This is a genomic window from Streptomyces amakusaensis, assembly GCF_039532665.1.
Taxonomy (GTDB): Bacteria; Actinomycetota; Actinomycetes; order Streptomycetales; family Streptomycetaceae; genus Streptomyces; species Streptomyces amakusaensis.
The window spans coordinates 112,152-169,188 of sequence record NZ_BAAASB010000015.1 but is presented as its reverse complement, the minus strand read 5'-3'; the positions used below and the strand labels follow the sequence as shown (position 1 = coordinate 169,188).

Below are 57,037 nucleotides of genomic sequence, written 5' to 3'. Positions count from 1 at the left end.
AAGGGGCGGGCGGGGAAGAGTTCGGGGTCCCGGTTGGCCAGGAAGCAGTCGGCGAGGACGACGGATCCGGCGGGGATGAGGACGCCGCCGACCTCGACGTCCTCGGCGGCGTGGCGGGCGGTGCCCCGGTCGTCGCCGAGGGGGACGAGATGGAGCATCCGCTCGGCGAGCGCCTCGGCGGCGCTCTCGTCCGCGCCGAGGCGGGCCCAGCACTCCGGCCGTTCGCCGAGCAGATAGAGCAGGGAGTTGCCGAGCATGGTCATCGTGCTGTCGTGGCCGCCCACGACCAGTCCGCAGACCAGCTGGACGAGTTGGGCCTCAGGGATGCCGCCCTCCTCGTCGGCGGCCCTGACCACGCTGCTGATCAGGTCGTCGCCGGGCTCGTGGCGTCGCCGCGCGAGGAGTCCGGCCCCGAACTCGGCGAACTCGGCGAGGACCGACTCCACCTCCTGTCCGTCGTGGGAGCCGTCCGAGAAGGCGTGCTCGGACCAGTGGCGCAGCCGGGAGCGGACCTCGTCGTCGAGGCCCATGAGCCGGCTGATCACCATGACCGGCAGCGGGAGGGTGTAGGCGGCGACGATGTCGACGGGCGGGGCCTGGCGGTCCAGCGAGTCCAGGCACTGTTCGACGATCTCGGTGATCCAGGGCTGCCAGCGGGCGACGGCCCTGGGGGTGAAGGCGCGGCGCAGGGTGGCCCGCAGCCGCAGATGGTCCTCGCCGTCCTGGTTGAACATCAGATCGGGGTTGTTCACCAGGTCGGGTACGGCGGAGAGCGCCGGGGCGTCGGGGGCGTACAGCTGGGAGCGCCGGAAGCGGGCGTCGGAGAGTACGTGGCGGACGTCCCGGTGCCGGCTGACCAGCCAGGCGGGCGATCCGTCGGGCAGCCGGGCGGGGGCGGGCGGGCCCGGTTCGCCGGTGACGACGCGGTGCAGCGGGGGTGGCCGCCGCCATGGGCAGACTCCGGTGTGCTCGGTGTCGGACACCGTTCCTCCTGGGGGGGGTCAGAGCTGGACCAGCACTTTCCCCAGCCGTTCGGTCCGGCCCCGGTAGAGGCTGGCGTAGGCGGCGGGGATGTTGTCGAATCCGTGGTGGAGGATGTGGTCGCAGACGATCTCGCCCCGGCGGATCCGGCCGCCCAGCTCGGTGTGGAGGGCCTGCCAGTTCCGGGTGGTGAACCATTCGAGGGAGAAGACGCCCCGGATCGTCGCGCGCGGGAACATGATGTAGGGGAGCAGCCGGGGGCCGGTGGCCTCCTGGCCCACCTGGGTGGCCCACTGCCAGCAGACCGCGACCTGGCTGCCGATGTTGAGCATGGAGAAGACGGCGTCGGTGACGGCTCCGCCCAGGTTGTCGAAGTATTTGTCGACGCCGTCGGGGGCGACGCCGCGCAGCGCCTCGCGGACCGCTTCGGCGCTGTCGCCGTGGCGGTAGAGAAGGACCGCGTCGAAGCCCAGTTCGGTGAGGCGCTCGGCCTTCCAGCCGGTGGTGGTGGAGCCGATGACGCGCGCGCCGGCGCGTTTGGCGAGCTGGCCGACGAGGGATCCGACGGGGCCGGACGCGCCGCTGATGACCACGGTGTCGCCGGGGCGGACGGTCATGAACTTGGTCAGCGTGCCCCAGGCGGTCATGCCGGGTCCGCCCATCGCGCCCAGGGCGGTGGGGAGCGGGAGCGCCTCGTCGTACCAGTGCGGGTCGAGGCGGCGGTAGGCGGGGAAGACCATGGGGAAGGTGCCGCTCTGCCAGGGTGCGGCGGCCCCGGTGCCGATCACATGGGTGCGCCAGCCGCCGAAGCCCTGGACCAGGTCCCCGGCCCGGTGGGCGGCGAGCGGTCCGGCCTCCACCACTTCCATGATGGAGTCGGCTCCCATGTGGTCGCCGATGGGGGTGTCCAGGGCGATGCCCTGGAGGTAGAGGTCGACGGAGACATAGACGGTCCGCAGCAGCATCTCGTCCGGCGCGAGGCGCACCTCGATGTCCTCGACGACCTTCTCGTAGACCCGGTCCACGTCGGGCACGCCCTCCATGTGCTCCCGGAGCACCCATTTCTCCGTTCTCATCACGGCTCCTCGTCTGCGCGGCTCATTCCCGCAACCCGACGGGAATGACCAGATGTGTCGGCGGCGGTCCGCTCTCGTCGATGGAGGCGGTGAAGGCCTTGCGGTCGTCGCGGCAGATGAACTGGAGGACATGGCGGCCGGCCGCCGCCGCCCGGATGAGTCCGCCGGTGGTCGCCCAGACGCCGGACTGGTAGAAGTTCGCCAGCCCCGGGAGTCCGGGGCCGTGTTTCTTGACCAGTTCCTCCAGGGTCTCGCCGCTCTCCACGAACGGCTGCCAGCCGAGTACGGTCCCGTCGTAGTTGCCGGTGTAGCGGACCTGGGTCAGCGGGCTCGACACATCGCGTACGGCGATCGCGTCCTCGATGCCGGGGTGGCGCTCGGCGAGGAAGCGGACGATGGTGTCGCGGGCCCGCCGTTTGGCCGCGTAGTAGCCGCGGCCGTGCCGTACGGGCAGGGTGTGGAGCTTCTGGCCGCCCCGGCTGCGGCTGGCCTGCTCGGGGCCCTCGTCGAGGGCGCGCCAGGGGGCGATGTCGCTGAAGTAGGTGGCGTAGACGACGGTGCTGCCGTGCGGGGACAGCTCGGGGTAGTGCCTGCTGCGGAACTGGACGTTGATGCTGGGGTGGCGGATGCCGGTGAGCTGGGCGGCGGTGTGCTCGTCGAGGAGGTGGGTGGTGCAGGGCTCCCCGCCGGGGAAGTCGCGCCGCAGGCCGAGGAAGAGGGCGAAGTAGCCGGGGAAGACCATGCCGGGTTCGCGGATGGTGCGGGTGTAGAGCTTGCGGTAGGCGTCGTTGAGGTAGCGGCCCTTGAGGAGTCTCATCATGGTGGTGTGGCCGTCGCAGGCGGAGACGACGATGTCGGCCCGGTGCTCGCGGCCGTCGGTGAGCCGGACGCCGACCGCGCGGTCGTTCTCGACCAGTACCTCTTCGACCTTGGCGTTGTAGGTGACCTCGCCGCCCAGGGCGCGGTAGCGGCGTTCGATCGAGGTGGCGAGGCCCAGTGAGCCGCCCTCGGGGACGCCCGCGGAGAGGTTGGCGTGCGAGGCGAGCTGGAAGTGGAAGGGGAGCACGGGGAAGGCCGGGTGCTTCTCGTACAGGATGAAGTTGAACGCCTCGCGGAGCAGCGGGTCCTTGAAGCGGGCCGAGAAGTCGGTCATGAGGACGCTGATCGAGGTGCGGACGGCGTTGAAGTACGGGAGGAAGGAGGCGAGCATGCGCCAGCGCTCGGTCCGTCCCATCAGTCCGACGGGGGTGAGGAAGGGGTAGACGGCGAGGGCTTTGCGGAAGGCGCGGAGCTGGTCGCAGAAGACGCGGACGAGTCTGGCGTCGGCGGGCGAGAGTTCGGTGAGATGGGCCTGGAGCCGGTCGGGGTCGGAGTAGAAGAGGACGCTCCGGCCGTCCCGGCCGCGCACGATGTTGAAGACGTCGAAGTGGCGGATCCGCTTGCCCTGGAGGGCTCCCAGCTCCAGCCAGATCTGGTGCATCTCATTGCCGGGGCCGCTGCCGAGGAGCCAGCTGACGCAGGCGTCGAGGGTGAAGTCTCCGCGTTCCCAGGCGGTGCAGCAGCCGCCGGGGATCTCGTGCATCTCCAGGATGTGGGTGCGGTAGCCGTTCATCCGGGCGTAGCAGCCGGTGGAGAGGCCGCCGAGCCCGGCACCGATGATGATCATGGTTTCCCGGCCGGGCTTCGTCTGCGCCAAGGATCCGGTCTCCTTCGTCTGGGGCCGCCTCGTCGCGGTGCTCATGTGCCTGTTCCCGTACTGGTGCCGGTGGCGGTGCCGGCGCCGGTGGCGGTGCTCTGGCGGCGGGACCGGCGGTCGCGGCCCTCGCGCCGGTCCAGCTGGGGCAGATGCCCGAGCCTGGCGGGGGTCCAGACACCGCGCGGGGTGCTCTCCTCCGCCCGGAAGGGCATCCCCCACTCCTCGCAGAGGTACTGGACGGCGAAGCGGCCGGTGGACGCGGCGCGGATCAGTCCGCCCAGGCCGACCCACTGGCCGGCCATGGAGAAGCCGCCGAGCCCCGGCAGCCGCATCCGGTCCTTGCCGACCAGAGCGGCGGCCACGTCGTCGGCCTCCGAGAACGCCTTCCAGGCGAGGATGGAGCCGTCGAAGTTGCCGGTGTAGCGCTTGGTGGTGGCGGGCGAGGCCACGTCGATCAGTTCGATCCGCTCGGAGATGCCGGGCCGCTGCCGCTCCAGGAAGGCCCGGACGAACGCGGCCACCTGGCGCTTCTGCGCCCAGTAGGCCCTGCGGTCGGTGGAGCGCAGCTCCCGCCAGTGGTCGAAGTCGCTGAAGTAGGTGCAGTGGATGACGGACTTCCCGGGCGGGGCGAAGCCGTCCGAGTAGTGGGAGCGCAGCTGGACCACCAGGCTGCGCTGGAGCGCGCCGGGGAGGCGGGCGGCGTCCTCGGCGGAGAGGAGGTAGGTGGTGCTGTGGGTGGGGTCGGCCCCCTCGGCCCCCGCGTCGCCGTCGATGCCGACGAAGGCGGAGACGACGGCGGGGAAGAGGGTGCCGGGGCGGGTGAGCAGCTCGCCGTAGAGCTTGTCGATCCGGGGTCCGGTGTACACGCCGCCGAGCAGGGAGTGGATGGTGGTGTGGCCGTCGCAGGCGGCCACGACATGGTCGGCGTAGTGCCGGCGGCCGTTGGCGAGCTGGATCCCGACCGCGCGGCCCCCTTCGACGAGGATCTTGGCCACCCGGGCGCGGTAGGCGATCGAGCCGCCCAGCTCCCGGTAGCGCTCCTCGATGGACCGGGCCAGCCCGAGCGATCCGCCCTGCGGGAAGCCCGCGTTGCGGTGGTGGGCCGCGGCCATGTTGAAGAGATAGGGCAGCAGCGGGAAGCCCTCGGGGTCCTGGAAGAAGATGTTGCGGAACGCCCGGCGCAGCAGGGGGTCCTGGAAGCGGTCGGCGAAGGCGTGCATGGGGGTGGCGGCGGTGCGCCAGAAGAGCCGGAAGGCGGGGAGCACGGTCCGCAGCATCGCGGCGCGCTCCCGGGCGGTGCGCAGCGCGGGCGCGGTCAGGAAGGGGTACAGCTCGATGGCGGTGAACCGGCGCAGATCGCGGCAGAAGGCGCGGATGAGCTTCGCGTCGGCGGGCGAGATCTCCAGCAGATGCCGCTCCAGGCGGTCCGGGTCGTTGTGGAAGGTGACCGAGCGCCCGCTCTCGTCGACGACCCGGTTGAACATGTCGAAGTGGGTGATGGCCTTGCCGTCGAGCGCGCCCAGCTCCCGCCAGATCTGATGGGCCTCGTTGCCGGGCGCGGTGCCGATGAGCCACTCGATGCAGTAGTCGAAGATGTAGCCGTCGCGGGCCCAGGCGGTGCAGCAGCCGCCGGGGAGCACATGCTTCTCGAAGATCCGGGTGCGCATCCCGCTCATCTGGGCGTAGCACCCGGTGGACATCCCGGCGACGCCCGCCCCGATGACGATCACCCGGGGCGGGGTTCCGGCGTCCGGGCCGGGCGGGCGGCCGGTCCAGTCGCTGTCGTCGTCAGCGGGCATGGGCGGCCCCGTTCGGCGAGAGGGCGCGGTGGACGAGTTCGGCGTTGCGGGCGAGGTGGCCGGGGTCGAGCATGTCGGCGTGGACCCCGGAGCCGCGCAGGACGGTGTGGGCGGTGGTGGAGCTGCCGTGCCAGGTGCCGCGCTCGCCGTCGGCGTACAGCTCCGCCTTCTCCTCGTCGGTGACGACGCTGACGGCGGCGGCGACCGCGCCGAGGTTGGGGGTGCGCCCGCAGAAGGCGAGGTATTCGGCGGCGTGTTCCATCGTCTCGCGGGCGACGATCTCGGACCCGGTGTGTTTGCGCAGGTGCTCGCGGAGTTCGTGTTCGAAGGCCGCGAGGTGTTCGCGGCCGGGCACATAGGGCTCCTCGATGCGGTGCGAGTCGATGATGATCACATGGGCCACCTCGCGTCCGCGCCGCTCCAGCTCCTTGGCGGTCTCGAAGGCGAGGTTGCCGCCGAGGGAGTAGCCGAGGAGGAGACAGCGGCCCTCGGGCTGGACGGCGTCGACCAGGTCGGCGTAGCGGTCCACCTTGTCGTCGCCGGGCACGTAGTTGAAGGCGGTGAAGCGGTACTGCGGGAGCGAGCCGGCGAATTCCCGGTAGACGAGTCCGTGGCCGCCTGCGGGCGGGAAGCAGAAGACGCGTTCGCCGGGGCCGGAGTTGAAGCCGATGTAGTGCCGGTCCTCGTCGCCGGAGCCGCCGTCGGCGCTGAGGCGCTCGACCGCCGCCGCCATCCCGTGCAGGGTGGTGATCTGGTAGAGCCTGCTGACGGGGATGGTGACGCCGTACTCGGTCTGGAGATGGTGGATCAGTTCGATCAGTTTGACGGAGCTGCCGCCGAGTTCGAAGAAGTCGTGGTCGGCGCTGATCCGTTCGCGGCCGAGCAGGGCCCGCCAGTGCCGGGCCATGCTGATCTCGTAGGGGGTCGCGGGGGCCTCGTGGGGGGCGTCGTCGCTCTCCTCGGTCTCGGGCCGGGGCGCGGGCAGGGCTGCGGTGTCGACCTTGCCGTGCGCGGTGAGCGGGAGCGCGGGCAGCTCGACGAAGTAGGACGGGATCATGTACGTGGGCAGGGTGGCGGCGAGATGGCGGCGGAGCGCGCGCCGGTCGAGTCCGCCGCCTGCCTTCGGTACGCAGTAGGCGCAGAGGACGGCTTCGCCGCGGGCGTCCGCGCGGACGGCGACGACCGTGCGGGCCAGTGCGGGCCACTGGGCGAGCCGGGACTCGATCTCGTCGATCTCGATGCGGTGGCCGTGCAGCTTGATCTGGGTGTCCGCGCGGCCCAGCAGATGGATCCGGCCCCGGGCGTCCCAGCGGGCCAGGTCGCCGCTGCGGTAGAGGCGTACGGGGACGGCCCCGGGCCTGCGGCTGAGGGTGCGGGTGACGAAGCGCTCGGCCGTCTGGTCGGGGTCCCCGGCGTAGCCGACGGCCACCGCGTCGCCGCCGATCCACAGCTCGCCGGGGACGCCGGGCGGGACGGGTTCGCCGTGCCGGTCGAGGATGTGCAGGGTGGTGTTGGACAGCGGGCGGCCGATCGGCACCATCCGGCTGGGCTCCAGATCGTCGGCCGGGCCCTCGAAGCAGGCGCTGTCGATGGTGGCCTCGGTGACCCCGTAGGAGTTGATCACCCGGGTGCGGGGGCCGCCGAGGGCGCGCAGCCGCCGGTACTCCCCGACCTTCCAGGCGTCGGAGCCGACCACCAGCAGACGCATGAAGTCGAGCCGTGCCCCCTGGCGTTCGCAGTGGTCCATCAGTGAGCGCACGACCGCCGGGACGAACTCGGCGGAGTCGACGCCCTGCGCGCGCATCGTGGCGTACAGCCGGGCGGCGTCGAAGACGAGGTCGCGGTCGGCGAGCACCAGCGAGCCGCCGGAGCACAGCGCCCGCACCAGGTCGCCGGTGAAGACGTCGAAGGAGGGGGCCGCCATCTGGAGATGGACGCCCCGCTCCTCCTCCAGCCGGTACTCGGTGCGCCACGCCCGGTACGCGGAGGCGAGATTGCGGTGGCTGACCTGGACCGCCTTGGGGCGGCCGGTGGATCCGGAGGTGTGGATGACATAGGCCGGGGCGTCGGGGTCGACCTCGCCCGGGGGGTCGTCGACGGGCTCCGGGGCGGGCGGGCCCTCGCCCTCCGGGGCCATCGCCTCGGACAGGGTCAGGGTCTTCACGGGCAGCCCCGGCAGCCCCGCCCGGCCGGGCAGGTCGGCGACGAGCACCAGGACCGCGCCGGCGGTGCGGACGGTACGGGCGAGACGGCCGGCCGGCAGATCGGTCGGGAGCGGCAGATACGCGCCGCCTGCCTTGAGCACCGCGAGTACGGCGACGATCAGTTCCGGCGACTTGTCCAGGCAGAGCGCGACCACGGAGCCGGGACCCACCCCCCGGTCGCGCAGCCGGTGGGCCAGGAGACGGGCCCGGTGGTCGAGCCCGCCGTAGGTGAGCCGGCGGGCTCCGCCCGGCGCGGACGGCGGCACCCGGACGGCGATCGCGCCGGGGTGTTCGGCCGCGACCGCGCCGATGATCCGGTGGACCGGCAGGCTGTCCCGGGCCGCCCCGGGGGGCGTGCCGCCGGAGTCCTCGGAGAGCAGCCGGACCGCGCCGCTCCACTCGCCGGTGAGCCGTTCGCGCTCCCCGGCGTCGAGCATCTCCAGCCGGGTGGTGGGGCGTTCGGCGGGGGCCCGGGTCAGTTCGTCGAGGAGACGGCTGTAGTGGGACGTCAGCCTTCGCATCGTCTCGGGGAGGAAGAGGTCGGTGTTGTACTTGAACACGCAGTGGAAGCGGCGCTCCGCCTCGTCCTCGTACGCCGAGAGGGTGAGGTCGAACTGCCCCTCCTCCTCGGGGAGTTCGATGTACTCCAGCCGGTAGCCGTACTTCTCGGTGGCCACCTTGTGGGTGAGCAGGATGAACATGGCCTGGAAGACGGCGGACCTGCTGGGGTCGTGCTGGAGGCCGAGCCGCTCCACCAGCAGCACGAAGGGGTACTCCTGGTGGTCGAGCCCGCCCAGCACCGAGCGCCGGACCTGTTCGAGGAGGGCCGCGACGGACGGATCGCCGGAGAGATCGGCGTGCAGCGGCAGCGGATTGACGAAGTACCCGTAGACGGAGGCGAACTCCTGGCGGGTGCGGCCGGTCACCGGGGAGCCGACGACGATGTGGTCCTGTCCCGAGTAGCGGTGCAGCAGGATGTAGTAGGCGCTCAGCAGCACCACGAACGGGGTCACCTCGTGGGCGCGGGCCAGCTCGTGGACGCGGGCGCTCAGCCCCTCGTCGAGGACGAAGAACTCGGACGCGCCGTTGTGGGTCTGCACCGCCGGGCGGGGCTTGTCGACCGGCAGGTCCAGCAGCGGCACCCGGTCCGGCAGGTGCGAGCGCCAGTAGGCCAGCATCCGGTCGGCCTCGGGGCTCGCCAGGAAGCGGTTCTGGTCGTTGAGGAAGTCCAGATAGCGGGCGGAGAGCGGCGGCAGCTCCGGTTCCGCGCCCCGGCGCAGCCCCTCGTACACCGCGAGGAGTTCCTCGATGAAGGTGAAGGTCGAGATGGCGTCGGAGACGATGTGATGGACCGCCTTCATGATCACCCAGCGGTCCGGGGCGCGCTTGAAGAGCCGGAAGCGGAAGAGCGGGTCGTGGGCCAGGTCGTAGGGCTTGCGGTACTCGTCCACGATGGTGCGGTGGATCTCGTCCCACTCCTGGTCCTGTACGTCGAAGAGCTTGACGTCCGGGGTGACCTCCGGGGAGACACGCTGCACGGCGCGGCCCCCGTCCAGCAGGAAGTTGGTGCGCAGCGCGGGGTGGCGGGCGACCGTCCGGCGGACGGCCTCGAACATCAGGCCGGGGTCGAGGGCGACCGCGACCTCGACCGCGCCGCCGATGTTGTAGGCGTAGCCGTCGGGGTTGAGCTGCTTGAGGAACCAGAGCGCCTTCTGGTTCTGGGTCAGCGGGTACTCCAGCTCGTCCTCGAAGACGTCGGGGACGGCGAGGGCCCCCGGCTCGGCGGCCTCGGCCGTCACCAGCGCGGCCAGTCCGTCGTGCAGCTGGGAGACCAGCTCGCCGACGGGGACGCCGCTCAGCAGGGCGACCACCGGCAGCGCGATCCCGAACTCGGCCTGGACCCGGCCGCGCAGCTCCATCGCCAGCAGGGAGTCCAGCCCCAGCACACCGAGCCCGGTGGCGGGATCGACCTGGTCGGCCCTGGTGCGCAGGACGGAGGCGACGAGCGCGGTGAACCGCTCGGCCACCAGCGAGCGGCGCTCCTCCTCGCTCCCGGCGGCGCGGAAGGCGTCGGCGAGACCGTCGCCGCCGGCGGTCCGGCTCTGGGGGGCCGCCGCCGCCAGCTCGCTCACCAGCGGCGGCGGGGAGGCGTACCAGTCGAGGAAGACCGGCCAGTCGACGACGGTGGCGATGAGCAGCTGGGCCCGGTCCTGGCCGATGACGCGTTCGAGGACGGCCATCCCCGTGTCGGGGGCGAGGGAGCTCATGCCCCGGTTGACGAGATAGTGCTCGACCAGGCCCAGTTCCTCGATCATGCCGGTGGCCCAGGGGCCCCAGTCGAGGCTGAGCGCGGGGAGGCCCTCGGCCCGGCGGTGGTGGGCGAGCGCGTCGAGGAAGGCGTTCCCGGCGGCGTAGTTGGTCTGGCCGGCCGTGGTCAGCAGGGAGGCGATGGAGGAGAAGAGGACGAAGTGCTCCAGCGGTTCGCCGCGCAGATGCCGGTGGAGCAGCAGGGAGCCGACGGCCTTGGGATCGTGGGCCGCGTCGAAGGTCTCCCGGTCCATTCCCGCGATCAGGGCGTCGCGGACCTGCCCCGCGAGATGGAAGACCCCCCTGATCGGCGGCGGGTCGCCGCGCCGGTGCTGTGCCAGCCAGCCGGTCAGCGCCGTCTCGTCGGTGATGTCGACCGGGGCCAGGACGGGCTGCGCGCCCAGCTCCTCCAGCTCCTTGAGGAAGGCGATCGCCCGGCCGCCGGGGGTCTCGGGGTCGGTGTGACGCCACTGCTCGCGATCGGGCAGCCTCGTCCGTCCCATCAGGATCAGCCGGCGCGCGCCGCGCCGGACGAGGGTGCGGCAGAGCAGCCGGCCGAGCGCTCCGAAGGCCCCGGTGACGAGATAGCTGCCGTCGGCGCGCAGCCGCAGCGGCAGCGGCCGGGTGAGCCCTTCGGCCTGCCGGATCCGGCTGGTGAGGCGGGCTCCGCCGCGCAGCCCGATCTCCTCCTCGTCCTCGGCGAGGATCTCCGCGAGCACCTCCCCGGCGCGGCTCACGGCGGCCCCGGCCAGGGGCTCCCGGGGGTCGAGGTCGATCAGCGCGCCCCGGTGCGCGGTGAGTTCCTGGTGGCGCAGCACCCGGGCCACGCCCCAGACGGGCGCGCCGAGCGGTTCGACGTCCTCCCCCGGTGTCACGGGCTGCGCGCCCCGGGTGACGATGTGGAGCCCGCCGCCGGTCCCGGAGGAGAGCAGCGCACGGGCGAGGGCGATCAGGGAGTACGCGCCGAGGCCGCTGTGGTCGGCGAGTTCGGCCGTACGGGCCTCGCGGATGCCGGGCAGGTCCAGGTTCCAGAGGTGGACCAGGGCGGCGAAGGAGGTCACGCCGTCGGCGCGCAGCTCGGCGAAGAGGCGTTCCAGCTGTCCGGTGTCGCCGGGGACGACGGTGAACTCGCGGCCCGTCGGGCGGGCCGAGGGGTCGGGGTCCTCGGCGCGCAGCCGGTACGCGCCGCCCGGGCGGACCAGGTGGCAGCGTCCGCCCCGGGCGGTCACCAGGGCGGCGAGCGCGTCGCCGACGCCCTGGGCGTCGGCGAGGATCAGCCAGTCGCCCGGGGCGGTCCCGGTGACGATCTCCGCCCCGGCGGGCCGGTCGGTCCCGTCGGGGGCGGCCGGCAGTTCGGTCCAGACCGTCTCGGTGAGCCAGGAGTCGACGGTGCTCCGGGCGACGGTGGTGGCGGCCTTCTCCACATCGCCGGCGCGGAAGCCCCGGACCTGGCCGAGGGCGGTGCCGTCGGCGTCGTAGAGGGCGATGTCGCCGGTCAGTTCGTTGCCGTCGTCGCGGGTGATCGTGGCGTGCGCCCACAGCGGCCGGTCCCCGGACCCGGCGAGGTCGACCTCGGCGATGGAGAGCGGCAGCCGGATCCCGGTGCCGGGCGCGGGGGTGCTCCCGTCCGGCAGCCGGGGGGTGAGCAGGGTCTGGAAGCAGGCGTCGAGCAGCACCGGGTGGACGTGGTGGGGGACGGTTCCGCCGCCGGCGGCCTCGGGGAGCCGGAGCCGGGCGAGCGCCTCCGCCGGGCCGGTCCACACCTCCTCGATGGCCTGGAAGGCGGGTCCGTACTGGTATCCGGCGGCGGCCAGCGCCGTGTAGCAGTCGGGTCCTTCGAGCCGGCGGCGGCTGCGGGCCCTGATCGGTCCGGGGTCGAGCGCGGGGCCGGGTGAGCGGTGCTGTCCGGCGCGTACGACTCCGGTGGTGTGCACGGTCGTCCCCTCGTCCGCGCCGGCGGTGCCGGGGGACGTGGAGGCGATGGTGAACGAGGCGTTCTCGGCGGAGAGGGTGAGGGTCACGGACCGGCTCTCGCCCTCGGGGAGGAAGAGCGCCCTGCGCAGTTCGATGTCGGTGAGCCGGGCGCTGTCGCCGCCGGTCAGCGCGCGTACGGCCTGGGCCGCCAGTTCCAGCTGGCCCGCGGCCGGGAAGACCACGGCGTCCTGGATGCGGTGGTCGGCGAGGTAGGGGTGGGCCTCGGTGTCGAGTTCGGAGTGCCAGGTGGGCTCGGGGTGTTCGGTGCGGCGGCCGAGCAGGGGGTGGTCGTGAAGGCCGAGGCGTACGCGTGCCACGGACTCGGGCTCGGTCCAGTGGCGGTCGCGCTTCCAGGGGTAGCGCGGCAGGGGCACGGTCCTGCCCGCCGGGTGCAGCACGTCCCAGGCGATGTCCGTGCCCAGGGTGTGCAGGGTGGCGAGGGAGGCGGCGAAGCGCGCGGTCTCGTCCTCCTGGCGGCGGACGGAGGGCAGGGTGGTGCCCTGGATCCCGCGCTCGCCGAGGCACTCGTGGATCGAGTGGGCGAGTACGGGGTGGGGGCCGATCTCCAGGAAGAGGCGGTGGCCGTCGTCGGCCAGCCGGTCGACCGCCGCGCGGAAGCCGACGCGGTCGCGGACGTTCTCCCACCAGTATCCGGCGTCCAGTTCGGGGCCTTCGGCGATGCCTTCCCGGGCGGTGGTGTAGAGCGGCACCCGGGCGGGGCGGGGCTCCAGACCGGCCAGCGAGGTGAGCAGCTCTTCCTTGATCGTCTCCATTCCGGCGCTGTGGTAGGGCACGCGCACGGTCAGGAACCGGGTGAAGACCTCCTCGGCGTTCAGCTCTTCGGCGAGCCTCTTGAGGGCGTCCTCCTCCCCGGCGAGGGTGATGCCGGTGGGGCTGTTGACCGCCGCCACGGACACGGTGTCGCCGTAGGGGCGCACCCGGCGCTCCGCCTCGTCCTCGGTGAGGCTGACGGCGAGCATGGTGCCGGTGCCGGACAGCTTCTGCTGGAGGCGGCTGCGGTGCAGGGCGACGCCGACCGCGTCGCGCAGGGAGTAGACCCCGGCCTCGTGGAAGGCGGCGATCTCGCCGGTGCTGTGTCCGACGACGGCGTCGGGCCGTACGCCGTAGTGCCGCCAGAGGGCGGCCAGTCCGGTCTGGACGGCGAAGTTGGCGGGCTGGGCGAGCCAGGTCTCGGCCATCCGCGAGGAGGGCTCGTCGGCGAACATCTCGTCGAGGAGGGACCAGCCGGCGAGGGCGCGGATCTCCCGGTCGCAGCGGATGACGGCCTCGCGGAAGACGGGCTCGTCCGCGAAGAGCCCCCGGCCCATGCCCCACCACTGGGGGCCCATGCCGGTGAAGACCCAGACCAGCCGCCGGTCCGCCGGGTCGAGCCGGCGGCCCTGGACGACACCGGGGCGGGGCTCGTCCCGCAGCCGCGCGGCGAGCGAGGCGTCGAGGTCGGCGGCCGTGGAGTGGACGATCGCGAGCCGGGACTCATGGTGCTGGCGGCGGTGGGCCAGGGTGTGGCCGAGGTCGGCGAGGGAGACCGGCGGGCCCTGGGCCCCCGCGAGTTCCCGCCGGATCCCCTCGGCGACCTCGGGGAGGGCGTCGGGGGTGCGGGCGGAGAGCGGCAGGATGGTCCAGGCGCGGGCGGCGGGCGGTTCGCCGGAGGTGCTGGGGGCGGGCGGCGGGGCCTCCTCCAGGACGACATGGGCGTTGGTGCCGCCGAAGCCGAAGGAGTTCACCCCGGCGCGGGCGGGGCCCTCGTGCTCGGGCCAGTCGGTGAGCCGGGTGGGGATCTCGTACGGGAGCGCCGCCGGGTCGATGGCGGGGTTGAGCCGCTCCAGATTGATGTGGGGCGGGATCCGCCGGTGTTCGAGACAGAGCGCCGTCTTGATCAGTCCGGCGATGCCCGCGGCGGACTCGGTGTGCCCGATGTTGGTCTTGACGGAGCCGACGTAGCACCGCGCGCCCGGCCGCCGTCCGACGGCCAGGGCCCGGCCCAGCGCGTTGGCCTCGATGGGGTCGCCGAGCGGGGTCGAGGTGCCGTGCGCCTCCATGTACTGGAGATCGCCCGGGGTGACGCCCGCCTCGGCGCAGACCCGCCGGATCAGGGAGACCTGGGCGTCCGGGCTGGGCACGGTGATGCCGTTGGTGCGGCCGTCCTGGTTGACCCCGCTGCCGAGGACGACGGCGTGGATGGGGTCTTTGTCGCGCAGGGCGTCGGCCAGCCGTTTGAGCGCGACGACGCCGACTCCCTCGGCGCGCACATAGCCGTTGGCCGAGGCGTCGAAGGTGCGGGAGCGGCCGTCGGGCGAGAGGAAGCCGCCCTTGGTCTCGGCGATGGTGTACTGCGGGGCCATGTGCAGCAGCGCGCCGCCCGCGAGGGCGAGCGAGGTCTCCCCCTTGTTGAGGCTCTCGCAGGCCAGATGGACGGCGACCAGGGAGGAGCTGCACGCAGTGTCGATGGAGAGGCTCGGGCCCCGGAAGTCGAAGCAGTAGGAGATACGGTTCGACACCATCGTCATCATGGTGCCGGTGGCGGTGTGGGCGGCCAGCGAGCGGAAGCCGAGGTCCGAGAATTGAAGGATCTTGTAGTCGAGGGTGAACGCGCCCACGAACACTCCGACGTCGGTGCCCGCGAGATCGGCCGGCCGCTGGCCGCCGTCCTCCAGCGCCTCCCAGGCGACCTCCAGGAGTTTGCGCTGCTGGGGGTCCATGTGGTCGGCCTCGCGCGGGCTGATGCCGAAGAAGGCGGGGTCGAACTCGTCGAAGCCGTCGATGTAGCCGCCCCGGCCACCAGTGAGCCGTCCCGGTTTGTCCTGGTGGCGGCTGCCGAGTGTGCCGATGTCGTAGCGGTCGGGGGGCGTTGGCGTGATGCAGTCCTTGCCGTCGATGAGATTTCGCCAATAGGCCCGATGGTCCGACGCGCCGCCGGGCAGTCGACAGCCCATGCCGATGATCGCCACTCGGCCTCGCACCGGGTCGCGGGTCACGTCAGCCATGGTGGAACTCCTCACGTCGTGGCGCTGCGGCACGGAGGGGTGGGGCGGGTGCGGAACTTGCGAACGCACCGGCTCCGAGGGCTTCCGGGGGAGAGAGCCCGGTCGGCGGGCTCTGTCGGAAGTACCGGTCAGCGACCTTCTGGGGACGGCCCATCCGCCGGATCGGCCGGTTCGCCGCCCGTCTTCGGCGGGCGGCGGCAGGGGTGGAGCAGACTGGCGAGGATCTCGCCGGTGCCGGGAAAGGACGCCGGGTCGCTGAGTCCGACCGCGGCGGGTTCCCTGCCGGGTCGCCAGGTGTAGCTGCCGAAGAGGTGGTCCCAGACCGAGAGGTCGGAACCGTAGTGCCCCGCTTCGGAGAGAGCGGTGCTGTGGTGCAGACGGTGCTGTTCGGGACTGGCGAGCAGATGGTTCAGCCCGCCGATGCGGACCTCGATGTTGGCGTGGACGAAGTAGCCCTGCGCGGTCACGAAGAGGCCCGCGGCGAATACCGATTCGCGGGAGAATCCGGCCAGGGCCAGGGCGAGTTGAACGATTCCCTGGGCCAGGACGATGTCGAGCACATGATTGACGCCGTTGTTGGCGACATTGACCTTGGGCGGCACATGGTGCACCCCGTGCAGCCGCCAGAGCAGTGGCCGGGTGTGGCCGAGGCGGTGTACGAGATAACTGGCCAGCGAGCCGACCAGCAGCGCACCGGGGATTTCGGCCCAGAGCCCGATCGCCGGCTCCCGGGGAGAGAGCGCCGCGACCCCGAAGGTCACCAGCGCCTGGGCGAGCGCGCTGCCGACCATGGTGAGCAGGAAGTAAACGCCGTACCAGCGCCATTCACGGGCATTGGGGTGCCAGGCGCGTTCATACGGAATAATGTGTTCAAGAGCGGCCAGATAGAGAAGGACGCCCATCAGGAAGAGCGGACTGACCCGGGCCGGCTCCCAGTCGAGAGCCAGCGCCGCCGCGGCCACCAGGATCGTGGCCGACAGCAGTACGGGGTAGGCGACCGCGCGGAGCACGGAACCGGGAGAGAAAGCAGACCCCTTCTTTCCCGGCACCGCATCCCGGGCAGAATTCCCCCCGCCACCGGGACCTTCGGATATTGCTCCGTACTCTTCCATCCATGGCTCCTCTGCAAGAGGCACGGCACAGCGAAACGAGCGAGGATGCAGAGCGACGAAAAACGAACGAGGGGATTCAATTTCTGGTCTTCAGAGTGTTCTCGGTGACCGGAAAGAACGAACCCTGTTCAAACGCTCATGAATTGCCCGACAGCGCGGGTTCTGTCGCGCGCACCATCCGGGATTCACATCCTTGGATTTCGAGAGGATGCCCCTGCGCGCTACCGCCCCGTCCGATGAACAGTGAAGCAGTATCGCCGCCTCACAGGGAATACTTCGGGGTCCACATTTAATCAATGTGGGTTACATAGTGTTACTAGTAATCCTGGCGGGGAGAGTGCGGGGGCACCCGGGTCCGGGTCGGCTCGCGGCGGCGGCCCGGACCGGGCGGCGGTCAGTCCCGGGGGCCGGGCAGCCTGGGCACGCTCTCGACGAGACGGGTCGTGTACGGGTGCGCGGGCGCGCCCAGCACCTGTGCCGTGTCGCCCTCCTCCACGACGCGGCCGTTCTCCAGCACGGCGGTCCGCTCGCACAGGGAGGCCACCACGGAGAGGTCGTGGGAGACCATCACCAGGGTCAGCCCCTGCTCGCGCTTCAGCTCGTTCAGCAGCTCCACCACGGAGACCCGGGTCGTCACGTCGAGCGCGCTGACGGGCTCGTCGGCGAGGAGCACCCGGGGTTCGCAGACCGTCGCCCGCGCGATCGCGACGCGCTGGCGCTGGCCGCCGGAGAACTCGTGCGGATAGCGCTCGGCGGCGTCCGCCGGGAGGCCGACCCGCTCCAGCGCGGCGGCGACCCTGGGCCCGGCGGTGCGCCGGGTCTCCAGACCGAGCGAGCGCAGCGGCTCGGCGACGATGTCGCCGATCCGCCGGCGCGGGTCCAGGGAGGAGTAGGGATCCTGGAAGACGCACTGCACTCCGCGCCGGAACCGGCGCATCAGCTCCCGGTCGCCGAGGCGGAGTTCGTCCCCGCCGAAGCGGACGGCTCCCGAGGTGGGCCGGGTGAGACCGAGGAGAAGCCGCAGCAGGGTGGTCTTGCCCGCGCCGGACTCGCCGACCAGGGCGAGGCTCCGGCCTTCGGCGACGGTGAGGGAGACGTCCTCCACCACGGGCGCGGCGCTGCCCCGGTAGGCGAAGGAGACCCGGTCGAGTTCGAGTACGGGGGTCATCGCCCGCTCCTTCGGTCGAGTGCCGACTCCAGCTGCCGGGCGCTGGCCACCAGGGCCCGGGTGTACGGCTCGCGCGGGGCGGTGACGATGTCGCGGACGTCGCCCTCCTCCACGGCGCGGCCGTCCTTGAGCACCAGGACGCGGTCGGCGACCTTGGCCACCACCGCGAGGTCGTGGCTGACGAACAGGACGGCCATCTCCCGTTCGCGCACCAGCGTGTCGAGCAGATCGAGCAGTTCGGCCTGGACGGTGACGTCGAGCGCGGTGGTCGGCTCGTCCGCGATGAGCAGCTTCGGTTCGCAGGCGAGCGCCATGGCCAGGGCGACGCGCTGGCGCTGGCCGCCGGACATCTCGTGCGGGAAGGCGCGGGCGATGCGCTCGGGCTCGGGGAGCAGCACCCGCTCCAGCGCGGCCAGGACCGCACGCCGCAGCTCCGCGCCGGACAGACCGCGGCGGCGCAGCGGTTCGGCGAGCTGCCGGCCCGCCCGCATCAGCGGGTCGAGCGCGGTCAGCGGCTCCTGGAAGACGATGGCGGCGTCCCTGCCCCGTACTTTGGCCAGGCGTCGTTCGCTCGCGCCCACCACCTGGGTTCCGGCCAGCTCGACGCTGCCGCTCGCGGTCATCCCCTCGGGCAGCAGGCCGAGCACGGCGAGCGAGGTCAGGGACTTCCCGGAGCCGGATTCGCCGATGAGTCCGAGGCGCTGCCCGGGGGCGAGGCTCAGCGAGAGCCCGTCCACCAGGACCCGCCCGCCGGCGGCGCGAATGGTGAGGTCGCGTAGGTCGAGGATGGTCATGCGCGCCTCCGTCGGGCCGCCGGGTCGAGGGTGTCGCGCAGTCCGTCGGCGATGAGGTTCACCCCGATGACGAGCAGGACCAGCAGGATGCCGGGGGCCAGCGCGCCGGCCGGGGCGGTGGTGAAGGTGGCCTGCGCCTCCTGGAGCATGCGGCCCCAGGAGGCGTTGGGCGGCGGGGCGCCGAGACCGAGATAGGAGAGACCGGCCTCGGCGAGGACCGCGAGCCCGAACTGGAGGGCGAGGTTCACGACCAGGGTGGGCCAGATGTTGGGCAGGATGTGCCCGGCCACGATCCTGGGCCAGGAGGTGCCCGAGGTGCGGGACGCGGTGATGAAGTCCTGCGCCAGGACCCGTTTGACCAGGACGCGCACCAGCCGTCCCACGACCGCGCTCTGGGCCAGGCCGATGGCGAGCACCGCCGATTCCAGGGTGGCCGAGCGGGCGGCGACGATGAGCATGGCCAGCAGCAGGGTCGGGAAGGCGATGAGGATGTCGAGGAGTACGGAGAGGGTGTCGTCCAGCCAGCCCTGCGCGAAGGCGGCCAGCACCCCCAGGGTGACGCCGACGGTGGCCGCGATGAGGACCGAGCCCAGGCCCGCCTGCACGGCGATCCGGGAGCCGGTCATCAGCTGGGTGAGCAGATCGCGGCCGAGTTTGTCGGTGCCCAGGAGATGGCCGTCGCCGGGGGCGGCGAGCCGTCCGCCGGAGGTGTCGTCGGAGGCGTACGGCAGCCAGAACAGCGAGACCAGCGCGAGCAGGCCGACCGCTCCGGCCAGCAGACAGCCGGTGGTCAGGGTGAGGGACCGGGTGAGGCGGCGGGCGGGTTTCTGTCCGGGGAAACGTTTCATCGGTGGCCTCCGGAGAGTCCGCGGCGCAGCCGGGGGTCGATGATCCGCTGGAGGAGGTCGGCCGCGAAGCCGATGATCAGCACCGCGAGGGTGGAGACGAACAGCACGCCCTGGATCACCGGGTAGTCGTGCTGCGCGATGCCGGTCGCGAGCAGCGAGCCGAGGCCCGGCAGTGCGAAGACGGACTCCACGACGACCGCGCCGAGCAGGGTGGAGGCGAGTTCGATGCCGAGGATCGAGATCACCGGGACGGAGGCGTTGCGCAGCCCGTGCCGCCACATCGCCCGTCCGAAGGACGAGCCGAGCGCCCGCGCGGTGCGCAGATAGTCGCTGTCGAGGACGTCGAGCGTGGCGGAGCGTACATAGCGGATGAGGGAGGCGCTCATCACCAGGGCGATGGTGAGGACGGGGAGGACCAGCGAGCGGATCGCCTCCCCGGGCCGGTCCCAGCCGTCGGGCGGGAAGCCTCCGGCGGGCAGCCAGCGGGCGTTCAGCGCGAAGACCGCGATGAGGATCATGCCGAGCCAGAACACCGGTATCGCGATGCCGAGCTGGGAGACCCCGCTGAGGAGCGAGCCGTACCAGGTGCGGCGGCGGTACGCGGCCAGGAAGCCGGCCGGGACCGCGATCAGGACGGCGAGGGCGAAGGCCGCGAGGGTGAGCGGGACCGTCACATGGAGCCGTGCGCCGACCTCGGGCCCGACCGGCAGCGAACTGACGAACGAGGTGCCGAGGTCGCCCCTGAGCAGCTGCCCGATCCAGTGGGTGAACTGTTCGGGCAGCGGCTGGTCGGAGCCGATGGACCGCCGGGCCGCCGCGATCTGCTCGTCGGTGGCCCCCACGGCGGTGAGCGCGTTGGCGGGGTCTCCGGGCAGCATGCGCAGCAGCACGAAGAGCACGACGCTCGCGAGCGCCAGCGACACCAGCAGGAAGACAAAGCGGCGCAGGAGATAGCGCGCCATCAGCCCTTCTTGATGTCGTAGGCGTGGAACTGCGAGTTGAGGCCGTTGAGCGGGTAGCCGGAGAGCTTGGTGGAGGCCACCACGATCTGCGGGTAGAGATAGAGCCAGTCGCTGGCCGCGTCCTCGGCGGTCTTGCGGTTGACCTTCTTCAGCAGCTCGGTCTGCTCGGCGGTGGTGGAGGCCTGCTCGGCCTGCTCGACCCAGCGGGTGACCTGCTTGTCGTCGTAGCCCCAGTAGAAGTCGGGGTTGCCGTACCAGACGAGGTCGCGGTCGTTGACGTGCTCCTGGAGCGTGGCGGTGAAGGCCCGGTTCTTGTAGACCTTGGTGTACCACTCGTCCGAGGTGATGGTGTTGATCTTGACTTCGATGCCGACCTTGGCGAGCTGCGACTTGATGAAGGTGGCCGCGGTGGGGTGCGGGTCGTAGTTGGGGGTGTCGAGGGTGAAGCTGAAGCCGTCCTTGAGGCCAGCCTCGGCCAGCAGCTTCTTCGCGCGCTCGGGGTCGTACGCGTCGATCGCGGTGAGGTCCTCGTACCAGGGGTCGGTGGGGGGCACCATCGAGCCGATGAGCTTGCCGTGCCCGCCCCAGATCGACTCCAGGAGCTTCTTGTCGTCGATGGCGGCGGAGACGGCCCGGCGGACCTTGGCGTCGGTGAAGGGCTTGGCCTTGTCGTTGAAGGCGAGCAGCAGCTTGGTGGTGGAGTCGCCGTCGTTGACCTTGTAGGCCGGGTTGTTCCGGAACTGGTCGAGGGCGTCGGGCGACTGTCCGCTGGTGACGACGTCGACGGCGTTGGTGAGCAGGGCGTTGTTGAGCGCCGTGGCGTCCTTGAAGTAGCGGAAGACGACCTGCTTGTTGGCGGCCTTGTCGCCCCAGTAGCCGGGGAACCGGTCGAGGCTGAGGGCGGATCCGCGGGTCCACTTGCCGAGCCGGTAGGGGCCGGTGCCGTCCTCGCTCGTCTTCAGGTCCCGGGCCTCGGAGTTGATGATCCAGACGTAGGAGAGCTGGTAGACGAAGGAGATGGACTTCTTCGACAGCTTGACCTTCACGGTCCGCGCGTCGGGCGTCTCTATGGAGTCGATGACGCCGAGGTTGGCCTTGCGCGCGGACTGCGAGTCCTTCGCGGTCACCTTCTCCAGGCTGTACTTGACGTCCTGGCTGGTGAGCTTCTTGCCGCTGTGGAAGGTGACCTTGTCGCGGAGGGTGAAGGTGTAGGTGAGCCCGTCGGCGCTGACCTTGTGGTCCTGGGCGAGGAGCTTCTCCACCTCGCCGTCGTCGGTGAGCTTGAACAGGCCTTCGTAGACATTGCCGTTGAGCGCCTCGGTGACGCCCTGGCCGCCGCCGGCGGTGTTGTCGAGGTTCTGGGGCTCGTAGAGCGAGCCGATGTTGACCGTGGCGTCCGGGTCGTGGCCGCCGCCGGAGCTGCTGCCCGTGGTGGTGGCGCCGGAGCAGGCGGAGAGGGTGAGGGCGAGGGTGACGGCGGTGGCCGAGGCGTACAGGGAGGACTTCTTGATGCTCATGAGTGGTACACGTACTTTCGTGCCGCAGGTCGGGGAGGGTCTGAGTCTGATCAGTGGCTGTCGGGGAAGCCGTCGCGGAAGACAGGTCGCTTCTCGCCCGCCCGTACCGGGAGGTGGAAGCGGTTCTGCCGCGGCGGCATCGGACAGTTGTACTGGTCGGAGTAACCGCAGGGCGGCACGAAGGCGCGGTTGAAGTCGAGGCGGACGGTGGACTCGCCGGTGCGGGTGACGAAGAGGAAGCGCCCGGCCCCGTAGGTCGTGTCGCCGTTGGTGGGGTCGCCGAAGACGAGCAGCAGGACGCCGTCGTCGTCGAAGGCGCTGAGGGTGTACTCGCGGCCGTCGACGGTGAGCGAGATGTCCCCGGGGACGACCAGGTCGCGGCTGCCCCCGTTGTCCCTGATGTGCTCGAAGGCGACCTTGCGCGCGCCCTCCACCGGGGCGTACTCGGCGTCGAGCACCCAGGCCGGGTCGTAGGGGAAGGCCTCGGTCCCCTCGTAGGCGCGGATCGCGGGGGCGTCCGCGGCCCAGAACCGGAGGCCGTGCTCGGGCTCCCCCGTGACCAGGTCGGTCCGCGCCACCGTGGTGACGGTCACGCCCTCCGGCTGTCCGGCGCGCGCCGCTTCGCGGTCGGGCGTCTCGCCGACCGGGAGCCAGCGGGTCTCGGTGAGCGCGAGGTTCCCGGTGGCCGAGGTGAGCGAACGGTCGCGGTCGGCGCGCCAGGCGGCCCACTCCCCCACGGGGTCGTCGGTCGGCGGGACGGGGGCGGCGGAGTGGGACACGGGCATGACTCATTCGCGTAGAGGTTCATCGGTGGCCACGCCTTAAATGTCACTTGGCGTGAAGTTCAACCCAAAGCTTGTTCTTTATCATCCATAAGCCGAACTAATGTCAAGTTGCGCCACATGGCGAGATGGGGGCGCAAGGTGTGGCATGTCCCCCGGAGGGGCGCGCGGAAGGGCATGCCGAAGGGGCGGCCGGCCCGGATCGGGCCGGCCGCGGCGGTGATCTCAGGGCGCGGTCAGCTCCACGAGCCTGAGGACGGTGTTCCAGTTCCGGGTGGTGGCGACGGCCCCCGGCGCGGGGGCGCGCTTCGCGAGGACGTCGGCGAGCCGGGAGCGGCCCAGCCCGTCCGGGACATGGAGATAGAGCGCGCGGTCGCCCACGCGGAACTCCTCCGGCAGATAGGCCGCCGCGTCGAGGGAGGCCAGGTTCGCCAGGGCGACCGGCTCGGAGAAGTAGGTGACATGGAGCTGTCGGCCTTCGAGCGAGGCCGCCGGGAAGGGGCAGGCCTCGGCCACGGCGCTCAGATACGCGTGATCGCGCACCAGAAGCTCCACGCCGAAGCCGAAGCGCTCCTCCAGGGCGCGCCCGAGACGGGCGGCGAGCGCCTCCTCGTCCTCCTCGGCGGCGGTGAAGACGGCGTTCCCGCTCTGCAGATGAGTCCGCACCCCGCCGAGACCGAGCCCGGTCAGCAGCGCCCTCAGTTCGGCCATCGGCACCTTCCGGTGACCGCCCACATTGACGCCCCGGAGCAGCGCGGCGTATGCCTTTGTCGTCATGGGGCCACCCTAGGGAGGGTCTTGGGCCCGCCCGGGTGTCACGGCCCTTCGACGCCGACGACGGTCCCGAACGGATCGCGCAGCTGGGCGATGCGCCGGCCGGGCGCGATCTCCAGCGGGCCGCGGTGGTGTGCGCACCCGGCGGCCAGGAGACGGGCGCGGGCCCGGTCGAGGTCGTCCACTCCCCAGTACACGACCGGGCTGCCGCCCCTGGGGTTGCGCGCCTCGTCCGCCGGGTGGAAGCCCAGCTCGACGCCCGCGGTCTCGATCCAGGCGTAGACCGCCCCGGTGTCGGCGACATCGAGCCGCACCGGGGCGTCCAGCAGCCCGCCCCACCAGCGGGCCGAGGCCTCGGGGTCGTCAGCGAAGATCATCACGGTGCGTACGCCGTGGAACACAGCCTGGCCTCCAGGGGTACGGGGGACGTCCCGCGGAATCCCGGGGCCGGTTTCATGTGATGGTATGCCCGGATGAATGACCGACGGCGGATGCTCATCGTGGCCTACGACGACGCCCAGATTCTCGACATCGCCTGCCCCTCCGGCGCGCTGGACATCGCCAACCGGTACGGCGCGACACCGCCTTACACGATCGAGCTGGGCACCCTCGGCCGGCGGGCCGCGCGCAGCTCGGCCGGGATCGTGATCGGGGCGGGGCAGGGTCTGGAGACGGTGACCGGGCGGCTGGACACGCTGATCGTGGTGGGCGGGGCGGGGTCCTCCGAGGCGGCGGCGGACGGCCGGCTGGTGGCACAGGTCCGGCGGCTCGCCGGGCTCAGCAGACGCGTCGCCTCGGTGTGCACCGGCACCTATGTGCTCGCCGCCGCCGGGCTGCTCGACAACCGGCGGGTGACGACGCACTGGGGGTACGGCGATCAGCTCGCGGCCCGCCACCCCGCCGTGGCGGTGGACGTGGGGCCGCTCTACATCCGCGACGGAGACGTCTACACCTCGGCGGGCGTCACCAGCGCGCTCGATCTGACGCTGTCGCTGATCGAGGACGACCACGGTCCGACGCTGGCCCGCTCGGTCGCCCGTGAACTGGTCTCCTATCTGCACCGGCCCGCCGATCAGGCCCAGATCAGCATGTTCCTGGCCGCCCCGCCGCCCGGGGACCGGCTGGTACGGGATCTGTCGGTCCACATCTCCGCGCATCTGGCCGGCGATCTCAGCCCGGCGGCGCTGGCGGCCCGGGCCGGGGTGAGCGCCCGGCATCTCACCCGGCTCTTCACCGCGCATCTGGGCACCACGCCCGCGCGGGCGGTACGGGCGGCCCGGACGGAGGCGGCGGCGCATCTGGCGCGCTCCAGCGGGCTGCCGCTGGCGGCGATCGCCCGGCGCTGCGGGCTGGGGTCCGCGCAGACGTTACGCAAGGCGTTCCTCGACCACTATGGCGTCGCCGGGGACAGGATCCGCAAGATGCCGGACATGCCGAGACCGCTGGGGACCCCGTGGCAGCAGACTCCGGTGCCATGACGAATCGAGCGACTCGCAGAACCCTGCTGCGCGGTGGCGTGGCCACCGCCGCCCTCACCGCCGCGGCCCTCCCCGGAACCGCGCACGCGCACGCGCACACCGACGCTCTGCCCGTCGAGACCCGCCGGCCCGGCGGCACCGGGCCGAAGATCGGCATCCTGCTGTTCGACGGCTTCAGCGTGCTGGATCCCACCGGCCCGGCGGATGTGCTCTCCCGGCTGCCGGGCGCGACGGTGACGATGATCGCAGAACAGCGCGGACCGGTCCGCACGGACACGGGTGATGTGCGGCTGGTGGCCGAACGGTCCATCGCGGAGGTGGACCGGCTGGACGTGCTCCTCGTACCCGGCGGGGGCAATCGCGGCACGATCGCGGCGATGCAGAACCAGGCCCTGCTGGACTGGATCCGCCGGATCCACCGGCACACCCGGTGGACGACGTCCGTCTGCACCGGAAGCCTGGTCCTCGCCTCGGCCGGACTGCTCACCGGCCGCCGGGCCACCACGTACTGGGCCTCCGGCGAGTATCTGAGCACGCACTTCGACGTGACCTATGTGGCGGAGCGCTATGTGCGCTCCGGAAAGATCATCACGGCGGCCGGGGTCTCGGCGGGAATCGACATGTCCCTGTATCTGGCCTCCCTGATCGCCGGTGACACCGTCGGGAAGGCGATCGAGCTGGCCGTCGAGTACGACCCGCGCCCGCCCTTCGGCACCGGCGACGCGGCGAAGGCCGACCCCGCGCTGAAGGAGCTGGCCCTGCGGCTGCTGGCCGACTCCCAGATCTGACACCGGGGGGCGATACCGCACGGACTACCGGCCGCTGGGCCCCTCGGAGGTCAGACGCGGTCCGGGCAGGCGTACTTGGAGTACCCCTTCCGGCCATTCCGGTTGATGGCCACCCATACGGTGATGGTGATGCCGCGGGCGGTGTACCGGAAACCCGCCACAACGGCTTCGTATCCCTGCTTGGTGTGCCCTGGTTCATCCGCCCCAAGGCGGTTGAATTGTCATTGGGCTGGGCCCTCACCAGGACAGTCAGGGCCCGTCGGGCTCAGGCTCTGCCGTGGGCGGCCCGTGAGCGGCGGGCCGCCGAGTCCAGGGCGACCGCCAGGAGGAGGACCGCGCCGGTGACCATGAAGCGGTAGGCGGAGTCGAGATTGAGCAGGGTCAGTCCGCTGGAGATCGACTGGATGACCAGAACGCCGAGGAGCGCGGCGAACGCGCTCCCCCGGCCGCCGAACAGACTGGTCCCGCCGATGACGGCCGCCGCGATGGCGTTGAGGTTCACATCGCCGCCGCCGCTGCTCTGGTTGGCGGCGGCGAGCCGCGACGCGGCAAGGATCCCGCCGGTGGCGGCGAGGGCGGCGCACAGCACGAAGGCGGCGGTGAGGACCGCCTTGACGTCGATGCCCGCGCGCCGGGCCGCCTCGGCGTTGCCGCCGACCGCGTACATCGCCCTGCCGAAGCGGGTACGGGTCAGGACGTAGTGGAGCGCGAACACCAGGGCGAGGAAGAGGACGAACATCCAGCCCACGCCCCGGTCTCGGTTGAGATACCAGACGGCCGTGCCGAGACCCAGGAGCAGCGCCAGACCCCGTGCCGCCGGGGTGCGCCACGAGGGGGCGGGCAGCCCGGCCCTGCGGCGCTCGCTCGCGCGCGCGTGGCCGGTCGCGTAGAGCGCGAGCGCGCCGGCGGCGACCATGGTGTAGGCCAGCCAGGGCGGCACGAAGTGGAGTTGGGCGAAGGTCACCAGGCCGGAGTCGAAGGGGAGGTTGATGGAGCCCTTGGAGCCCAGGATCCACAGTTGCAGCCCGAGGAAGCCGAGCAGCCCGGCGAGGGTGACGACGAAGCTGGGCACGCCCAGCCGGTTGTGCACCTGGGCGTAGAACCAGCCGATCACCACGGCGAGCAGGAGCGCGGCCGACACGGCGGCCCAGGCGGGCAGTCCCCGGTCCACGAAGAGGACAGCGAGGACGGCCGCGCCGAGCCCGCTGACCGAGCCGACGGAGAGATCGATCTGCCCGACGAGGAGGACGCAGACCACACCGAGGGCGATGACGCCGACCGGGACGCTCTCCAGCGCCAGATTGGTGAGGTTGGCGCTCGACAGGAAGATCGGGTTGAGCAGCTGCATCACGGCCCAGATCACGACCAGCCCGGCGACGACGGGCGCGATCCCGAGATCGCCGCCGCGCAGCCGGGCCGCAGCGGCCGCGAGGGCGCGCCGGGGGCCGGGAGCGGGCCTTCGCTCCCCGGGCGGCCCGGCCGCCGGGAGGTCTGGTGCCGCCGCCGGTCGCGTCATGATCGGGGACTCCTGTCCGGGTCGGTGCCGGCCGCGTCCGGCGGCACGGCCGCGGGGCGGCCCGCGCGGCGGCTGACGACGTTGTCCGTGGCCCCGGTGATGGCGGCCACCAGCTCCGAGGCCGTCGCGCCGGACGCGTCGAACACCCCGTTGTTGCGGCCGAGCCGGAGCACGGCCACGGTGTCGGCGACCGCTTTCACCTCGGCCATGCTGTGGCTGACCATGATCACGCCGAGCCCCCGCTCCCTGAGCCGCTCGATCAGATTGAGCACTTCGGCGGTCTGGGCCACCCCCAGGGCCGCCGTGGGCTCGTCCAGGATGATCACCTTCGGGTCGCCGAGCAGCGACCGGGCGATGGCCACCGTCTGGCGCTGACCGCCCGAGAGCGCGGCCACCGGCAGCCGTACGGAGGGGATGGTGGCCGACAGCTCGTCGAGCAGCGCGCGTGAGGTCACTTCCATGGTCACGTCGTCGAGGCGGAGCCCGCGCAGTTCACGGCCGAGGTAGAGGTTCTCCACCACATTCAGGTTCTCGCAGAGGGCGAGGTCCTGGAAGACCGTCGCGATGCCGAGCTGCCGGGCGGCGGCGGGCGAGGGGACGGTCACGGTCCGCGAGGCGAAGACGATGGTCCCGAGGTCCGGTGGATGGACCCCGGAGAGCACCTTGACCAGGGTGGACTTCCCCGCGCCGTTGTCCCCCACCAGGGCGAGCACCTGACCGGCCGCGACATCGAGGGAGACATCGGTGAGCGCGGCGACCGCGCCGAAGGACTTGCTGATGCCGCGCAGGGAGAGCAGTGGGCCCTCTTGCCCCGGCCGGGGCGGCGGAACGGGTACGGAGGACATGCCGCGCCTACTCGATACCGAGCCTGGCGCAGGCCGCGGCGTAGTTCGCGGTGCAGACCTCGGCGGTCTTGAGCGGCTTCCCGGAACCCACCAGCACCTTCGCGATGTTGTCCTGGGTGACGACGGTGGGGGTGAAGAGTTCCGAAGGGGTGTCGAAGAGCGTGGCGTTCCCCCGGGGCTTCTCGCCCTGGAGGAGGGCGAACGCGGCCTCGGCGGCGGACCGGGCGACGGTCCTGATCGGTTTGGAGATGGTGTTGTACTGATCGCCGCTCACGATCCGCTGCGCGGCGGCGGCCTCCGCGTCGTTTCCGGTCACGGGCGGCACTTTGACGCCCGCGGCCCTGAACGCCGCGACGGCTCCGCCGCCCGTTCCGTCATTGGCCGCCACCACTCCGGCGATCCGGCCGGGGAATTTGCTGATCTGTCCGCTGACCCAGTCCTGCGCCTTGCTCGGCTCCCAGGCCGGGGTGTCGTATTCGGCGAGGAGATCGAATCCGCTGGAGTCGACGGCCCGGTGAATACCCTTCTTGATCAGACCGGCAGCCGCGTCCGTGGGCGAGCCGTTGACCTGGAGGATGCCGCCCTTGGCCGAGGTCTTTCGCAGCCGGTCCACCAGCGAGCGGCCGATCATCGCGCCGATCTTCTCGTTGTCGAAGGAGACGTAGAAGTCGGCCCTGGCCCTGGGTATCGGCCGGTCGTACGCGATGACCGGTATGCCGCGGGCCTGTGCGGTACGGACGGTGGTGACGGCCGCGGCCGAGTCCACCGGGTCGATGACGATGGCCTCCGCCCCCTGGGCGATGGCCGAGTTCGCCTGCTGTTGCTGCTTGGCCGCGTCACCGCCCGCGTTCTGATAGAGAACGGCGCAGCCGCCGCAGAGTTCTTTCATCCGGGCCTTGAAAAGCGGTGCGTCGTACAACTCGTAGCGGGTGGAGGCGAGATCGGGCATGAGAAAAGCGATCTTCGCGGAATCCTTCCCCGAACCCTTGGCCGAATCATTCGCCGAACAGCCCGCGATGGGGACGAGTACGGCCGTGACGGAGACCGTCGCGGCGAGCGTTCTGAGGAAGGAGTGCTTCACTGGAGTCTCCTTGGAATTCCGCCCGCGGCACCGGGCCTGCGCCGGTGGGGCGACCGCCCCGCCGCGAAAACCCGCACACCGTCCGGTAGACCTTCGACCCTAATCCGCGCAAATATACTTAACATCGTTTTCGTTAATACTGTCAATGAGTCTGTCGGAATTTAGGGCGCGGCACCTGCGAAGCACTCCGGGCCGCGCGCCGCCAGCTGCGAAATCCGGTCGACCACGGCTCATGGCAGCCGTGTTCGCCCGGAACGCGCCGCCGGCCATGTCATGGAACACGGCGCGTCCGCCGGGCGGCTCTGGCGCGCGCGGCTGCCGGGCGCGGCGGTCCCGCCTCACCGGCTCCCCGATCTGTCGTAGCCGTCGGGCGGGTTGAGCAGCGGGTCTATTCCCGCCCGCAGATATCTCAGCAGCGCGCCGGGCGGGGCGGACCCCAGCGCCGGGGTGCGCAGGGCCATCCGCATCAGGGTCGCGCCGAGCAGCCAGGCCGAGAGCAACTCGGCGCGCAGCGCGGCGTCCGGGCCGTCCAGCCGCCGGGCGAAGCTCTCCGTGAAGACCTCGGTGATCTCCTCCCGGAGCCGTCCCACGGCCTCCTCCCGGTCCGAGGAGCGGAGCACCGACAGCACCGGGTGCGGGACCTCCTCGTCACCGCCGGGCGCGTTGGCGACGATGTCGCGGACCCACTCCGCGACGTCTTCCAGCGGAAGCCCCCGCAGCGGTTCGAACAGGGCGGTGCTCGTCGAGACCGCCGCGAAGAGTGCTTCTTTTGAGCCGAAGTGGCGGTAGACGAGTGCGGCGTCCACCCCCGCGTCCCTGGCGATGTCGCGCACGCTGGCGCCTTTGTAGCCGTGCCGCCCGAACCGCAGGGCGGCGGCGTCCGCCAGTGCGGCGCGGGTGTCCGCGGCGGCGGGCCTGCGGGCGCGCGGCGGCGTCGTTCCGCCCCGTCGTGATGTGCCCGGTGCGTTCATCTGTCGTACCTCCGGCCGAGTCGAATCACGGGTGGGGATGGGGGTGCGGATGCGGGTGCGCGGGGTTCAACTCCCCCGTGTCCAAAAGTCATCGAACGTTGTCACCGATCGTTGACCCAAGGCTGTACCGGCCATATTTTCTGGTCAAGGGGCCGACGGCGTCGGATGCCGTTCCGCCCGGCGGGGCCGCTCGGCCACCGGACAGCCTCCCTCCTCGCGGCGACCACCCCCCGACGGAAAGGCTCATCATGCGCGTCCTTTTCACCACCATCGGCAGCCCCTCGCACGGGCGCGCCCAACTCCCGCTGGCCCGCGCGCTCGCCGCGGCCGGCCATGAGGTGAGGGCGGCCACCACCCCGCACGTCGCCTCGGTCTTCGAGCGGGACGACGTCCAAGTGACCGAGTGCATGCCCGACTTGATGCCCGGCTACCACGCGCTGCCCGAGCTGACCGCGCTCGCCGCCCGGACGGATCTGGACGAGGAGGAGCGCGGCCGGCTGACGATGAGCCTCATGGCCCGTGAGCTGTCCGGCTCGATGGCGCGGGACCTCCTCGGCCCCCTGCTCCCCCTCGCGCGGGAGTACCGCCCCGATCTGATCCTCCGCGACGGCATGGACATGGGCAGCGTCCTCACCGCCGAACTGCTGGGCATCCCCCAGCTGCCGACTCCGTCCGGCTCCACCAACTCGTTCGACCCCGCCGAACTCCTGCCGGGCCTCAACTCCCTGCGGGAGAAGCACGGTCTGCCGCTCCAGGAGGACCCGTTGTCGATCGTGCCGCGGGGGCGCGTCGACTACGTACCGCCGGCCTACTCCTTCGCCCGGCACCTGCCGATCTCCCTGTCGTACCGGCAGACGGTGGGGGTGGACCGGCACGCGGTACTGCCGCAGTGGATCACGGAGCTGCCCACCGACCGGCCGCTGGTGTTCGCCGCCCTGGGCACCGCGCTGCCCATGCTCCAGCAGCGGGGGGACGGCGCGGAGGACAGCTTCAAGGACGTGTTCCCGGTGGCGGAGCCCACCGAGACACTGCGAACGATCATCGAGGCGCTGACGCTGCTGGAGGAGTGCACCGTCATCCTGTCGACCTCCGGGCTCCCGGTGGACATCGAGGAGGTGCCGTCGCACATCCATGTCACCGAGTATCTGCCGCAGCCGCTGCTGCTGGAGTCCGTCGATCTGTTCCTCACCCACGGCGGGTTCAACAGCGTCCGGGAGTCCCTGCGCACCGCGACGCCCATGGCGGTGCTGCCCCAGTTCGGCGATCAGCACGGCAACGCGCAGCGCGTCGAGGAGCTGGGCCTCGGCCGGGGGATCACCGACCGTACGCCGGAGGGCATCGCGGCGGTCTGCCGCGCGGTGCTGGCGGACTCCTCCATCGGGGCGGAGGCGCGCCGGGCGCGGCTGGCCATGCTGGCGCTGCCGGAGATCGAGACCGCGGTCGCCGATCTGGAGAACCTCGTCGGATAGTCCGCCGCACGGCGGGGCCGGGCCGGCGCTCCGCCGCCATGGCGACGCACCCGCGTTCCGTTCCCCAGGCACTCCAGGCGTTCCCCAGGGAGATGAGATGACCTCGTCGGAGAAGGCCCCGCCGGGCGCCCCGGAGGACGACCGGGTCCGGCTGACCCACCGCCAGATCGTCACCGTGCTCTCCGGGCTGATGATCGGGATGTTCCTCGCGGCACTCGACCAGATGGTGGTCTCGTCCGCGCTGCGCACCATCGCGGACGATCTGCGCGGGCTGACCGCGCAGGCGTGGGTGACGACCGCGTACCTGGTGACCGGCACCATCGCCACTCCGCTGTACGGGAAGCTCTCCGACATCTACGGCCGCTGGCCGGTCTATCTCTGCGCGGTCGTCCTGTTCGCGGTGGGGTCGCTGCTCTGCGGGTTCGCCGGGTCGATCCATCAGCTCGCGGCGTTCCGCGCGGTGCAGGGGCTCGGCGGCGGCGGGCTGATGTCGCTCGCGATGACGATCATCGCCGACATCACCTCGCCGCGTGAGCGGGGCCGCTACCAGGGGTACATCACCGCGGTCTTCGCGGGCGCCAGCGTCGCCGGCCCGCTGGTGGGCGGGGTGTTCGCGGGCCGCGACACCCTGCTCGGGCTGGACGGCTGGCGCTGGATCTTCCTGGTCAACGTGCCCCTGGCGGCGCTGGCCGTCGTGGTGATCCTGCGGGTGCTGCACATCCCGCACCGGCCCGTCCGGCACCGGCTGGACTACGGCGGGGCGGCGGCGCTGGCCGTCGGCATCGTCCCCCTGCTCGTCGTCGCCGAACAGGGTCGCGGCTGGGGCTGGGGCTCCCCGCGCGCACTGATCATGTACGCCGTCGGGCTGGCCGGGCTGCTCGTCTTCGTCCTGGTGGAACGCCGGATGGCGGATGCCGCCCTGCTGCCGCTGCGGCTGTTCCGCGTCAAGGCGTTCCGGCTGGGGGGCGCGCTGCACTTCATCGTCGGCGCGGGGATGTTCGGCGCGATGGCGCTGCTTCCGCTGTACTTGCAGCTCGCACAGGGGATGAGCCCGATCGGGGCGGGGCTCGCCACCCTGCCCACCGTGGTGGCGAACGTGGCGGTGACGATGCTGGTCGGCCGGATGATGTCCCGCACGGGCAAGTTCAAGGTCCATCTGGTGGCGGGCATCGGCTCCCTCACCGTCGCCATGCTCGTCTTCGCGACGCTCCGGGCCGACAGCCCGCTCTGGCAGGTCTCCGTCGGCATGCTGTTCATGGGCGGCGGCCTGGGCGCGTCCATGCAGACGATCACCACGCTCGCCCAGTCCGAGATAGCCCAGCGGGACATGGGAGCGGCGACCGCGTCGGTCAACTTCTTCCGCTCCAACGGCGGCACCGTCGGCACCGCCGCGTTCCTCTCCCTCTTCTTCTCCGTCTCCGGCTCCCGGATCGGCGAGGGCCTGGACACCGCCGCCCAGGACCCCTCGTACCGCCGGCTGGCCGAGGAGCCCGCGAACGCCGGCCCGCTGGAGGGCGTACTGCGAGCGGACGGCGGTCTGAACCTGGAGGACTCCGCCTTCCTGGGCCTCCTGGACAGCCGGGTCGCGCTGCCCTTCCTGGAGGGCTATGCCGGCGGTATGCGGACCGTCTTCCTCCTCGGCGCGGCCGTGACCCTGATCGCCTTCGTGATCGCGGCGTGGCGGGTGCCGGACACCGTGCTCTCCTCCGACTAGGACTCCGGAAGCGCGCTAGAACTGTCCGACCGGTCTTGTGTGCGTGGTGCGGATGAACTCCTCGATCAGTTCGGAGGTCAGCTCCGGCTGGTCGCGCATGACCCAGGTCATGCTGTCGGGTACGGCTCTGAGCCGGGCGGAGGGGATCGTGGCCGCGAGCCGTTCGCCGTGCTCGTACGGGAAGGTCCGGTCGTCGGGGGCGAAGGCGATGAGGGCTGGTCCGTCGAAGGAGGCGAGTTTCCGGGCGGCGTCGAAGAGGGGGGCGGGGCCGAAGCCCCGGGTGACCTTGGTGCAGTCGCGGCGGACGGCGGGGTCGGCGAAGAAGGCGGCGGTCCATTCGTCGATGAGGTCGTGGGGCAGGTCCCCCTTGGTCAGCCGGCCGTACCCGAAGGGCATTCGGCGTACGGCGCGCAGCCGCAGGAACTGGAAGAGGAGGGTGAGCAGGCCGGGCACCCGGGCCGCCGGGACGAGGGATTTGAACCAGGGCGGCGGGCAGTTGTCGAAGCATTCGCCGCTGGTGAGCACCAGCCGTCCGATGCGCTCGGGCTGGTAGGCGGCGACGATCTGGGCGATGGCGGTCCCGAAATCGTTGCCGACCAGGGTGACATCGCGCAGATCGAGCGCGGTGAGCAGATCGGCGACCAGGCGGGCGAGGCCGGGGAGGCTGAGGTCGGCGCCGGGGTCGAGGGGCAGCCGGTGGGAGCCGAGCGGCAGATCGGGGGTGATGCACCGATGGCCGGGGGTCAGCCGGTCGACGACCGGTTCCCAGAGTCGGCCGTCCATGAGATAGCCGTGCAGAAAGAGCACCGGCTCGCCCTCTCCGGCGTCCCGGTAGTGAACGGCTCCCTGGGCAAGCGTGAGCTGCGGCATGTCGTACGCCTCTCGCGTCAATTCACATACAGACTGTATGTACGTAGAGTGCATGCAGAATGTACGGAACTCAAGGGGGCAGGATGAAATCGACCGGCAGCAAGCACGAGCAGCGTTCCCGGGCGACGCGGGCCGCGCTGGTGGCCGCCGCCCGGCCGCTGTTCGGGGAGCGCGGGTACGCGGGCGTGGGAACCGAGGAGATCGTCCGGGCGGCGGGGGTGACGCGCGGGGCGCTCTACCACCAGTTCCGGGACAAGACGGATCTGTTCGATGCCACGGTGCGGGCCGTGGAGGCCGAGGTCACGGAGCGGATCGCCGCCCGGGTCAGGGAGACGGCGGCGGATCCGGTCGAAGCCCTCCGGGCGGGGGCGCGCGCCTTTCTCGACGCCTTCACCGAACCGGATGTGGAACGGATCCTGCTGCTGGACGCCCCGGGAGTGCTGGGGTGGCGGCGCTGGCGCGAGATCAGCCAGGAATACGGACTCCGCCTCGTCACGACGTCTCTGACGGCGGCGATGACGGCCGACGCGACAGCCGCCCGGCCCGTGGTGCCGCTGGCCCATGTTCTGCTGGGCGCGCTCAACGAGGCTGCGCTCATGGTCGCCCACGCCGAGGACCCGGTGACCGCGCGCGCGGAGATGACCGAGGCCCTGGACCATCTGCTGGACGGGCTGCTCGTACGGGGCTGACGGTCCGCACCGGCGGTGCCGCCGCCGGGACCACCGGGACCACCGGGACTCCCCCGCCGCTCACTCGGGCCCGGGCAGCCCGGAACGCGGGCCGCCGGCTCAGCCGCTCAGGAAGTCCGCACAGCGATAGGGCCCCTGCTCGGAGCCCACCGAGGGCCGCAGGGTGACCTCGACCTCGTCGGCCCTGACCTTCGGGTCGAAGACGGACTGGGCGCTCGCCAGTGTGCACACCAGCTGTCCGGTGCCCTGGGCGCGCTCCACCTCCGCGTAGTGGCCCTCGATGTCCACGGCGACACGGGCCCCCTTCCCGGTCACCGAGTATCCGCCGTCGAGGTGGAGGACGGTGCTGAGCCCGTCGCGCCGGTCGGCTTCCGAGGGCCCCTTGAAGAGGACCTTCACCACGGCGGTGAGGCCGTCGACGCCGATGTCGAGGAGGGGCACCGCGCGCAGTCCGCCGGCGGACGCGAAGTAGACCCTGATGCCCCGGGTGAGGCCGGACGCGGGCTCGCCCGCGCTCACCACCCCTGTCGGCTGGACGCCGCAGCCCATCAGGGCGAACCCCAGCGCGGCGATCACTCCCCCCTGCCGGATCCTCACTCCGTCTCCTCCTCCGTGCGCCGCAGGGGAATCCGCAGGGTGAACACCGCGCCCCGCCGCGATCCTTCGCCCGTGCCGGACGCGTCCGACGCGTCGGCCACCTCGATCGTGCCGCCGTGCAGCCGCGCGTTCTCCAGGGCGATCGCCGTGCCGAGGCCGCTGCCCTGTCCGCTGTCGTCGGCCGCGCCGCGCGTACGGGACTCGTCCGCCTTGTAGAAGCGGTCGAAGACCCGCTCCCGGGCCTGGGCGGGGAGCCCGGGGCCGTGGTCGGCGACCTCCAGCGTCACCCACTCGCCGCCGGTGCCGCCGCCCGCCGCGCGGTCGGTCCGGAGGGTCACGGTGACCGGCGGTGCTCCGTGCCGCAGCGCGTTGCCCACCAGATTCGCGACGATCACGTCGATGCGACGCCGGTCGACCACCGCCCGTACGCCCTCGTCGAGACGCGTCCGCACCCGGTCCGTCCAGCCGCGCAGCGCCAGCGACGCCCGTACGGTGTCGGCGAGATCCGTCTCGGCCGCGTTCAGCCGTACCGCCTTGGCGTCGAAGCGGGAGATCTCCATCAGGTCCTCGACCAGCCGGGCCAGCCGGGCGGTCTCCGCACCGACGGTACGGGCGGCCCGTGCCGCGTCCGGCGGGAGCTGGTCGGCGTCCTCCTCCAGGACGGTCGCCACCATCGTCATCGCCGCGAGGGGGGTGCGCAGTTCGTGGGAGACGTCCGCCACGAAGCGGCGGGCCCTGGCCTCCTGCTCGCGGAGTTCGGCGTCGGAGGCCTGGAGCGCGTCGGCGGTCTCGTTGAACGTCCTCGCCAGGTCGGCCAGCTCGTCGTGGCCGGTGACGGCGACCCGGCTGCCGAGATCCCCGGCGGCCAGCTCACGGGTGGCCCGGCCCAGTTTCCGCACCGGACGCAGGACCGTGCCCGCGGCCAGCAGCGCGAGGACGGCGGCCAGCAGCACCACCGGCACCGTGCCCGCCCGTACGGAGTCCAGCAGGGCGGCGGTGTCGTCGCGCTCGGCGCGCAGATCGCCGATCGAGAAGACCTCCAGGCCGGAGGCGCGGCGGTCCCCGTCGGCGTACTTCACGGGCATGCCGACGACCAGATAGGGCTCGCCCCGCCACATCACCCGCTGGAAGCGGGCCTCGTCCCCGATGTGCACGGCGGTGCGCAGCTCGGGGGTGATCCGCTCCTCCGTCTCGGCGCGCGAGTCGGAGACGGCGACCCGGTCCTGGTAGCGGGCGACCACGAGGCGCGCGCCGATGCCGTCCGAGACCTTCGCCGCGAACCGCGACAGCGACCGCTGGTCGGGCGGTATGTCGAAGTCGGCGGCGACCTCGTTGACCTGCTCCCGGAGGTCGTGCACCGCGGTGTTCTGGGTGCGCTGGAGGACGGCGGTGCGGGCGTCCCGGTAGGCGAGGGCGGTCGAGGTCACCGCGCTGACGAGGGCGACGAGGATGAAGGCGACGACGAGCCGGAGGCGCAGCCCGCCGACGAGCCGCCGGGAGCGCCGCCCGTCCGCGCCGCGCTTGTCCGTACGGCGCTTGTTCGTACGGCGCTTCACAGCGGTCCGAAGCGGTAGCCGAAACCGCGCACGGTCTGGACGTATCTCGGCCTAGCCGGTACGTCCTCCAGTTTGGCGCGGAGCCGTCCGACCGCCGCGTCCACCAGCCGGGAGTCGCCGAGGAAGGTGTGGTCCCAGACGGATTCGAGGAGCTGTTCGCGGCTGAAGACCCGGCCGGGCGAGGCCGACAGCTCCAGCAGCAGCCGCAGCTCGGTGGGCGGGAGCGGGACCGGGGTGCCGTGTTTGGTGACGGTGAGCCCGGCGCGGTCGATCACCAGACCGGCGAGACCCGCCGCCGCGCCGCCCCGTACCGGCGCGGACGGTTCCGCGCGTCGCAGGGCGGCCCGGATACGGGCCTCCAGCACGGGCGCGGTGACCGGTTTGACCACATAGTCGTCCGCGCCGGCCTCCAGGCCGGTCACGATGTCCTGGTCGTCGCCGCGCGCGGTCAGCATGATGATCGGCAGGGCGGCGGTCCTGGCGCGGATGCGCCGGCACACCTCGAAGCCGTCCATGCCGGGCAGCATCAGGTCCAGCACCGCCAGCTCGACGCTCCGGCCGGCCGGTCCGTCCAGCAGGGCGAGGGCTTCCTCGCCGGTGGCCGCCGTGTCGACGGCGTACCCGTGCCGGCGCAGCACAAGCTCCATTCCGTCCCGTACGGAAGCGTCGTCCTCGATGAGCAGCACATGCGGCATGCGTTCGATTATGGCTGCCGAAAGGGGCGTCCGACCGCCTCGGCCGGGGGTGGATACGCAGGTCGGGGGCATTGTTACCGTCCCATCACATGGCCATGGACGGGCCATCATGTGGTGTGCCGAGGGTGGAGGGCATGAGCCTGAAGAACACCTTCCGTTTCACTGCGCGGCGGCGTCTGACCACGCTCGCCGTCGTCCCCGTCCTCGCCTTCTCGGCGGCCTGCGGAGGCGGCGGTGACGACAGCTCCGACGGCGCGAAGAGCCACGGCGTCGCCGAGGCCCCGGCCGCTCCGTCCTCGTCGGAGCCCTCGAAGCCCGCCGAGGCCGAGAAGTCGAAAAAATCCGGCGCTTCCGGGAAGAGCGCCTTCTACGACACCCAGATGAAGTACGTCCAGTGCATGCGCGCCAAGGGCGGCTACCCGGACTTCCCGGACCCCCGGCTCAGCGGATATCTCGACTGGTCGAAGATCAACGAGATCGGCTCCCAGCCCGGCCGCAACGAGGGCATCAAGGGCGGCAAGAACCGCGCCTGCGTCGACGAGCTGATGGCCGCGGGGTCGGCCGAGCCCAGGCGCGACGCGCAGAAGGACTACGAGTCCTTGCTCACCTACTCCAAGTGCATGCGGGACAACGGCGTCTCCCGGTTCACCAACCCCGTGATGACCGGCGGCAATGTGATGCCCGGCGGCGACCCCAACCCGGCGAGCCCTGCCCTCGACCCGGGTTCGCCCGCGTACAAGAAGGCCGAGAAGGCCTGCTCGCCGGGGCTGCTCGAAGGTCTGGAAGGCATGGCGTGAAGCACCGCTCCACCTTCCTCGCGCTCGGCGCGGCGACCGTCGCCGCCGCCGTCACCGGGGGCGTCCTCCTCCTCGGTGACCGCGGCGGCCCGGACGGCCCCGCGAAGGGCGGCGAGCTGCCGCCCGCCACCGCCGCGGTCGTCCGCACCGACCTCGTGCAGTCCAAGACCGTCGACGGCAGGCTCGACTTCGCGCAGCGCCGCGCCGTCAAGGCCGCCGTCGACGGCACCGTCACGGTCGCCGCTCCCGAGGGGCGGACGGTGACCATGGGGCAGGCGCTGTACGAGCTGAACGACAAGCCCGTCACCCTCCTCTACGGGCCCGTCCCGATGTTCCGCGAGATGAAGGCGGGCGACCGGGGCAGCGACGTACTCCAGCTGGAGCGCAATCTGCGCGATCTGGGGTACGGATCGAAGCTGTACGTCGACGTCTGGTACGGCAAGGACACCGAGGCCGCCGTCAAGCTGTGGCAGAAGAGCCTGAACCGCGACACCACCGGCCGGGTCGGCAAGGGCGACGTCGTCTTCCAGCCGGGCCGGGTCAAGGTCGCCAAGGCCGACGCGGCACTCGCCGACCAGGTCGGCCCCGGCGGGACGGTCCTGACGATCGCCTCCCCCGAGCCCGTCGTCCTGGTGCGGCTGGAGCAGGGCGACGGCGCGCTCGCGTCGAGCGGGACCAAGGTCGAGGTCACCCTCCCGAGCGGGCGGACCGAGGCCGGCAAGGTCGTCGGGACGGTGCGGCCGGAGGGCTCCGAGGACGGGGGCGGCGCGGGCTCGCAGGAGGGCATCACCGTCGAAGTCGTCCTGGACGGCGGGACGAACGCCGCGAGCGGCGAGGACGCCAGGGTCGCGGCGAGCGTGAGGTTCGTCAGCGAGGCGCGCGAGGACGTCCTCGCGGTCCCCGTCGAGGCGGTCGTCGCGCTGCGCGGCGAGAACGGGGGGTACGGGCTCCAGGTCGTCCGGGACGGTACGTCGAGGATGGTCCGGGTGGAGACGGGGATGACCTCCGACGGACAGATCGAGGTGTCGGGGCCGGAACTGCGCGAGGGAATGAAGGTCGGAGTGGCGAAGTCATGACAGCCTCTGAGGCTCCTCCGGCTCCGGTGGTCGAGCTGCGGGACGCCGCCAAGTCCTATCCCGGCGGCGTCCACGCCCTGCGCGGGGTGAACCTCACCGTCGCGGAGGGCGAACTGCTCGCCGTCGTCGGCCCGTCCGGCTCCGGCAAATCCACCATGCTCAATGTCATGGGCACCCTCGACAAGCCCACCACGGGCACCGTCCGGATCGCCGGGTACGACGTCTCGTCCCTCTCCGACTCCCGGCTCTCCGCGCTGCGCGCCCGGCACATCGGCTTTGTGTTCCAGCAGTTCCATCTGGCGGCGGGGCGCGACGCGGTGGACAACGTCGCCGACGGGCTGCTGTACGCGGGGGTGCCGCTGCGGGAACGGCGCGCGCGGGCGCGGGAGGCGCTCGCCAGGGTACGGCTGGACCACCGCGGCTCGCACATGCCCAACGAGCTGTCCGGCGGCGAGAAACAGCGCGTGGCCATCGCCCGCGCTCTGGTGGGAGAGGTCAGGCTGCTGCTGGCGGACGAGCCGACCGGGGCGCTGGACACCGCGTCCGGGGCGATCGTCATGGAGCTGCTGCACGAGCTGAACGCCTCCGGCACCACCATCTGTGTGATCACGCACGACAACGGGATCGCGGACTCGCTGCCGCGCCGGGTCCGCTTCAAGGACGGCGAGATCGTCTCGGACTCGCGTTCCGTTTCCCGTCCGGAAGGGACCGGCCGATGAGAAGGGACGACCTGAAACCCTCGCGGCTGTCCCCCCGTGACATCCTCCGCGTCGGCGCGGTCGGCCTCCGGGCGCGCCGCGCGCGCGTGGTGCTCTCCGCGCTCGGCATCGCCATCGGCATCGCGACCATGGTCGCGGTCGTCGGCCTGTCCGAGTCGAGCCGCTCGGACCTGATGGCCCAGCTCGACCGGCTCGGCACCAATCTCCTCACCGCCGAGGCGGGCGAGGACCATCTGGGGAATCCGATCAAGCTCCCCAAGAGCGCGGTCGCGATGGTCGAGCGCATCGGCCCGGTGCTGCACGCCACCGCCACCGGCCATGTCGACGCCCGTATCCGCCGCAGCGATGTGGTCCCCGACGAGCGCACCGCCGGCGTCACCGCCCAGGCGGCCCGGCTCGATCTGCTCTCCACCCTCGGCGGCGAGGTCGCCAAGGGCGTCTGGCTGGACCCGGCGGGCGAGCGCCTCCCGGTGACGGTCCTCGGCTCGGTGGCCGCCGACCGGCTCGGCATCACCCGTACCGGCGAGACGATCATGATGGACGAGACGCGGATGGTCGTCGTCGGCATCCTCGAACCGATCGAGCTGTTCCCCACCCTGGACCGGACGGCCATGGTCGGATTCCCGGCCGCCGAGCGCCACTTCGGCTTCGACGGCCACCCCACCACCGTCTTCGAGCGCTCCACGGACGCCTCCGTCGAGGATGTACGAGCGGTCCTGGGCCGCACCATCAGCCCCGGCGACCCGGCGGGCGTCCGCGTCTCCCGCCCCTCCGACGCCCTGGCCGCGAAGGCCGCCACCGACGAGGGCCTGACGACCCTCATGCTCGGCCTCGGCGCGGTCGCCCTCCTCGTCGGCGGCGTGGGCGTCGCCAACACCATGGTGATCTCCGTCCTGGAGCGCCGCCAGGAGATCGGCCTGCGCCGCTCCCTCGGGGCGACCCGCAACGCCATCCGCCTCCAGTTCCTCACCGAGTCCCTCCTCCTCTCCGGCCTCGGCGGCACGACGGGCGCCCTCCTGGGCGCCGCGGCCACCCACGCCTTCGCCCGCTTCCAGGGCTGGACCGCCGTGGTTCCCCCCTGGTCCCTCGCGGGCGGCCTCGCCGCCACCCTCCTGATCGGCGTGATCGCCGGTCTCTACCCGGCGATCCGCGCCTCCCGTCTCCACCCGACGGTGGCGCTGAACGCGACCTGAGGCGACGGCGTACAAAGCCCCCCGGGTGCCGTCCCCGTGGCAGGGGTGGCATCGTACGAGCCATGGGAACAGCCGAGGAGAGAGCGGGACAGCGGACGTCACCCCCGGATGAGCGGGTGTCCCTGGTGGAGGCGGTGTGGCGCTACCGGGTGGACGGGATGCGCCCGGCGGAACTGCCGATGATCGCCGCCGAGGCGCTCGCGGCCGGGCTGGGGCCCGACTCCCCGGCGCTGTGCGAACTCGCCGGCCTGCCGCGCGGCGCCGACCCCCACGACATCCGCGAGCTCTTCGAGCTGGCGGTCTCCGAGTGCGGCATCGAGTGGCCGGATCCCGGCCCGGCCCACCGCCACGCGCTGCGCCGGGCGGCGACGCTGCTCCTGGCCGGTGAGCTGTCCCCGGCCGGGCTGGCGTACGGCGATGAGCAGCCGGAGGAAGTCGCCGAGACCCCCGAGGAGAAGTCGTTCGCGTCGCTGATCCCGCCGTGCGACTGCTGCCTCGAATACACCGTGGGTCTGGACCGGCGGACGTGGGAGGCCGAACTCCGGGCCGCCGCCGTCGCGCTGGTCGAGTCGCCGCCGGTCGGTCCGGGGCGCTGAGGGCCCCTTCCGTACCGGTACCGGTCTACACCGGCGGCTCGGTGAGGAGTTCCAGCAGACAGTCCGCGCTCTCCGGCGCGCCGGAGGCTCCCGGGAAGAGCCGGACATAGGCGGTGGCACGGCGGATCGCGCTGAGCCTCGACGCCAGGGCGAGGGCGTGCCGGAGTTCGGCGGCGGTGCGGCCGTGTCCCGTCCAGGGTTCCAGATAGGCGTCCCGGAGGCGGGGCAGCACCCCGGGCCCGTGCTGTTCGCGGGCCGAGCGGGCGGGGACGAGAAAGCCGGCGAAGGGGTGGGAGACGGCGGCGTCGCCCCAGTCGAAGAAGGTGTACCGGCCGGGTGCCGGATGGAACAGCTGCCCGGCGTGCAGATCCGCGTGGTCCAGCGAGTCGGCGATGCCCAGACCCGCGAGCTCCGCGCACCAGCCGGCCAGGCGCGGCCGGAGAGCGAGCAGCCTCGCCCGGTCCTGGGGCCGCAGCGCGGTGTTGCCTTCGAGCAGGCGGTCGAAGACCTCGGGCAGTGCGGTGGTGCGCGCGCCCGGGACGCCGAGCCGCTCCATCTCGCCGGAGCGCGGTGTGAGCGCGTACTGCATGGCCGCGTACTGGCGCAGCGGCTCCTCCCACGCGTACGGATCGGCGGGGCCCCGGCCCAGCGCCTCCTTGAAGAGCTCCCCGCCGTCGGGGAGCAGCGACCAGCCCCGGGCGGGGTCGACGGCGAGCGGCTCCAAGGCGTTCCCGGGTACCCAGCGGGCGAGTGCCGAGGTGAGCGCCGCCTCGAAGGCACTGGCGGGCGGGTTCGCCTTGAACCAGACCGCGCGGTGTCCTTCGACGGGCACCCGCATCAGGACGGACCAGGGCCGCAGCCGCAGTCTCCGCCGCCCGGTTCCGCGCAGCCCGTGGGCGGCGAGTCCTTCCTCGATCCATCGGACGGCGGCGTGCCGCCAGGCGTGCTGCTCCCAGGGGGTGATCGTGTCCGGGTACCGGCCCCGGTCGATGATCATGGTCTAGTAGGGCAGGTAGTAGCTGAGCACATCGGCGGTGAGCGGCGGGAAGAGCGCCCGGAACAGCTCCTCGTCCCCGGCGTAGACGTCGGGGCGGAGCCGGGACAGCCCCTCGATTCCGTGGGGGCCGAAGAGCAGGGCGGGCAGCTGGTCGGGGGCGACGGCGAGGCCGCCCACGGTGCCCGGGCTCTGCATGGGGCCGCCGGTGACGATCTCGCCGAGGCCGTCGGCGAGGACCGGGATCCGGTGGTGGGCGCCGAAGGTGGAGATGACGATGTCGCGGCCGGTACGGTCCGTTCCGGTACTGGCTTCGGCCCCGGCTTCGGCCCCGGTGAGGCGCTCCCACAGCAGCGGTCGCAGCCGGTCGAGCAGTACGGGGACGTCCGGGATACGGACGTAGTACTGCTCCGCCTGTCCGCGCGGTTCGTGTTCGAGGAACTCCTGCCAGGCGGCGGCGGTCACGGTGCCCGCCCGGTGCACGACCCGCACCCGGCTGTCGGGGGACAGCTCGGCGACGGCCCGCAGCAGGGCCCGGGCGGCGGACTCGTCGCGGGCGGCGGCCTCGGCCAGGAGCAGTTGGCCGTCGGGGGGTGTGGTGCGGCCGGTGGCGATGATCTCGCCGGCCTCCTCAAGGACCCAGGTGGTGCTGGCGTCATGGGCGGTCAGCCAGCGCAGACAGGGCTCCGAGTGCGGCATGGCCACGTCGAACCGGCTCTGGGCGGCGTTCTGGAGGGCCGCCACGGCGGGGAGGTCGGCGGGGCGGGCGGCGCGGAGCACGGGGTTTCCCGCGCCGGGCGGCGGGGCGGTGGCGCTGAGGGCCCGCGGGATGTCGATGGCGTACTCGTAGCCGAACAGCCGGTAGAAGTACGGGATCCCGATCATCGCCTGCATGACATGGCCACGGGCGGCGGACCGGTCGTGGGCCCAGCGCATGAGCGACCGTACGAGTCCGCGCCCCTCGTACGCACGGTCCGTGGCGACCAGCTCGACCTGTCCGGCGGGCAGCCGGACGCCTCCGACACGCACCTCCTCGTCGAGGAGCGTCGCGGTGGAGACGACCCGGTCGCCGTCAACGACCACGGCGCAGGCGGACCAGCCGGCCTCGGGGTCCGTGACGACCAGCCGGTGATCCACGGCGTCGGCGGCTTCCCCGCGCTCGGTCAGGAGCGCGCCGATCCGGTCGAGGTCCGAGGGGCGCGCCTCCCTCAGGACGAGGCCGTCGGCCAGGGCGAGGGGCACGGAGGGAGCTGTGATCGTGTTCACGGCGCGACTTTCGCACCGCCCGGGCGGCCCGGTCCATCGATTTTCCCGCCCGGGGAAGATCCTGGCGACCCCCCGAGTTAGTAGAAACGTGAACGATATCGGGGTGCGGAATGTGGACGTGGCGGTCGTCGGCGCGGGGCAGGCGGGGCTCTCCGCCGGCTACCACCTGCGACGCGCCGGGCTGACACCCGGGCGCGACTTCGTGGTGCTCGACCACTCGCCGAGAGCCGGGGGCGCCTGGCAGTTCCGCTGGCCCTCGCTGACCTACGGCAAGGTGCACGGGATGCACGCCCTCCCGGGCATGGAGCTGACCGGGGCGGACGGCTCCCGCCCCTCGTCCGAGGTGATCGGCGAGTACTTCACCGCCTACGAGGAGCGCTTCGGGCTGCGCGTCCGGCGGCCCGTCGACGTCACATCGGTGCGCGAGGGCGAGGGTGGCCGGCTCCTCGTGGAAACCTCGGAAGGCGACTGGTCGACACGTGCGCTGATCAGCGCCACCGGCACCTGGGACCGGCCCTTCTGGCCCCGGTACACGGGACAGGAGACCTTCCGGGGGCGACAGCTGCACACCGCCGGCTACCCGGGCCCCGAGGAGTTCACCGGCCTGAGAGTGATCGTCGTCGGCGGCGGCGCCTCCGGCACCCAGCATCTGATGGAGATCGCCCCCTACGCGGCCCAGACCTTCTGGGTGACCCGGCGGCCCCCGGTCTTCGTCGACGGCGACTTCGGCGAGAACGCCGGCCGCGAGGCCGTCGCCCGCGTCGAGGAGCGGGTACGCCAAGGGCTGCCGCCCCAGAGCGTCGTCTCCGTGACCGGCCTCCCCCTCAACGACGCCGTCCGCCGCGCCCGCGAGCAGGGAGTCCTCGACCGGCTCCCGATGTTCGACCGCATCACCCCCACCGGTGCCGTCTGGGCCGACGGCCGCTCCGTCGAGGCCGACGCGATCCTCTGGGCCACCGGCTTCCGCCCCGCCATCGACCACCTCACCCCCCTCAGACTCCGCGAACCCGGCGGCGGCATCCGCATGGACGGCACCCGAGCCGTCCGCGACGACCGCATCCACCTCGTCGGCTACGGCCCCTCCGCCTCCACCATCGGCGCCAACCGCGCCGGCCGCGCCGCCGTCCGCGAGATCGGCCGCCTGCTCGCCCGCGAACCCGCGCTCGCGCGTTAGGTCGTTTCTTACGGATCTGGCTGGATCAGGGAGCGGGGCCTGGTGCTCCCCCTGGGCCTTCGGCCAGGGAGGTGCCCCCCGATCGCAAGGCGGAGGATGGGGGCACCTCCCGGGCGAAGCCCAGGGGGAGAGCCCACGCGGTGGGGGTACTCCCCCTGGCTCCGCCGGTGGGGGTACCTCCCGGGCGAAGCCCAGGGGGAGCACCCCCACCCGGGCCGCCAGGCCCAGGGGGAGTGCGTGCCAGGCCCCGCGAGCCCAGCAAGATCCGTAAGAGACGGCCTAGGGGCTGCCCCCGCGGCCCGGGGCAAGAGTGGTTGATCAGCCCGAGGGATGCAGGCGGGCGATGACGCGGAAGCGTTCCAGGACCGCCGGGGTGGCGTCGTGCACGGTGAAGCGGGGGTCTCCGAGTGCTTGTCTCATCCCGTCGCCGTGCCAGAACCGCTCGTGCTCTGCCCGCCAGTCTTTGACCGCGGTGCAGCCCTCGCCCTCGTCCAGTACGTGGGTGAGGTCCACTTCGGCCAGTGGCACGACGCGGACCTCCGTCACCTCGATGACCGCCACCGGGCGATCGTCGGAGTCGACCACGACCGAACGGCTGCCGACGGACGGCAGCGGCTCTCCCTCGTGCTCGTACTCGGTGAGCAGTGCGGTGGTCGCGGTCTTGGATCCGTCGAGGATCGCCGCGACAAGCCGGTCGCGCAGGGGGCCGGGAAAGGCGAACTCCGCCTTGGGCAGAAACGCGGGGTCCATGTTCTGAGCCGGGTCGACGGTCATGCGAGGACCCTAACTCGGCCGCGCCGACGACTGACTCGGCCGGTCGGCCATGACATCGGAAGAGCCGCACGGGTTGGGCGAGTTGTGAGGCAGGCACGGGCCCGTGCGGCCTGTTCCCGTCCCGCTCTGTCCGGGGTCTCCGACGACGTGGCCCCGAAGGTCTCGGCGCACTCCACCGGCCGCCGGGCCCACCGGGGTTCGACGTCGGCCACGCATCCGGCGGACCAGTGCGAAAGCATCTCCATCATGACAGGTCAGCGGCGTTTTCCGTAGGACGGAACGCACAGTTCGCGAGCCTTGTCCGGTGCGCCCCCAACTCCCAGAATCTCCTTCGTGAGTCAGCCGGAGACAGGGGGAACATGGGAAAGGTCGACGACGACGCGGTGCTCCAGGCCCGTGTGCTGTTGCTGAGTTCCGGACGGCTGAGCCCGCTCGAACAGGCCCACGCGTACCGGGTTCTGGTGGAGGTGAACCCGAAGGCGTATGCCCCGAAGCTGGTCGACGCGCTCCTCTCGCTGAGGTACCGCAGCCGGGAACCGAAGGAGTGCCTGGCGCTGGCCGTCGAGGCGGTCGGGGTTTGCCGGGGGATCGAGGCCGGGGCGACGGGCCGGGCAGAGCGGCTGAACAGGGCGCTGGACGCCTGTCAGTCGGCCCTGTTCGCGCTCGGACGCCGGGCGGAGGGACGCGCGGCCTGCGAGGAAATGGCCGAGGCCGGGGAGAGTGGGCGGCTGGCGAAGGTCCTGGCCGAGGAAGGGCGCTTCCGGGAGGCGGCGGAGCTCAACGAGAAGGCGGTCCGGAACGGCTCGCGGGAGCCCTCCTTCTGGAAGATGGTCGAGTGGACGACGAACCTGGAGGGCGCGGGCCTGCACGACGCGGCATCGGCCGTCTTCCGCGAGCTGCTTGACCAGACCCGGCGCAAGGCGGCCGAGCAGCGCACGTCGCTGGCCATACTCACCTGGGAGCTGGTGCACCTCTCCCGGATGTGCGAGGCCACCGGGCACGGGGCGGACGCCGCGACCGCCCGGCGGGAGGCCCTGACCGTGCTGGAGGAGCTGGCGACGACGGGCGAGCCGAAGGTCTGGAGCTGCATCCTCGCGTGGTGGGTCACCCTGTTCGCCCTGTCGGGGCGGGCCGGCGAACCGGCTGCGAGCGCCGAGTGGTCGAGCGACACGCGGAAGGCGTTTCCCGGCACGCGGTCAGGGCTCGAAGCGGAGGCGGCGGGGCTGCGCGAGGCCGGCCGGCTGCCCGAACTGGTCGACGTCCAGCGCAGAATCAGCATCCGGGCGGCTTTCCACGAGGGCAACCACCCCCACCGGTTCGGGGAACGGTTCAAGCCGTACTTCGACGAGGGCGTGGCGCTCGCCCGCCGTCTGCCCGACGACCCCGCACGCCTCGCCCGGGCCTTGACGGACCGCTCGATGTTCCTCGTCGCCGCGCGGACCTTTAAGCCCGCGTACGCCGACTTCGCCGAGGCGGTCGCTCTCCTCGACGTCCGGTAGCCCCGGGCCGCCGCCCGCGAGAGCGGCCGGGTCAAGGGGTGACGGCGGGGGTCTTCGCGTGCGCGTCGCGGCGGAGGAGTTCCGCGTAGTGGCCGTTCAGGTCGAGGAGTTGCTGGTGGGTGCCGCGTTCGGTGATGCGGCCGGAGTCGAGGACGATGATCTCGTCGGCGTCCCGGACGGTGGAGAGGCGGTGGGCGATGGTGATGGTGGTGCGGCCGGCGGAGAGGGCGTCGACGGCTTGCTGGACGGCTTGTTCGGTGCGGGTGTCCAGGGCGCTGGTGGCTTCGTCGAGGACGAGGACGGGTGGGTCGCGGAGGATGGTGCGGGCGATGGCGAGGCGCTGTTTCTCGCCGCCGGAGAAGCGGTGGCCGCGCTCGCCGACGAGGGTGGCGTAGCCGTCGGGGAGGGAGGCTATGTGGTCGTGGATCTGGGCGGCGCGGGCGGCGGCCTCGATCTCGTCGTCGGTGGCGTCGGGTTTGGCGAAGCGCAGGTTGTCGGTGACGGAGGCGTGGAAGAGATAGGCCTCCTGGGAGACGACGCCGACGGCGCGGGCGAGGGTGTCGAAGTCGAGCTCTCGGACGTCGACGCCGTCGAGGGTGACGCGGCCTGCGGTGACGTCGTAGAGCCGGGGGACCAGACAGCCGAGGGTGGACTTGCCGGAGCCGGTGGCTCCGACGACGGCGAGGCTGCCGCCGGCCGGGACGGTGACGTCGAGGCTGTGGAGGGTGGGGTTCGGCTGGGCGGGGTCGTAGGCGAAGTCGACGCGCTCGAAGCGGACCTCGCCGCTGATCCTGTCGAGCGGGACGGGCCGTTCGGGTTCGGTGATGTCGACGGTGAGGTCGAGGTATTCGAAGACGCGCTGGAAGAGCGCGAGCGAGGTCTGCATGTCCACTCCGGTGGAGAGCAGGCTCACGGTGGGGCGGAAGAGGCCCTGTTGCAGGGAGACGAAGGCGACCAGGGTGCCGATGGAGATGGCGGGGCCGCCGCTCTGGAGGGCGGCCCCGGCGGCCCAGTAGATGAGGGCGGGCATGGCGGCCATCACGATGCCGATGGTCGACATGCGCCAGCGGCCGGCCATGCTGGCGCGGACTTCGAGGCCGACGAGCTTCTCGGACTCCTCGGCGAAGGAGCGGGTGAGGGAGTCGGAGCGGCCCATGGTGCGGCCCAGCAGGATGCCGCTGACCGAGAGCGACTCGGTGACGGTGGCGGCCATCGCGGCCAGCTGTTTCTGACGCTGGGTGGTTATCTTCTTGCGCTCGTTGCCGACCCGGCGGCTGATCCAGACGAAGAGCGGCAGCAGCAGGAGCGAGACGGCGGTGAGCCGCCAGTCCAGCGCGAGCATCGCGACAACGGTGGCGATCACGGCCGTGAGGTTGGAGACCAGCGAGGTGGCGGTGGAGGTGACGGTCGCCTGCATGCCGCCGATGTCGTTGGCTATGCGCGACTGGACCTCTCCGGTGCGGGTCTTGGTGAAGAAGGCGAGGGGCATCCGCTGGAGCTGTGCGTACACCGCCGTGCGCAGGTCGTGCATGACGCGCTGGCCGACGGTGGTGGAGATCAGGGTCTGGAGGACTCCGAAGACGCTGTTGAGGACGGCGGTGAGGATCATGCCGAGGGCGAGCAGGCTGAGCAGCCCGGTGCGGCCCTGGGGGATCGCGGTGTCGAGGATCTCGCGCAGCAGGAACGGCGAGGCGACGGAGACGAGCGAGGCCGCGCCCACCAGCAGGCCGACGAGGGCGAGCCGGCCGCGATAGGGGCGGAAGAGCCGGAAGATCCGCCGCAGCTGCGCGGGCGGCTGCTCGGGTCCGCCCGCTTCTCGGGCGGGGGGTGTCCACGGGATCGGTTCGGTGCGCATGGGCTCCTTCGAGGGTGCGGGGAGGACCGGCGGGGCCGGATTCCGGCCCGGCGACCCGGGCAACTCTTGAGAGCATAGCTCACTGTTACCTATGTACACAATGAATGGAGTCCTGCTACTGTTCTCGTATGAGCACCTCCGACCCCGAGGTCCTGCTGGCCGAACAGCTGCTGCGGCTGAACCGCCGCCTCCACCGCAGCCAGAAACGGCAGCTGGAGACCGCGGACATCGAGATCACCCCCGCCCAGTCGCGGCTGCTGCGCGTCCTCACGCACTATGAGTCGGCCCCGCGCATGGCGGACATAGCGGCCCGTCTGGAAGTGGTGCCGCGCGCCGTGACCACCCTGGTCGACGGGCTGGAGGCGAGCGGCTGTGTGCGGCGCGCCCCCGACCCCGCCAACCGGCGGGTGACCAGGATCGAGCTGACCGACACCGGCCGGGCCACCCTGCGTGTGCTGCGCGACGCCCGCCGGGCCGCCGCCGAGGACATACTGGCCCCGCTCACCGCCGAGCAGCGGGAGGTCTTCGGGGAGCTGATCTCCGCCCTGGTGGACGGCCCGGCCGCGCCCGGCGCCCCGGGGGTCAGCCCGGAGCCGTGCGGCTGAGGGACTCCCAGGCGAGGTACTGCTCGGTCCGCGCCCGGCCCATCTCCAGGACCTGATCGAAGGACCGGCCGCCGACGATCAGCCGGCGCGGCGGGTCCGGCAGTCCGGCCAGCTCCATGATGAGGGGCGCGGCCGTGGCCGGGGCCGGGCCCGCGCCGTCGCCCCACATCTCCGCCAGCCGGGCGCGGAGCGTGTCGTAGGCCGGGTCACTCGCGGTCCGGGTGGTGCCCGAGGCGAAGAGCCCGGTGTCGTAGCCGCCCATCTGCACGGCGGTGACCTTGATCCCGAACTGCTCGACCTCCATGGCGAGCGCCTCGCTGACCGAGTCGAGCGCCGCCTTGCCGGCACCGTAGAAGCCGACGGAGGCCATGCCGCCGCCGCTGCCCATCGAGGTGATCTGAAGGATCCGCCCGGAGCCCCGCGCCCGCAGATGGGGGATCACGGCCTGGGCCACCCACACCGCGCCGAAGAAGTTGACGTCGAGATGGTCCCGGATCTGCTCCTCGGTCGCCTCCTCCACCATGCCGTACAGCAGACCGCCGGCGTTGTTCACCACGACATCGAGCCCTCCGAAGACCGCCGCCGCCCGCTCGACCGCCCGGAAGACGGCCCGCCGCTCGGAGACGTCCAGAGGGAGGCACACAAGGTCGCGCGGATGCCTCTCGGCCAGATCGGCGAGCGGCTCGACGTTCCGGGCCGCCGCGACGACCCGCTCCCCGGCGGACAGGGCGGCTTCGGCGAACGCCCGGCCCAGGCCCCGGGAGGCACCGGTGATCAGCCATGTCCTGGCACTCGTCACAGAATCAACTCCTTCATCGACGGCGAAGCCGCACCCCACCGGGCATCGGCGGCCGGCGCGATCCCGCCTCCCTCAACACGACGAAACGTTGCGTCTCGCCATAAATCCTAGCCGCCGCTCCCGCCCCACGCCAACCGATTCCCCCCTTCACCGGCCGTACCGGAGCCGTGCCGGAGTCCAATCCGTGCTCTTGCGCATCCGGCGTACCAGCGGCCAGGGTCCTCCACGAGGTTGAGACGACAACCGACCGCGCTGGAGGCTCGATGAATGACGCATCAGCGGCACGGCAGAACAGCCAGGACGACGACGGCAGCGGCGAGGGCCCGGTGAGCCGCCGCCGGGTACTGCGGACCACGGCGGGGGCCGCCGGGGCCGGAATCGCCCTCGGCGCACTCGGCACCGGCACACCGGCCGCCGCCGCGCCAAAGGCGGAGGCACGGACAGAAACGGAAGCGGCGGCCCCCGCCCGGCAGGGCCGGACCATGGCCGGGGTGCCCTTCGAACGGCGCGGCACGATCAGAGTCGGGGTCATCGGCCTCGGCAACCGGGGCCAGAGCATGCTCCCGCTCTTTCTCGCCATGCCCGGCGTCCAGGTCACCGCCGTGTGCGACCCGGTCGTGGCGCAGGCCGAGCGCGCCGTCGCCCGGGTGGTCGCGGCGGGCCGCCCCGCGCCCGCCGTCTACACCAACGGCGAGGACGACTACGAGAACCTCTGCGCCCGGGGCGACCTCGACCTCGTCTATGTGGCGACCCCCTGGGAACTCCACTTCGAGATGGCCAAGGCCGCCCTGCTGAACGGCAAACACGTCGGCGTGGAGTGTCCGGTGGCGATGCGGCTGGACGAGCTGTGGGCGCTGGTCGACCTCTCCGAGCGCACCCGCCGGCACTGCATGCAGCTGGAGAACTGCTGTTACGGCAGGAACGAGATGCGCGTGCTGCGAATGGCGCACGCCGGACTCTTCGGCGAACTGCTGCACGGAGCGGGCGCGTACAACCACGATCTGCGGGAACTGCTCTTCCACCCGGACTACTACGAGGGCCCCTGGCGGCGGCGGTGGCACACCCGGCTGCGCGGCGATCTCTACCCCAACCACGCCTTCGGCCCGATCGCCAACTACATGGACGTCAACCGGGGCGACCGGGCGGTCTCCATCTCCAGCTTCGGCACCCCCGCGCTGGGTCTCGCCGCCTACCGCGAGGCCCATCTGCCGCCGGGCGACCCCGGCTGGAAGGAGTCGTACGTCTCCGCCGACCGGACGATCAGCATGGTCCGGACGGCGAAGGGACGGATCATCCGGCTGGAGCACGACGTCTCCTCGCCGCACCCCTACAGCCGGATCAACAGCCTCGGCGGCACCAAGGGCGTCTTCGAGGACTTCCCGGCGCGGATCTATCTGGAGCCCGAGCACTCCAACCACCAGTGGGGCAGCTTCACCCCGTACGCCGAGTGGGACCACTGGCTGTGGAAGGAGCACGCCAATCCGCCCGGCGGCCACGGCGGCATGGACTATCTGATGGTCTTCCGGCTGACGCAGTGCATGCGGCTGGGTCTGGTCCCCGACTTCGATGTGTACGACGCGGCGACCTGGACGGCCCCGGTGCCGCTGAGCCATGCCTCGATCAAGGCCCAGGGCGCGCCGCTGCCGATCCCCGACTTCACCCGCGGTGAGTGGCGGAAGAAGCGCAGCGGTATGGATTCGGACAAACCTTCGGAGTAGAAATTCACGCGCGGGCCCGCGCGGAGACCCCGCACGGGCCCGCGCAGCCCCCCGGACAGCGCGGTACCACCCGGTACACCTGGCGCGATATGCCGGTGCGGACTTCAAACGTATTTGCGGAAACGGGTTACGAACGGCGACTCTTGCACTCTTTGCGCCAACCTCGAAACGTGCTGGGACGTCATGAAAATTCGCGACCTTCCGTATACCGACCCAGGTGACCCAGACGTCCGGTCCGGCCCCCGGTTTCTGCTCTGGCTCGGCCGCAATCAGCTGGGGGGCCAGGCGATATCCGTCTTCTGGGGCCTGGTGAACCAGCTGGGCATCGCCGCCCTGCCCCTCGGCGTGGGCATGGCCGTCCAGGCCGTGGTGGACGGCTCCGGCACCCGGCTCGCCCAGGCCGCGGGGCTGATCGCGCTGCTCGGAGCGGCCATCGCGCTCGGCGAGACCATGCTCCACCGCGCCACCATCACCAACTGGATCACCGCGGCCGCGCGGGTCCATCAACTGCTCTCCCGCCGGGTGGCCGAGCTGGGCTCCGCGCTGACCCGGCGGGTCGCCGCGGGCGAGGTGGTCGCGGTCTCCACCGGCGACGTGGAGAAGATCGGCTGGTTCGTCGAGGCGCTCTCGCGCTTCCTCGCCGCCGCCGTCGCGCTGATCGCGATCTGCGTCGGTCTGGTGCTCTACCAGCCGGAGCTGGGCGTCGTGGTCGCCCTCGGCATCCCCGTGATCGCCCTGGCGGTGCTGCCGCTGCTGCCCGTCGCCACCCGGCGCGCCGACGTCCAGCGCGAGAAGGCCGGTCTCGCCACCGAGCTGGCCGCGGACACCGTCGCGGGGCTGCGGGTGCTGCGCGGCATCGGCGGTGAGGAGCTGTTCCTCTCCCGCTACCGCACGGCCTCCCAGGAGATGCGCCGCGCCTCGGTGCACAGCGCGCGCATGTGGTCCCTCATCTCGGCGGTCCAGGTGCTGCTGCCCGGCGCGCTGATGGTGTCGGTGGTCGTGTACGGCGCGAACCTCGCCCTGGACGGCCGGGTCTCCGTGGGCGAACTGGTCACCGTGTACAGCGCGGTGCTGCTCGCCGGGCATCCGATGCGGACCTTCGAGGAGATCGCGATGGCGTACTCCTACTCCCGGCCCTCCGCCCAGCGGGCGGCCCGGGTGCTGTCGCTGCGCCGGGAGACCGCGGGCTCCGGCACCGTGTACGACTCCCCCGCCGGCGATCTGTACGACCCGGTCACCGGCCTCCTCGCCCCGGCCGGCCGTCTCACCGCCGTGGTCTGCGGCGACCCGGACGCGGCGGGGCTGCTCGCCGAGCGCCTCGGCGGCCACCCGGCCGACCCCGGCGGGCGGGCTTCCGTACTGCTGGGCGGCGCGCCCCTGGACGAACTGCCGCTGGACACGGCGCGCCGGGCCGTACTGGTGCAGGACAAGGATCCCGTACTGCTCTCCGGGACGCTGCGGGAGCTGCTCGACGTCCCCTCGTCCGGCGCGGTCCCGGCGGCGGACGCCCTGGCGGCGGCGGAGTGCGGCGATGTGCTCCAGGCGCTCGCCCGGGCCGCCGCCGACGCGAAGGCGGACCCGATGGAGACCAGGATCACCGAGCGCGGCCGCTCGCTCTCCGGCGGCCAGCGCCAGCGCCTCGCGCTGGCCCGCTCGCTGGTGACCGACCCCGAGGTGCTGGTGCTCGACGAGCCCACGTCGGCCGTCGACTCGCACACCGAGTCCCGGATCGCGGCGGGCGTGAAGTCGCTGCGCGAGGGCCGGACCACGGTCGTCCTCTCCTCCTCGCCGCTGCTGCTGGACCTGGCCGACCGGGTGGTGCTGCTCGACGGGGAGAGCGTCGTGGCCGCCGGCCTCCACCGTGAGCTGCTGCGCGACGAGCCCCGCTACCGCGCCGTCGTCACCCGTGAGACCGCCGAGGAGACCGCGTGATCCGCGCCCTGTTCACGAGAGGAACGACGATGTTCCGGGTGCCCCGACCCGAGTACGACCCGGCCGCGCCGGACACCGCCGAGACCCTGCCGGTCGCCGACAGCGCGACGGTGCGGAGCTATGTCCGCGAGATGCTGCTGCGCCACCGGCGCGCCTTCGTCTTCCTGGTGGTCTGCAACGCCGTCGCGGTCGTCGCCTCCATGGTGGGCCCGTATCTGCTGGGCTCGCTGGTGGAGCGGCTGACCGAGGGGGCCGACGAGCTGTGGCTGGAGCGGACGGTCGCGGTGTTCGCGGTGGCCGTCCTCGTCCAGAGCGTCTTCGTCCGGATGATGCATCTGCGCGGGGCGACGCTGGGCGAGGAGGTGCTCGCCGATCTCCGCGAGGACTTCCTCGTACGGTCGGTCGCGCTGCCGCCGGGGGTGCTGGAGCGGGCCGGGACCGGCGATCTGCTCTCCCGTATCACCACCGACATCGACCGGCTCGCCAGTGCGATGCGGGAGGCGGTGCCCCAGCTCACCATCGGCGTGGTGTGGGCGCTGCTGCTGATCGGCGGGCTCACGGTGACCGCGCCGCCGCTGGCGCTCTCGGTGCTGGTGGCGCTGCCGCTGCTGCTGGTGGTCTGCCGCTGGTACTTCAAGCGGGGGCCGCTGGCCTACCGCTCGGAGGCGGCCGGGTTCGCCGCGGTCGCCACCGTGCTCGCCGAGAGCGTCGACGCGGGGCGGACCGTGGAGGCCCACCGGATCGGCGACCGCCGGATCGCGCTCTCCGACCGGCGGGTGCGGGAGTGGGCCGGCTGGGAGCGGTACACCCTGTTCCTCCGCTCGGTCTTCTTCCCCGTGATCACCCTCACCCACATCACCGTGCTGGTCTCGGTGCTGCTGATCGGCGGGGTGTTCGTGCTGAAGGGCTGGATGGACATCGGCCAGCTGACGACGGGCGCGCTGCTGGCGCAGATGCTGGTGGACCCGGTCGGGATCATTCTGCGCTGGTACGACGAGCTCCAGGTGGCCCATGTGTCGATGGCCCGGCTGGTGGGCATCCGGGAGATCGAGCCGGACGCGGGCGACGACGGTGTCCGGCCGAACGGCCGCGATGTGCGGGCCGCCGAGGTGCGCTTCGGCTATCAGGAGGGGGTGGACGTGCTCCACCAGGTCTCCCTCGAGGTCGAGCCGGGCACCAGGCTCGCCCTGGTCGGCCCCTCGGGGGCCGGGAAGTCGACGCTGGGCCGGCTGCTGGCCGGGATCTACGCGCCGCGCACGGGCACCGTCGAACTCGGCGACGCCGAGCTGTCCCGGATGACGGCCGAGCGGGTCCGCCGCCATGTCGCGCTGGTCAACCAGGAGCACCATGTGTTCGTGGGCAGCCTGCGGGACAATCTGCGGCTCGCCCGCGCCGGGGCGAAGGATCCGGAGCTGCTGGCGGCGCTCGACGCGGTGGACGCGCGGGAGTGGGCCGAGGCGCTGGAGGACGGCCTCGACACCTCGGTCGGCTCCGGCGGGGTGCCCCTGACCCCGGCGCAGGCGCAGCAGATCGCGCTGGCCCGGCTGGTCCTCGCGGACCCGCACACCCTGGTGCTGGACGAGGCGACCTCGTTGCTCGATCCGCGCGCGGCCCGTGATCTGGAGCGTTCGCTCTCCCGGGTGCTGGAGGGCCGTACGGTGGTCGCGATCGCCCACCGGCTGCACACCGCGCACGACGCGGATCTGATCGCGGTGGTGGAGCGGGGCCGGATCAGCGAGATGGGCAGCCATGACGAGCTGGTCGCGGTGGACGGCGCGTACGCCGCTCTCTGGCGGTCCTGGCACGGTTAGAGAAGTGGCCGCGGGAAGGGCCCGGCCCCCGGCGTCAGCGCCGGGGGCCGGGCCCTTCGCGGTCTCAGGCTCCGACGAGTTCGGCCTTGTTCATGGCGCTGACGGAGGTGGTCTCCGGGATGACCATCTTGGCGATCTGGGAGGCCGCGCCGATCAGCAGCGCGCCGGTGAGGACGGCGAGCAGGGCCGCGGAGAGACGACGGGTACGCATGGGAGCACTCCTGACGAGCGGGCCGCGTCGCGGCGGCGGGGGCGGGCGACCGGCGGCGGCGAGGACACCGCCACAGCGGCGGTTCCACGGACCTTAAGGCCGTCTCGCGGCCGACCGCCAGACCTCGGGCCCCCAGGATCAGATGACGTTCAGGGCGGCGGCCCCGCCCACCCCGCCGAGCAGCATGAAGACGGGCATCAGCACCTTCATCTCCACCCAGCTGCCGGCCTTGAAGCGCATCGCCTTCGGCGGGCCGATCGGGTGCCAGCGCTTGCGGCCCAGCGGTATCGGCCACAGGATCGGGCAGCCGGAGACGGTCAGCGAGTCGCCGATGTCGTGGACCAGCGCGCCCAGCACGATCGGCAGGCCCAGCCACAGATACTCCTGGCCGGGGGCGGTGAAGAGCCAGTCCGAGCCATTGCCCGGCTGGTCCAGCACGCCCGCCAGGATCCAGGCGCTGGTCGCGCCCAGCAGCCACACCAGGATGTCGCTGGAGACCCGGGCGGCCCGCCAGAGCAGGCCCTCGACCGCGAGCACCAGATGGACGAAGAGGATCGCCAGCACGCCCCACCGGCCGCCGGTGACCGCGATCGCCGCCGCTCCCGCGCCGATCAGCACGGCCCAGAGCCAGGTGTGGGTGAGGGTGCGGTGGCCGCCGGTCCTGCGCTTGTCGCCGGGCTTCTTGGTGGCCTGGTAGACCGCGAAGGAGAGCTTGTCGACGATCTCGCAGAGCACCCGGGAGACCGGCCC

45 protein-coding genes (2 of these 45 only partly in view) are annotated in these 57,037 nt (G+C 72.1%); 16 read left to right on the top strand and 29 right to left on the bottom strand.

Annotation, left to right across the window (positions count from 1 at the left end; all coding sequences use genetic code 11):
• The 14 genes from ABD371_RS25750 to ABD371_RS25685 form a co-directional block, all read right to left on the bottom strand.
• Positions 1 to 983, bottom strand: the 5' portion of a protein-coding gene (locus ABD371_RS25750; RefSeq protein WP_344481150.1) for a cytochrome P450. It extends 220 nt beyond the left edge of the window; only the first 983 of its 1,203 coding nucleotides appear in the window; it begins with the start codon at positions 981 to 983; its stop codon lies off the left edge, out of view.
• 18 nt (positions 984 to 1,001) lie between these two features.
• Positions 1,002 to 2,057 carry an MDR family NADP-dependent oxidoreductase gene (locus ABD371_RS25745; RefSeq protein WP_344481145.1) on the bottom strand — a complete coding sequence of 352 codons (1,056 nt, stop codon included), beginning with the start codon at positions 2,055 to 2,057 and terminating at the stop codon, positions 1,002 to 1,004.
• 22 nt (positions 2,058 to 2,079) lie between these two features.
• On the bottom strand, positions 2,080 to 3,723 hold the full coding sequence (locus ABD371_RS25740; protein ID WP_344481259.1) for a phytoene desaturase family protein: 1,644 nt from the start codon (positions 3,721 to 3,723) through the stop codon (positions 2,080 to 2,082).
• Positions 3,724 to 3,794: 71 nt separating this feature from the next.
• Complete coding sequence (locus ABD371_RS25735; protein WP_344481141.1) at positions 3,795 to 5,552, bottom strand: phytoene desaturase family protein; 1,758 nt, start codon at positions 5,550 to 5,552, stop codon at positions 3,795 to 3,797.
• On the bottom strand, positions 5,542 to 15,042 hold the full coding sequence (locus ABD371_RS25730; protein ID WP_344481138.1) for a non-ribosomal peptide synthetase/type I polyketide synthase: 9,501 nt from the start codon (positions 15,040 to 15,042) through the stop codon (positions 5,542 to 5,544). Before ABD371_RS25730 ends, ABD371_RS25735 begins: the two co-directional genes overlap by 11 nt.
• A 128-nt stretch (positions 15,043 to 15,170) precedes the next feature.
• Positions 15,171 to 16,052, bottom strand: a complete 882-nt coding sequence (locus tag ABD371_RS25725; protein ID WP_381734530.1) for a sterol desaturase family protein — start codon at positions 16,050 to 16,052, stop codon at positions 15,171 to 15,173.
• A 496-nt stretch (positions 16,053 to 16,548) separates the two neighbouring features.
• Positions 16,549 to 17,322 (bottom strand): ABC transporter ATP-binding protein, encoded by a 774-nt coding sequence (locus ABD371_RS25720; protein ID WP_344481129.1) that lies wholly within the window; start codon positions 17,320 to 17,322, stop codon positions 16,549 to 16,551.
• Positions 17,319 to 18,116 carry an ATP-binding cassette domain-containing protein gene (locus tag ABD371_RS25715; RefSeq protein ID WP_344481122.1) on the bottom strand — a complete coding sequence of 266 codons (798 nt, stop codon included), beginning with the start codon at positions 18,114 to 18,116 and terminating at the stop codon, positions 17,319 to 17,321. The genes ABD371_RS25720 and ABD371_RS25715 overlap by 4 nt, the downstream gene beginning before the upstream one ends.
• Positions 18,113 to 18,964, bottom strand: coding sequence for an ABC transporter permease (locus ABD371_RS25710; RefSeq protein WP_344481113.1), 852 nt, complete (start codon positions 18,962 to 18,964; stop codon positions 18,113 to 18,115). Before ABD371_RS25710 ends, ABD371_RS25715 begins: the two co-directional genes overlap by 4 nt.
• The gene (locus ABD371_RS25705) at positions 18,961 to 19,926 is read right to left on the bottom strand and encodes an ABC transporter permease (RefSeq protein WP_344481110.1); all 966 of its coding nucleotides are present in this window, start codon (positions 19,924 to 19,926) and stop codon (positions 18,961 to 18,963) included. The genes ABD371_RS25710 and ABD371_RS25705 overlap by 4 nt, the downstream gene beginning before the upstream one ends.
• A complete protein-coding gene (locus ABD371_RS25700) occupies positions 19,926 to 21,443 on the bottom strand; it encodes an ABC transporter substrate-binding protein (RefSeq protein ID WP_344481103.1) in 1,518 nt (505 codons plus the stop codon). The genes ABD371_RS25705 and ABD371_RS25700 overlap by 1 nt, the downstream gene beginning before the upstream one ends.
• A gap of 50 nt (positions 21,444 to 21,493) precedes the next feature.
• The gene (locus tag ABD371_RS25695) at positions 21,494 to 22,228 is read right to left on the bottom strand and encodes a DUF1684 domain-containing protein (RefSeq protein WP_344481097.1); all 735 of its coding nucleotides are present in this window, start codon (positions 22,226 to 22,228) and stop codon (positions 21,494 to 21,496) included.
• Positions 22,229 to 22,450: 222 nt separating this feature from the next.
• Positions 22,451 to 23,002 carry a DUF1697 domain-containing protein gene (locus ABD371_RS25690; RefSeq protein WP_344481094.1) on the bottom strand — a complete coding sequence of 184 codons (552 nt, stop codon included), beginning with the start codon at positions 23,000 to 23,002 and terminating at the stop codon, positions 22,451 to 22,453.
• Between the two features lie 38 nt (positions 23,003 to 23,040).
• Positions 23,041 to 23,400, bottom strand: a complete 360-nt coding sequence (locus tag ABD371_RS25685) for a VOC family protein (protein ID WP_344481091.1) — start codon at positions 23,398 to 23,400, stop codon at positions 23,041 to 23,043.
• A gap of 90 nt (positions 23,401 to 23,490) precedes the next feature.
• Here ABD371_RS25685 and ABD371_RS25680 point away from each other — a divergent pair, with 90 nt between their 5' ends.
• Positions 23,491 to 24,477 carry a GlxA family transcriptional regulator gene (locus tag ABD371_RS25680; RefSeq protein WP_417801416.1) on the top strand — a complete coding sequence of 329 codons (987 nt, stop codon included), beginning with the start codon at positions 23,491 to 23,493 and terminating at the stop codon, positions 24,475 to 24,477.
• The gene (locus tag ABD371_RS25675; protein WP_344481078.1) at positions 24,474 to 25,265 is read left to right on the top strand and encodes a DJ-1/PfpI family protein; all 792 of its coding nucleotides are present in this window, start codon (positions 24,474 to 24,476) and stop codon (positions 25,263 to 25,265) included. Before ABD371_RS25680 ends, ABD371_RS25675 begins: the two co-directional genes overlap by 4 nt.
• Before the next feature lie 265 nt (positions 25,266 to 25,530).
• On the opposite strand, the gene ABD371_RS25670 is transcribed toward ABD371_RS25675, so the two are convergent.
• From ABD371_RS25670 to ABD371_RS25655, 4 genes are all read right to left on the bottom strand, one after another.
• A complete protein-coding gene (locus ABD371_RS25670; RefSeq protein ID WP_344481070.1) occupies positions 25,531 to 26,781 on the bottom strand; it encodes a sugar ABC transporter permease in 1,251 nt (416 codons plus the stop codon).
• A complete protein-coding gene (locus ABD371_RS25665; protein WP_344481063.1) occupies positions 26,778 to 27,626 on the bottom strand; it encodes an ATP-binding cassette domain-containing protein in 849 nt (282 codons plus the stop codon). Before ABD371_RS25665 ends, ABD371_RS25670 begins: the two co-directional genes overlap by 4 nt.
• A 7-nt stretch (positions 27,627 to 27,633) precedes the next feature.
• Positions 27,634 to 28,707: a substrate-binding domain-containing protein gene (locus ABD371_RS25660; protein ID WP_344481060.1), complete on the bottom strand. Its 1,074-nt coding sequence runs from the start codon at positions 28,705 to 28,707 to the stop codon at positions 27,634 to 27,636.
• A 338-nt stretch (positions 28,708 to 29,045) separates the two neighbouring features.
• Positions 29,046 to 29,678, bottom strand: coding sequence for a TetR/AcrR family transcriptional regulator (locus ABD371_RS25655; protein WP_344481054.1), 633 nt, complete (start codon positions 29,676 to 29,678; stop codon positions 29,046 to 29,048).
• A 248-nt stretch (positions 29,679 to 29,926) separates the two neighbouring features.
• Between ABD371_RS25655 and ABD371_RS25650 the strand changes: the two genes are divergently transcribed.
• The gene (locus ABD371_RS25650) at positions 29,927 to 31,147 is read left to right on the top strand and encodes a glycosyltransferase (RefSeq protein ID WP_344481050.1); all 1,221 of its coding nucleotides are present in this window, start codon (positions 29,927 to 29,929) and stop codon (positions 31,145 to 31,147) included.
• 97 nt (positions 31,148 to 31,244) lie between these two features.
• Positions 31,245 to 32,861 carry an MDR family MFS transporter gene (locus ABD371_RS25645; protein WP_344481045.1) on the top strand — a complete coding sequence of 539 codons (1,617 nt, stop codon included), beginning with the start codon at positions 31,245 to 31,247 and terminating at the stop codon, positions 32,859 to 32,861.
• Positions 32,862 to 32,876: 15 nt separating this feature from the next.
• On the opposite strand, the gene ABD371_RS25640 is transcribed toward ABD371_RS25645, so the two are convergent.
• Positions 32,877 to 33,731, bottom strand: a complete 855-nt coding sequence (locus tag ABD371_RS25640; protein WP_344481042.1) for an alpha/beta fold hydrolase — start codon at positions 33,729 to 33,731, stop codon at positions 32,877 to 32,879.
• 83 nt (positions 33,732 to 33,814) lie between these two features.
• Between ABD371_RS25640 and ABD371_RS25635 the strand changes: the two genes are divergently transcribed.
• The gene (locus ABD371_RS25635) at positions 33,815 to 34,420 is read left to right on the top strand and encodes a TetR/AcrR family transcriptional regulator (protein WP_344481038.1); all 606 of its coding nucleotides are present in this window, start codon (positions 33,815 to 33,817) and stop codon (positions 34,418 to 34,420) included.
• Positions 34,421 to 34,519: 99 nt separating this feature from the next.
• On the opposite strand, the gene ABD371_RS25630 is transcribed toward ABD371_RS25635, so the two are convergent.
• Genes ABD371_RS25630 through ABD371_RS25620 form a run of 3 tightly spaced genes read right to left on the bottom strand, consistent with a single transcriptional unit; the run spans position 34,520 to position 37,268 of the window.
• Positions 34,520 to 35,017, bottom strand: a complete 498-nt coding sequence (locus tag ABD371_RS25630) for a hypothetical protein (protein WP_344481034.1) — start codon at positions 35,015 to 35,017, stop codon at positions 34,520 to 34,522.
• Positions 35,014 to 36,573, bottom strand: a complete 1,560-nt coding sequence (locus ABD371_RS25625) for an ATP-binding protein (RefSeq protein ID WP_344481031.1) — start codon at positions 36,571 to 36,573, stop codon at positions 35,014 to 35,016. Before ABD371_RS25625 ends, ABD371_RS25630 begins: the two co-directional genes overlap by 4 nt.
• A complete protein-coding gene (locus ABD371_RS25620) occupies positions 36,570 to 37,268 on the bottom strand; it encodes a response regulator transcription factor (protein WP_344481028.1) in 699 nt (232 codons plus the stop codon). Before ABD371_RS25620 ends, ABD371_RS25625 begins: the two co-directional genes overlap by 4 nt.
• Positions 37,269 to 37,402: 134 nt before the next feature.
• Here ABD371_RS25620 and ABD371_RS25615 point away from each other — a divergent pair, with 134 nt between their 5' ends.
• From ABD371_RS25615 to ABD371_RS25595, 5 genes are all read left to right on the top strand, one after another.
• A complete protein-coding gene (locus ABD371_RS25615) occupies positions 37,403 to 38,065 on the top strand; it encodes a hypothetical protein (RefSeq protein WP_344481025.1) in 663 nt (220 codons plus the stop codon).
• Positions 38,062 to 39,141 (top strand): peptidoglycan-binding protein, encoded by a 1,080-nt coding sequence (locus ABD371_RS25610; protein ID WP_344481022.1) that lies wholly within the window; start codon positions 38,062 to 38,064, stop codon positions 39,139 to 39,141. The genes ABD371_RS25615 and ABD371_RS25610 overlap by 4 nt, the downstream gene beginning before the upstream one ends.
• Positions 39,138 to 39,860: an ABC transporter ATP-binding protein gene (locus ABD371_RS25605; RefSeq protein WP_344481019.1), complete on the top strand. Its 723-nt coding sequence runs from the start codon at positions 39,138 to 39,140 to the stop codon at positions 39,858 to 39,860. The genes ABD371_RS25610 and ABD371_RS25605 overlap by 4 nt, the downstream gene beginning before the upstream one ends.
• A complete protein-coding gene (locus ABD371_RS25600) occupies positions 39,857 to 41,053 on the top strand; it encodes an ABC transporter permease (RefSeq protein ID WP_344481016.1) in 1,197 nt (398 codons plus the stop codon). The genes ABD371_RS25605 and ABD371_RS25600 overlap by 4 nt, the downstream gene beginning before the upstream one ends.
• A 62-nt stretch (positions 41,054 to 41,115) precedes the next feature.
• Entirely contained in the window at positions 41,116 to 41,649 is a 534-nt protein-coding gene (locus ABD371_RS25595) for a hypothetical protein (protein WP_344481013.1), read from the top strand.
• Between the two features lie 25 nt (positions 41,650 to 41,674).
• Here the strand turns inward: ABD371_RS25595 and ABD371_RS25590 are convergent, their stop codons facing one another.
• Positions 41,675 to 42,646, bottom strand: coding sequence for an aminoglycoside phosphotransferase family protein (locus ABD371_RS25590; protein ID WP_344481011.1), 972 nt, complete (start codon positions 42,644 to 42,646; stop codon positions 41,675 to 41,677).
• A gap of 3 nt (positions 42,647 to 42,649) precedes the next feature.
• Positions 42,650 to 43,909, bottom strand: a complete 1,260-nt coding sequence (locus ABD371_RS25585; RefSeq protein WP_344481008.1) for a GNAT family N-acetyltransferase — start codon at positions 43,907 to 43,909, stop codon at positions 42,650 to 42,652.
• Between the two features lie 88 nt (positions 43,910 to 43,997).
• Here ABD371_RS25585 and ABD371_RS25580 point away from each other — a divergent pair, with 88 nt between their 5' ends.
• Positions 43,998 to 45,083 (top strand): NAD(P)-binding domain-containing protein, encoded by a 1,086-nt coding sequence (locus tag ABD371_RS25580; RefSeq protein ID WP_344481006.1) that lies wholly within the window; start codon positions 43,998 to 44,000, stop codon positions 45,081 to 45,083.
• A gap of 318 nt (positions 45,084 to 45,401) precedes the next feature.
• On the opposite strand, the gene ABD371_RS25575 is transcribed toward ABD371_RS25580, so the two are convergent.
• Positions 45,402 to 45,857 carry an ASCH domain-containing protein gene (locus ABD371_RS25575; RefSeq protein WP_344481003.1) on the bottom strand — a complete coding sequence of 152 codons (456 nt, stop codon included), beginning with the start codon at positions 45,855 to 45,857 and terminating at the stop codon, positions 45,402 to 45,404.
• A 359-nt stretch (positions 45,858 to 46,216) separates the two neighbouring features.
• Here ABD371_RS25575 and ABD371_RS25570 point away from each other — a divergent pair, with 359 nt between their 5' ends.
• Positions 46,217 to 47,356, top strand: a complete 1,140-nt coding sequence (locus ABD371_RS25570; RefSeq protein ID WP_344481000.1) for a tetratricopeptide repeat protein — start codon at positions 46,217 to 46,219, stop codon at positions 47,354 to 47,356.
• A 31-nt stretch (positions 47,357 to 47,387) separates the two neighbouring features.
• Here the strand turns inward: ABD371_RS25570 and ABD371_RS25565 are convergent, their stop codons facing one another.
• Positions 47,388 to 49,211 carry an ABC transporter ATP-binding protein gene (locus ABD371_RS25565; RefSeq protein ID WP_344480997.1) on the bottom strand — a complete coding sequence of 608 codons (1,824 nt, stop codon included), beginning with the start codon at positions 49,209 to 49,211 and terminating at the stop codon, positions 47,388 to 47,390.
• A 128-nt stretch (positions 49,212 to 49,339) separates the two neighbouring features.
• Between ABD371_RS25565 and ABD371_RS25560 the strand changes: the two genes are divergently transcribed.
• Positions 49,340 to 49,816 (top strand): MarR family winged helix-turn-helix transcriptional regulator, encoded by a 477-nt coding sequence (locus ABD371_RS25560; protein ID WP_344480993.1) that lies wholly within the window; start codon positions 49,340 to 49,342, stop codon positions 49,814 to 49,816.
• On the opposite strand, the gene ABD371_RS25555 is transcribed toward ABD371_RS25560, so the two are convergent.
• The gene (locus ABD371_RS25555; protein ID WP_344480986.1) at positions 49,794 to 50,615 is read right to left on the bottom strand and encodes an SDR family NAD(P)-dependent oxidoreductase; all 822 of its coding nucleotides are present in this window, start codon (positions 50,613 to 50,615) and stop codon (positions 49,794 to 49,796) included. The two genes, ABD371_RS25560 and ABD371_RS25555, sit on opposite strands and share 23 nt — an antisense overlap.
• 263 nt (positions 50,616 to 50,878) lie before the next feature.
• On the opposite strand from ABD371_RS25555, the gene ABD371_RS25550 reads away from it, so the two are divergent.
• The 3 genes from ABD371_RS25550 (at position 50,879) to ABD371_RS25540 (ending at position 56,076) form a co-directional block, all read left to right on the top strand.
• Positions 50,879 to 52,333, top strand: a complete 1,455-nt coding sequence (locus ABD371_RS25550; protein WP_344480978.1) for a Gfo/Idh/MocA family protein — start codon at positions 50,879 to 50,881, stop codon at positions 52,331 to 52,333.
• A 183-nt stretch (positions 52,334 to 52,516) separates the two neighbouring features.
• A complete protein-coding gene (locus ABD371_RS25545) occupies positions 52,517 to 54,265 on the top strand; it encodes an ABC transporter transmembrane domain-containing protein (RefSeq protein ID WP_344480971.1) in 1,749 nt (582 codons plus the stop codon).
• 29 nt (positions 54,266 to 54,294) lie between these two features.
• Positions 54,295 to 56,076, top strand: coding sequence for an ABC transporter ATP-binding protein (locus ABD371_RS25540; protein WP_344481256.1), 1,782 nt, complete (start codon positions 54,295 to 54,297; stop codon positions 56,074 to 56,076).
• Positions 56,077 to 56,140: 64 nt separating this feature from the next.
• Here the strand turns inward: ABD371_RS25540 and ABD371_RS25535 are convergent, their stop codons facing one another.
• Positions 56,141 to 56,287 (bottom strand): hypothetical protein, encoded by a 147-nt coding sequence (locus tag ABD371_RS25535; protein ID WP_344480966.1) that lies wholly within the window; start codon positions 56,285 to 56,287, stop codon positions 56,141 to 56,143.
• A gap of 138 nt (positions 56,288 to 56,425) precedes the next feature.
• On the bottom strand, positions 56,426 to 57,037 hold the 3' portion of the coding sequence (locus tag ABD371_RS25530) for a metal-dependent hydrolase (protein ID WP_344480959.1). It continues 180 nt past the right edge of the window; only the last 612 of its 792 coding nucleotides appear in the window; the start codon falls outside the window, past its right edge; it ends in the stop codon at positions 56,426 to 56,428.

What these genes read in the sequence shown, in the direction of transcription:
- ABD371_RS25745 (WP_344481145.1), bottom strand. Translation starts at nt 2,057, where the DNA reads ATGAGAACGGAGAAATGGGTGCTCCGGGAGCACATGGAGGGCGTGCCC.
- ABD371_RS25740 (WP_344481259.1), bottom strand. Translation starts at nt 3,723, where the DNA reads ATGATCATCATCGGTGCCGGGCTCGGCGGCCTCTCCACCGGCTGCTAC.
- ABD371_RS25735 (WP_344481141.1), bottom strand. Translation starts at nt 5,552, where the DNA reads ATGCCCGCTGACGACGACAGCGACTGGACCGGCCGCCCGCCCGGCCCG.
- ABD371_RS25730 (WP_344481138.1), bottom strand. Translation starts at nt 15,042, where the DNA reads ATGGCTGACGTGACCCGCGACCCGGTGCGAGGCCGAGTGGCGATCATC.
- ABD371_RS25720 (WP_344481129.1), bottom strand. Translation starts at nt 17,322, where the DNA reads ATGACCCCCGTACTCGAACTCGACCGGGTCTCCTTCGCCTACCGGGGC.
- ABD371_RS25715 (WP_344481122.1), bottom strand. Translation starts at nt 18,116, where the DNA reads ATGACCATCCTCGACCTACGCGACCTCACCATTCGCGCCGCCGGCGGG.
- ABD371_RS25710 (WP_344481113.1), bottom strand. Translation starts at nt 18,964, where the DNA reads ATGAAACGTTTCCCCGGACAGAAACCCGCCCGCCGCCTCACCCGGTCC.
- ABD371_RS25705 (WP_344481110.1), bottom strand. Translation starts at nt 19,926, where the DNA reads ATGGCGCGCTATCTCCTGCGCCGCTTTGTCTTCCTGCTGGTGTCGCTG.
- ABD371_RS25700 (WP_344481103.1), bottom strand. Translation starts at nt 21,443, where the DNA reads ATGAGCATCAAGAAGTCCTCCCTGTACGCCTCGGCCACCGCCGTCACC.
- ABD371_RS25695 (WP_344481097.1), bottom strand. Translation starts at nt 22,228, where the DNA reads ATGCCCGTGTCCCACTCCGCCGCCCCCGTCCCGCCGACCGACGACCCC.
- ABD371_RS25690 (WP_344481094.1), bottom strand. Translation starts at nt 23,002, where the DNA reads ATGACGACAAAGGCATACGCCGCGCTGCTCCGGGGCGTCAATGTGGGC.
- ABD371_RS25680 (WP_417801416.1), top strand. Translation starts at nt 23,491, where the DNA reads ATGCTCATCGTGGCCTACGACGACGCCCAGATTCTCGACATCGCCTGC.
- ABD371_RS25675 (WP_344481078.1), top strand. Translation starts at nt 24,474, where the DNA reads ATGACGAATCGAGCGACTCGCAGAACCCTGCTGCGCGGTGGCGTGGCC.
- ABD371_RS25670 (WP_344481070.1), bottom strand. Translation starts at nt 26,781, where the DNA reads ATGACGCGACCGGCGGCGGCACCAGACCTCCCGGCGGCCGGGCCGCCC.
- ABD371_RS25665 (WP_344481063.1), bottom strand. Translation starts at nt 27,626, where the DNA reads ATGTCCTCCGTACCCGTTCCGCCGCCCCGGCCGGGGCAAGAGGGCCCA.
- ABD371_RS25655 (WP_344481054.1), bottom strand. Translation starts at nt 29,678, where the DNA reads ATGAACGCACCGGGCACATCACGACGGGGCGGAACGACGCCGCCGCGC.
- ABD371_RS25650 (WP_344481050.1), top strand. Translation starts at nt 29,927, where the DNA reads ATGCGCGTCCTTTTCACCACCATCGGCAGCCCCTCGCACGGGCGCGCC.
- ABD371_RS25645 (WP_344481045.1), top strand. Translation starts at nt 31,245, where the DNA reads ATGACCTCGTCGGAGAAGGCCCCGCCGGGCGCCCCGGAGGACGACCGG.
- ABD371_RS25640 (WP_344481042.1), bottom strand. Translation starts at nt 33,731, where the DNA reads ATGCCGCAGCTCACGCTTGCCCAGGGAGCCGTTCACTACCGGGACGCC.
- ABD371_RS25635 (WP_344481038.1), top strand. Translation starts at nt 33,815, where the DNA reads ATGAAATCGACCGGCAGCAAGCACGAGCAGCGTTCCCGGGCGACGCGG.
- ABD371_RS25620 (WP_344481028.1), bottom strand. Translation starts at nt 37,268, where the DNA reads ATGCCGCATGTGCTGCTCATCGAGGACGACGCTTCCGTACGGGACGGA.
- ABD371_RS25615 (WP_344481025.1), top strand. Translation starts at nt 37,403, where the DNA reads ATGAGCCTGAAGAACACCTTCCGTTTCACTGCGCGGCGGCGTCTGACC.
- ABD371_RS25605 (WP_344481019.1), top strand. Translation starts at nt 39,138, where the DNA reads ATGACAGCCTCTGAGGCTCCTCCGGCTCCGGTGGTCGAGCTGCGGGAC.
- ABD371_RS25600 (WP_344481016.1), top strand. Translation starts at nt 39,857, where the DNA reads ATGAGAAGGGACGACCTGAAACCCTCGCGGCTGTCCCCCCGTGACATC.
- ABD371_RS25595 (WP_344481013.1), top strand. Translation starts at nt 41,116, where the DNA reads ATGGGAACAGCCGAGGAGAGAGCGGGACAGCGGACGTCACCCCCGGAT.
- ABD371_RS25590 (WP_344481011.1), bottom strand. Translation starts at nt 42,646, where the DNA reads ATGATCATCGACCGGGGCCGGTACCCGGACACGATCACCCCCTGGGAG.
- ABD371_RS25575 (WP_344481003.1), bottom strand. Translation starts at nt 45,857, where the DNA reads ATGACCGTCGACCCGGCTCAGAACATGGACCCCGCGTTTCTGCCCAAG.
- ABD371_RS25570 (WP_344481000.1), top strand. Translation starts at nt 46,217, where the DNA reads ATGGGAAAGGTCGACGACGACGCGGTGCTCCAGGCCCGTGTGCTGTTG.
- ABD371_RS25565 (WP_344480997.1), bottom strand. Translation starts at nt 49,211, where the DNA reads ATGCGCACCGAACCGATCCCGTGGACACCCCCCGCCCGAGAAGCGGGC.
- ABD371_RS25560 (WP_344480993.1), top strand. Translation starts at nt 49,340, where the DNA reads ATGAGCACCTCCGACCCCGAGGTCCTGCTGGCCGAACAGCTGCTGCGG.
- ABD371_RS25550 (WP_344480978.1), top strand. Translation starts at nt 50,879, where the DNA reads ATGAATGACGCATCAGCGGCACGGCAGAACAGCCAGGACGACGACGGC.
- ABD371_RS25545 (WP_344480971.1), top strand. Translation starts at nt 52,517, where the DNA reads ATGAAAATTCGCGACCTTCCGTATACCGACCCAGGTGACCCAGACGTC.
- ABD371_RS25540 (WP_344481256.1), top strand. Translation starts at nt 54,295, where the DNA reads ATGTTCCGGGTGCCCCGACCCGAGTACGACCCGGCCGCGCCGGACACC.
- ABD371_RS25535 (WP_344480966.1), bottom strand. Translation starts at nt 56,287, where the DNA reads ATGCGTACCCGTCGTCTCTCCGCGGCCCTGCTCGCCGTCCTCACCGGC.